We start from the raw sequence: 56,510 nt of genomic DNA on the forward strand, positions 1-56,510 counted from the left end.
CTTTCTCGTTTCAGATTGCGACAGACACACAGGAAGAGACGGACCGCTACTGGAACGCGATCGTCGGCAATGGCGGCGCTGAAAGCGCCTGCGGCTGGTGCAAGGATCGCTGGGGACTGTCGTGGCAGATCACGCCGCGCGTGCTCACCGACGCGCTTGCGGCCGGCGGCGAACAGGCTCGGCGTGCCTTCGAGGCGATGATGACCATGAAGAAGATCGACGTCGCGGAAATCGAGGCGGCGCGCCGGGCGTAAGTCCGAGCCGCCTGAAGTTCGGACGAGCGCCAATTCGCGCACGAACGTCATCGCGCGATGTTCGGGCTAGAATCCGCTACGCATGAGCTACACGATTGACGAACGCAACCCCGAACGGCAGCAGATCCTTGCCCGTATGCTCGAGCCGCACACCCGCGAAGTGCTCGCCCGATTGCCACCGATTCCTGGGCTGAGGTGCCTTGACCTGGGGTGCGGCCAGGGCAACACCACCAGGCTTCTGTCGGCGGCCCTCGGGGCGGCCGAGTGCATCGGCGTCGAATACGACCCCGCGATGGTCGATTTTGCGTCGACGCAGCCGAATCCCGCGGGCGTGAGCTTTCAGCACGGCGACGTCACGCGCCTGGCGTTCGCGGATGCGTCGTTCGACGTCGTGTTCTGCCGGTATCTGCTGATCCACCTGACCGATCCGATGGCCGGTGTGCGCGAGATGATGCGGGTGGTTCGACCGGGCGGCTATGCGGTGGCCTTCGAGGGCGATTTCGTGGCCGAGGCGAGCGATCCGGAGTCGAGCGCCCTGCCGCTGATCAACCGACTGTGGAACGGCCTGTTTCAGAGTCCCAGGTGCGGCCGCCGGCTCGTCCGCTATTTCCGCGATGCAGGCGCCTCGCGCATCCAAGCCGGCGCGGTGGTGGTTTTCGAACATGACTCCGCGCTGGTGAAGCGTACCTATCGCCTCACTGCCGAGGCGGCCGGTCCGCTCGCACGCGACAGGGGGATCCTGTCCGACAGCGAGCTCGTCGAGATGATCGATGGGCTGACCCGCCTCGAAGAGGATCCGGCCAGCGTGCTCATGAAGTTTCCGGATATGTGGGTGATCGCGCAGCAATAGGGCGACGCCTCGCACGGCGGTCAGAGCGGCTTGACGTCGATGCGCCTGAACCAGATCTCGGCGAATTCGATCTCGATGCCGATCCGCCCGCGGACGATCGGGACGAACTGCCCGGCGTTCTGCGCGTCCGTCTGTTCGAGATTCTGGAGCAGATTGACGATGCGGCCGTTGACGAGATGGGTGGCCCTGGCGCCCTGTGTGATCACCTCGACCGTGTTCCAGTCGTCGAGCTTCTCGAAGTCGCCGTCCTTGAGAAGTCGGGTGGTTGTCGGCGGTGTCGGGCCCGTCGCGCCCGTGATGAGCTTCGGGAATCCGCCGCCGCCGAAACCCGGCAGCGTCCCCTGGACACCGCGCGTACCGCTGACGAAGAAGACGTCGCCGGTGTCCGTTTCCTGGATCTGGCACTCGATGCACCGCGGCCACACCCGGTCCTCACCGACGATGTAGTAGAGGAGTCCGTTGTCGCGCTTGTTCTCGAGCCGCGGCGCGAATCGCTTGACGCCCCACTTGTACTCGACCCGGATGCGGACGTTCTCGTACTCGGCCAGCGTCGACAGATATCCGCTCTCGACGTTCTCGTTCGGCACATCCCGGCCCATGATGCGCAGCATCCCGTTCTCGACCGCGACGTAGCCCATTTTCTCGGCGGCGCCGCGCCCGGATCGCTGCAGGAAGCTGTACCAGCCGTCGAGATTGCGGCCATTGAAGAGCGGGGTCCAGCCGTCCGCTCCCGGCGGAGGCGCGCTCTGCGCCGTCAACGATGCCTCGCGCGTGACCAGCAGCGGCGCGACGGGCAACGTCGACCGCAGGAACTGTCGGCGGTTCATGTCGAAGTCTCCTCGCGGGCGCCGGAACACATGCCGCCGCGCGCGGAATTATATGATTGACGCGCCCGATTCGCCGGGTCGGCTCAGTGCCAACCGAGGGCGCGGCGCCCTGCCCGGGGGGCCTGCCGGCGACTGTGCTATACTAACGGCTTCGACACCCCGTCTCTACGCTGAACCAGACACTTCGCGTTGCCCCGCACGTCCGCGGGCTTCTCCGAATCTTCCAGGATCACGCAGATGAGTTTGCCGCCGCGCGGATGTTCCGCGTGCCCGGCTCAGGGGCGTTTTCATGGTTGACCTGGGAGGTCTACATGGCAGCTACGCAAGGCACGATCAAGCGTCTCGTTTCGGACAAGGGCTTCGGATTCATCATGGCGGATTCGGGCCAGGAGTACTTCTTTCACCAGTCGGCGTGCGCGTCGTTCGCGTCGCTGCACGAAGGCCAGGCGGTGACGTTCCAGACGGGGCAGGGCCCGAAGGGTCCGCGCGCCGAGAACGTGCGAGAGGTCTAGTCCCATGCCGGCAGGAGTTTCTGTCTCCGCAGGCGTTCCTGCCGGATTCGATGCCTTGGGCCTTGGCGAACGCCTGGTCAAGGCCGTCACCGCGCTCGGCTACGAAGAGCCGACGCCGATTCAACGGGAAGCAATTCCGCACCTGCTCGCAGGGCGGGATCTCATCGGGCAGGCAGGCACCGGCACCGGCAAGACCGCGGCCTTTGCCCTGCCGCTCATCGAGAGGCTTCTCGGCGTAGCGTCATCGGCCGGTCGCCCGCCGCGAGGATTGATCCTCGTGCCGACCCGCGAGCTGGCGATGCAGGTCGCCGAAGCGATTCACACGTACGCGACCGGCACGCCGCTGAGCGTCGTCCCGCTCTACGGTGGGGCGCCCATGCTGCAGCAGATCCGCTTGCTCGCGCGCGGCGCCGACATCGTGGTAGCCACCCCTGGACGCGCGCTCGACCACCTCCGCCGCGGCACCCTGACCCTCGACGCCCTGGCTGCTGTCGTCCTCGACGAAGCGGATGAGATGCTCGACATGGGCTTCGCCGACGATCTCGAGGCGATTCTCGCGGCGACCCCGAAGGCGCGTCAGACGGCGTTGTTCGCCGCGACGATGGCGCCGCGCATCGCGTCGATCGCCGAGCGTCACTTGCGGTCGCCCGCGCGCGTCACCATCAAGGGCGAGACGCGCACCGCCGGCGCGCCGCCGCGCGTGCGACAGGTCGCCTTCATCGTGCCGCGGGCCCAGAAAGGGCAGGCTCTCGGCCGCATCCTCGAGTTCGAGGATCCGGCGTCGGCCATCGTGTTCTGTCGGACCCGGTTCGAAGTCGACGAGCTCACCCACACGCTCAAGGCGCATGGCTACGGTGCGCAGGCGCTCCACGGCGGGATGGAACAGCGGCAGCGCGACCGCGTGATGCAGATGTTCCGGCAGAAACAAACCGACATCCTCGTCGCGACCGACGTCGCGGCCCGCGGGCTGGACATCGATCACGTCTCGCACGTCATCAACTACGACATCCCGACGGCCGCCGAAGTCTACGTGCACCGCATCGGCCGCACGGGCCGGATCGGCCGGGACGGCGTCGCGATCACCCTCGTCGATCCGCGCGAGCGCCGCACATTGCGGCAGATCGAGGCGCTGACGAAACAGCGGATCGAGATGGCGCCGTTGCCGACCGCCGACGCCCTGCGCGCGAAGCGGCTCGAGATCACGCGGACCGCTCTGAAGCAGCGTCTGGTCGCTGCCGGTGATCTCGCGCACACGCGCGCACTGGTTGCCTCACTCGCCGAGGACTTCGATCTGCTCGATATCGCGGCGGCCGCCGTCGCGATGCTGCACGGCGAGCGCGAAGAGGCTGTCGCGCCGCAGACGACGAAGGCGAACGGACCCGGCCGCGCTGTCGATGATCACGACGAGGCCGAAGGCGACGCGCCTGGTCCGATGGTGCTGGTGCGCGTCGGCGCCGGCCACCGGGACGGCGTGCGGCCCGGCGATCTCGTCGGGGCGATCACGGGTGAAGCCCGGATCACCTCGCGGCAGATTGGCAAGATCCAGATGAACGCCGGTTATTCGCTGGTCGAAGTCCCACAAAACCTGGCCGGCCGCGTCGTCACGGCGCTGCGACGCACGACGATCCGCGGGCAGAGCGTCGAGGTCAGGGCGCAGTAAGCCCCGTCGGCGGCGTGGCGACGATCTGAGAGCGCTCGTCTACACTCTGAGACGATGCGCTTGTCCGCGCGCGGCTTTCTTCTCGCTTGCCTGGCGATCGCGGCGATCGCCGGCTGGCTCCTCTCGCATCGAACGTCGCGGTCGCCCCGTGTCGTCACCACCCCCGCTCCGACTGGCCCGATCGCGCCCGGTGTCGCCGAGAGCGCGAGTCCGGTGACGCCGGCCGAGTACGCGAAGCTCTGTGCCTCGGATGACGTGACCGGCTGCGAACGGGCGTGCGCTGCGGGCGACGCCGCGAGCTGTCGAAGCCTCGGCTGGCACTACGATCACGCCACCGGCAGACTGCCCCAGGACGAGGTCAAGGCCGCGTCGTATTTCAACCGCGCCTGCGACGGCGGTGACGTGCAGGGCTGCGCCAATCTCGGAGTGATGTACGGGGAGGGCCGCGGCGTGCCGAAAGACGACGGGCGCGCGACGTCACTCTACGACCGCGCCTGCAACGCCGGCAACGCACAGTCGTGCACCAACCTGGGTGTGGCCTACGACTTCGGCCGCGGCGTCCCGAAAGACGAAGCACGCGCGGTGGCGCTGTACCGGACTGGCTGCGACGGCGGCCACGCGGGCGGTTGCGCGAATCTTGGCGCCATGTTCGAGTCTGGCGTTGGCGGGTTGACCAGGAATCCGTCGCGCGCCGCCCCGCTCTATCAGCGCGCCTGCGAGGGCGGCAGCGCCGCCGGATGCACGAACCTGGGCCGTCTCTACGAACTCGGAGCTGGCGACCTGCCGAGAGATCCCGCGCGCGCCGCAGAGCTGTATCGCCGGGGCTGCCTCGGCGGCGATGTCGACGCCTGTGCGCGCTCGGATTCCTCGCACGCCGATCGAGGAGCGAAGCACTGATGAGCGAACCGGACATTCGACGGCGCGCTGCCGGATTATCACAAGGCGTGGTCCGCCTCGCCGCGCAGCGCCGACTCACAATGGCGATGGATCTGGCCGGCGTGCCCGCGATCTGCCTACCGAGCGGTGTTTCTTCGGACGGTCTGCCCGACAGCATCCAGTTCACCGGCCGACGGCTCGGCGAGTCGATGCTCTGCCGCATCGCCCATTCCTATGGGCAGGCGACGACGTGGCAAAGCGCCACTCGGATCTGGCAACCGGCTGACGGCTCGGAACGAAGTCCCCTCGCCGGTCGTCTCACTCTTCCAGCAGCTTGGTGTTGACAGTCGACATCAAGAACCCTTAGTGTCGACAGTCGACATCATGGCCCGAGTTCCAGCGCTGTTGCCCGGCACGCTCGACCTGCTCATCCTGCGCGCGCTGCAGAAGGACGCGCTGCATGGATGGGCGATCTCGGAGCGTCTGCAGGAAATTTCCGAAGACGTGCTGCAGATCAACCAGGGCTCGCTCTACCCGGCCCTTCACCGGCTCGAGCATCAGGGCTGGCTCGAAGCCGAGTGGCAGGTGTCCGAACTCGGCCGCAGGGCCAAGTATTACCGGCTCACCACGTCGGGCCGCCGTCAGCTCACCATCGAAGCGCGCGAATGGGAGCGGATCTCGCACGCGATTGAGCGCGTGATGAAGCTTGCGTAAGCCATGAACCTCCGCGACTGGAGACTTCGCCTGCGCGCCCTGGTCAGACCGCGCCCCGTCGAGCGCGACCTCCACGACGAGCTCGCCTTCCACATCGAGTGCGAGACGAAAAAGTTGATTGACGAGGGCATGGAGCCGGCGCGGGCGCGCCACACCGCGCGGGCCCGGTTTGGATCGCTGAGCGTGGCGGCCGACCAATGCCGCGACGAGCGCGGCACCGCTTTTGTCGACGACACCAGCCGCGACCTTCTTTACGCGTTGCGCGCGTTCAGACGCGCGCCGCTGACTGCCATCACGATCGTCGGCACTCTCGCGATCGGCCTCGGCGTCGTCGCGGTTCTCTTCACGATCCTGAACGTGTTCCTCTTTCGGGCCGACGCCGTGCCCGGCATTTCCGAGATGTACGGCATCGAACGGGTGCGGCAGACCGATGGCAATCGACCGCTCCTGACGCGGCCGCGCTTTGACGCCTTGCGCAGAGACACCCGCATCTTCACCGATGCCTACGCGGCGCTGCCCGACGTCGACGCGCGCGTCGAGGGTCAGATGATGGCGGTCACCCTCGTGTCCGGAAACTTCTTTCAGGTTCTCCGCGTCACGAGCGTCTTGGGCCGCGCGCTCGCGCCATCGGACGACGAACGATCGGGCGGCAATCGTGTCGTCGTGCTGAGCCACAAGGGATGGGAGCGCCGCTTCAATAGCGACCCCAAGGTTATTGGACGGACGGTGCTGGTCGGCGGCGCGCCGTTCGAGATCGTCGGCGTGATGCCGGCGGGATTCCGTGGCCTCGAGGTCAACGGGCCCGACTTCTGGACCCCCCTGTCACAGCGGGCGCAGTTCCGCCCTGAGGATGCGGGCAGGCAGGACACGGCCGGCGTGGACGTCGTGGGTCGGCTCGAGCCGGGCCTGTCGGTGGGGAGTGCCCGCGCGCAGTTGTCAGCCTGGGATGCCAATCAGCAAGGTTCCGCCGCCGATCGCCGTGCGATCAACATCGACCTGGTCCCAAGACGCGGCACCCTGCCACAGCCGATGGAAGCGGTCGCCGTCTTTGCGCCGTTGTTCGTCGTGTTCGGGCTGATTCTGCTGATCGGTTGCGCCAATGTCGCCAATCTGTTGCTGGCGCGCGGCGTCGCGCGCCACCGCGAGATCGGCATTCGACTCTCGCTCGGAGCGTCGCGGCGGCGCATTGTCCGCCAGCTGATGACCGAAAGCGTGCTGCTCGCGCTGGCGGCGGCCGGCGGCGGATACCTCGTCTCGCGTATCGCGCTCGAAGGATCCGTCTACTGGGTGACGCGCACCATGCCGGTGGATCTCGGAAACGTCGACCTCAACGTGCCGGCGGCCGATTGGCGCGTGGCGTTGTTCCTCGTGGTGGCGGCAGTCGCCGCCACGGCACTGTTCGCGCTGCTGCCGGCGCTGCAGGCGACGCGGATCGAGCCCGTGCGGACGCTGCGTGGCGAGCTGGTGCAGGGCGTGCGTCCCGGACGGGCGCGCAACGCGTTGATTGGCGTGCAGGTCTTCGCGTCCGCGCTGCTGTTGATCTGCGCCGCGATCTTTCTGCGCAGCGCCATCGCGTCATCGCGATTCGATCCCGGACTGCGCATCACCGACACACTGGTGATCGAGATCATCAATGAACCGAAGCGCACGGCCATGCTGCAGTCGATCGCGTCCGACGCGACGATCTCGGCGTATGCGGCCGTCCGGCCGAACCTGCTGAGCCAGCCGCGCGATGCGTTTGAAGACACGGGGGCCGGCAAGACAGCGGTGGCGTACAAGTTTGTCTCGGGCGGGTACTTCGACGTGCTCGGTATTCCGATCGTACGTGGGCGTTCGTTCACGCCGGCCGAACGCGAGGATCATCCGGTCGTCATCGTCTCCGAATCGGTTGCGCGCGCGCTGTGGCCAAGTGGTCAGGCCGTCGGCGAGACGTTCAGGCTCGAGCCGGCACTCGACGCCGCGGCGGCGCCCGACGGCAACCCGCCGCTGCCGTCGCACCTCGTCACCGTGGTCGGCGTCTCGCGCGATGTCGCAGGCTTCCGCTTTTCCGACGTCAAGGATGCGGGCGTTTTTGTGCCGACCGCCGTCGACGTGCCGAAGACGTCGGTGGTCGCACGCGTCAACGGCGACTCCGGGTTGGCCCGGCAAACGCTCCTCGACCATCTCACCAGGATCGATCCAAACATGGGGATGATCGTGACGATGCTCACGGTGGCGAGGCTCGAGACATTCTTCCTGGAGATCGCCTTCTGGGCCGCGCTGATTCTCGGCGGACTGGCCATGTTGCTGACCGTGTCGGGCTTGTTCGGCGTCCTGTCGTACCTCGTCGAGCAGCGCACCCGGGAGATCGGCGTACGAATGGCGCTGGGCGCCTCGTCGCGCCAGATCACGCGGTTCATGCTGTCGCAGACCGCCCGGCCGGTGATCTGCGGATTGGTGGGCGGCGCCGGGCTCGCCGCGACGCTCGCGACCGTGCTGCTCGCCACCCCATTCGGCGCGTTCATCTCTCAGATCGTGCACGTCACCGATCCGGTCGCGTACGCCGCAAGTCTGCTGGTGGTCGTGGCTGCCTGCCTGTTGGCGGCCTGGATCCCCGTAACGCGCGCCGCCCGCGTCGACCCGATGCAGGCGCTCCGGCAGGACTAGGGAGAGGAATCGACCGAGCCACCAAGACCGGCCGGTTCACTCCGGAATACCGTGGCTCGGCAACGGTGCGCCGTGGCCTGCCGCCTCAGTCTCGACAAATCCTCAGTAAAAACGCGGGTCCGACAGCGGCATCGAGATTGATGCTCGCTCACCAGATGGTTAAACCGTCTGGACAAAGAGAGCCGGACACCAAGACCCGCATCCTCGATGCCGCCGACGACATCTTCGTGCGGCGCGGCATCGACGGCGCACGCATGCAGGAGATCGCCGATCACGCCGGCGTGAACAAGGCGCTCCTTCACTATCACTTCCGATCGAAGGCGGCGCTCGCCCGCGCGGTCTGGCTTCGCATCGCCTCGTCGTTCGTGCCGGGCATTTTCCAGATGCTGGGGTCCGACCTCTCGCTCGACGACAAGATCGATCGTTTCGTCGAGGCCTACCACGCCAGGCTGACGCGCCATCCGTATCTGCTGTCCTACGTCGTCAGCGAAGCGGCGCGACATCCCGATCTCGTCGGCGACTTCTATTCCGCCGAGCGGCGACAGGCGGCGCACCGCATGATCGGAAAGCTGCGCGCCCAGATCGCGGAGCGGGCCGAAGCGACGAACGTGGCTCCGCTTTCGGCCGAGCAGTTTCTCGTGACGCTGGCCGGCAGTTGCCTGTTTCCGTTCGCTGCACGGCCGATGATCGTCGAACTCCTCGGCCTCGGGACGAAGGCCTTCGACGGTTTCATGGAACAGCGGCGAACGGATCTGCCGGCGTTTTTGAAAAGAGCGATCCAATGAACGGAGCGATACGCGGAGAAGGACGCTGATTCATGAGAAGACTCCTGGCTCTGGCCGTTCTCGCCGTATTGCTTGCCGTCGGCTGGTTCGTGTGGACCCACCGCAGGACCGCTGAATCTCCTTCAATGCTGGTACTCCACGGCAACGTGGACATCCGTCAAGTCTCGCTGGCTTTCGACGGCAGCGGCCGAATCGCCGAAATGAACGCTGACGAGGGAGACACGGTGAAGGCCGGCATGGTCCTGGCCCGGCTCGATACTCGAACGCTCGCCTTGCAGGGCGACCAGGCGGCCGCGCAAATCGACGTGCAGGAACAGATGCTGCGCAAAGTGCGCAGCGGCCCACGCGTGCAGGAGGTCGAGCAGGCGCGCAGCCGCCTCGCCGCGGCGCAGGCCGATCAGTCACGAGCGCAACAGGATCTCGCCCGACTCCGGGGCATCAGCGGCAAGACGGACGGTCGCGGCGTCAGCAAACAGGACGTCGATCGAGCTGAGAGCGCCGTGCAGACGACGTCGGCGCACGCCGACGAGGCGCGCGAGGCACTGCGCCTCCTCGAGGCGGGCTCGCGCCTCGAAGATATCGGGACGGCCGAGGCACAGGTCAAGGCATCGCGCGCACAACTGGCGTTGCTCCGGCATCAGATTGAACTAGGTGAGCTCAAGGCGCCGGTCGACGCCGTCGTACGATCGCGGCTGCTCGAACCGGGCGACATGGCGACGCCGCAGCGGCCGGTCTTCGCACTGGCGCTGACGCAGCCCAAATGGGTGCGGGTCTATGTCGCGGAGCCCGACCTCGGCAAGGTCAAACCCGGACAGTCCGCGCGCGTGCTGACCGACAGTCAACCCGATCCGCTGACCGGAAAAGTGTCGTTCATCGCATCGACGGCGGAGTTCACGCCCAAGTCGGTCGAGACCGAGCAACTGCGTACAAGCCTGGTCTACGAAGTCCGCATTCTCGTCGACGCCGCCGCGGATCGCCTTCGCCTCGGTCAGCCGGTGACGGTGCAGTTACCGACTGGTGGCTCGTGACCGAGTCTCCGGCGACGATCGTCGCCGAGGGGATCCGCAAGAACTTTCAGGCCCCCGGCGGAGGCACGACAAAGGCCATCGACGACGTCTCGATGGTCGTTCGTGCCGGTGCACTCACGGCCCTGGTCGGCCCGGACGGAGCGGGGAAAACGACGCTGATCCGCATGGTTGCCGGGTTGCTCACACCCGATGCGGGTCACCTGCGGGTGCTGGGCATCGACGTCACCGCGCGGCCGCAGGCGGTCCAGGATCGCATCAGCTACATGCCGCAGCGGTTTGGCCTGTACGAGGATCTGAGCGTCCAGGAAAACCTGGATCTCTATGCGGACCTGCACGGCGTGCCGGCGGCCGTGCGCAAGGAACGATTGACGCGGCTCCTCTCGATGACGGATCTCGCGTCGTTCACCAGGCGGCCCGCCGGCAAGCTCTCCGGCGGCATGAAGCAGAAACTCGGGCTGGCATGCACCCTCGTCCGATCCCCGGACCTGCTGCTCCTCGACGAGCCGAGCGTGGGCGTCGATCCGCTGTCGCGACGAGAGCTGTGGGCCATCGTGCAGCAGCTGGTCGACGCAGAGAAGTTGAGCGTCCTCATCAGTACGTCCTACATGGACGAGGCCGAACGCTGCACGCATGTCTTCGTCATGCATCACGGGCGGGTCTTGAGCGAAGGGGCACCGGCGGCGTTGCAAACGCGCGCGCACGGACTCACCTTCACGGCCACGCCACCGCCGGATGCGCCGGCGCGGTTGTTCCAGGCGCGGCTGTTCGACGCGACGGACCTCGTGCTCGACGCGGTCCCGCGAGGCGGGACCGTGCGCTTCATCACGCAGCCGAACGCCTCCGACGATCGCGTGAACGCGCTGCTCGCGCCGGCCATCAAAGAGCCTCGGCCGGAGGAGCTCGAAGACGCGTTCATGATGATGCTGCGGCAGAGCGAGGCGCAGGAGGCGCCCGCGACGGCTGCGGCGCCCGCGGTCAGCCACACGCGTGCAGCCGGGTCTGACGAGGTCGTGATCGCGGTCCGCGATCTCGTGCGCCGTTTCGGAGACTTCACGGCTGTCGCGAATACGTCCTTCGATGTGCGCCGGGGTGAGATCTTCGGGCTGCTTGGCCCCAATGGCGCCGGCAAGACCACGACGTTCCGTATGCTCTGCGGCCTGTTGCCCGCGACGAGCGGTCAGCTCGAAGTCGCCGGCGTCAACCTGCGGACCGCGCGCGCGCAGGCCCGCGGACATATCGGATACGTGTCGCAGAAGTTCTCGCTGTACAGCGATCTGAGTGTCCGTGAAAACCTCGAGTTCTTTGGCGGCACCTACGGATTGCGCGGCCAGCGCCTCCGCACGCGCGTCGCCGCCACCCTCGCGGAGTTCAACCTGGAGCCGACGGCCCGCAGTGGCGACCTGCCGGGCGGCTACAAACAGCGCCTGGCGATGGGCGTCGGCCTGTTGCACGAACCCGACATTCTGTTTCTCGACGAGCCGACGAGCGGGATCGACCCGTTGGCGAGGCGGGCCTTCTGGCGGTCGATCACCGCGCTGGCCGGACAGGGCGTGACGATCATCGTCACGACGCATTTCATGGAGGAAGCCGAGTACTGCGATCGCATCGCCATTCAGGATGCGGGCCATCTGCTGGCGATCGGTACGCCGCGCGAGGTCCGAGCGCAGGCTGGGACGCACGCCGCGGACATGAACGGCGCGTTCATCGCCATCGTCGAGCAGGCCCGCGCCGCGCATCGCGCCGAGGGGATCTCGGCATGAGCGCGTCGGGCTCTGTGCGTCGCTTCGTCGCGCTGCTGCGCAAGGAGACGCGGCAACTGCTCCGCGATCGCAGCAACCTGGCCGTGGGCCTGGTCCTTCCCGTGGTGCTGATCCTGCTCTTCGGCTATGGACTCTCGTTCGATGTCACCGACGCCCCGGTGGCGATCGTCCTCGAGGACCGTTCGCCGCAGGCGCGCGATGTGCTCGCAGGACTGCAAGGGTCGCCGTACATCGCGCCGGTCTGGACCACGGACATGCCCGACGCGGTGAGGCGCATGCGTCTTGGCGAGGTGCGCGGCGTGATGCGGATCCCGGTCGACTTCTCCCGGCAGCTGGCGCGCGGACAGGCGAAGGTGCAGCTGCTGGTGAACGGCGTCGACACCAATACGGCCGCGACGATTGAGGCCTACGTGTCCGGCGCCGTCGGCGTATGGGCCGAACGGCAGGCCGACCGCGCGGGCGAGGGTAACCGCGGGGCGGGCAGTGTCGTCGTCGTCTCGCGGATGTGGTTCAACGAAGCGTCGAGTAGCACGTGGTACCTCGTGCCCGGCCTCATCGCGCTGGTGCTGACGCTGATTGGCGCGTTCCTGACCTCGCTGCTGATCGCTCGAGAATGGGAGCGCGGCACGCTCGAATCGCTGTTCGTCACGCCGGTGAGGCCGCTGGAGCTGGTGCTCGCGAAGCTGGCACCGTACCTGGTGATCGGCATCATCGATCTCATCCTCTGCCTGATCGCGGCCCGATTCTTCTTCGAGGTGCCCATCCGCGGATCGCTCGGCGCCATTGCTCTGGTCTCCGTGCTGTATCTGATCGTGTCTCTGTCGTTGGGACTCTTCATCTCGGGTACGACACGCAACCAGTTCCAGGCGAGCCAGGTGGCGCTGCTGGCCAGCTTCATGCCGGCCATGATGCTCTCGGGGTTCATCTTCGATCTGCGAAACATGCCGGCGGCGGTCCAGGTCGTGAGTCAGTTTCTCCCGGCGACGCATTTCATGCCCCTGGTCAAGACGCTGTTCCTCGCCGGCGACAACTGGCCGATGGTCGCCCGGGAAGGCTCGATCCTGGCGCTCTACGGCCTCGTGCTCATCGCGGCCTCGCGCCGAAGCCTGCGCAAACGGCTGGTCTGAGCGTATGAGGACGATGCTGGATTTCATGGCGCGGGTCGGGTTCCTGTGTCGGAAGGAACTGCTGATGCTGGTCAAGGATCCGTCCAGCCGGGCGGTCATTTTCCTCCCCGCCCTCCTGCAATCGCTGCTCTTCGGGTATGGTGCGACCTACGACCTGAGGTACGCGCCGTACGCCGTCCTGGACCAGAGTGGCGGGGCTGCCTCCATGCGAATCCTGTCGAAGCTGACCGGCACGGCGGTGTTCCACCGCGTCGCCACCCTGCGCTCCGCCTCGGAGATCGCCGACGTCATCGACAGCGGTCAGGCGCTGCTGGTGCTCTGCTTTCCCGCGGACTTCGAATCGCGGCCCGCCTCCGGCCAACCTGCCCCGCTGCAGGTGATCCTCGACGGGCGCAACTCCTCGACCGCCGGCGCTGCCGCCGGACAGATCGGCGCCGTCGTGGCGGCGTACAACCAGGAGCGGGGCGGCGTGCCACCGATTACCATCGAGCGCCGCGCCTGGTACAACCCGAATCTGGAATCGCGCTGGTTCATCATGCCGGCGCTGATCGCCGCCCTCAGCATGCTGCAGACGCTGCTCCTGGCGGCCCTGTCGGTGGCGCGCGAACGCGAGCAAGGCACGTTCGACCAGCTCCTCGTCACGCCGCTCACGCCGATGCAGATTCTGATCGGCAAGGCGCTGCCGTCGATTCTGGTGGGAATCCTGCAGTCGACGACCATCCTGCTGATCATCCGCTTCTGGTTTCAGATTCCGCTCTACGGCTCGGTCTGGCTTCTGTATCTCGGACTGCTTTCGTTCACCACCGCGGCCGTCGGCATCGGGCTCTCGATCTCGGCGTTGTCGGTCAGCATGCAGCAGGCGATGCTCTACACGTTCCTGTTCATCCTGCCCATGATGCTGCTGTCTGGCCTGTATTCGCCGGTCGAGAACATGCCGCGCGTGCTTCAGATTGCCACCTACGTCAACCCGTTGCGTTTCGGCATGGACCTCGTCAGGCGCGTCTATCTCGAAGGCGCGGGGCTGCGCGAGATCGGATTCGACTTCGTCCCCATGCTGTGCATTGCGGGGGTGACGCTGCCGCTCGCCGCGTGGTTATTCCGAAACCGTCTGACGTAAGAAAGGAAGCGCCATCGTGTTCCTTCACTCGATCAGTCGCCGTCGCGATGTGGCGTCGTGCGCGGTCGCGCTGACGCTCAGTGCGTGCGCCAGCGGCGCGCCGCAATACGTCAAGCCGCAGCCGCCATCGCCTCCCGATTGGACGACGTGGCGCGGAGCGGGCGAGACGCTGCCCTCGCCGCCCGGGAGCGGCGAGGCCTTGCCGGCGAACTGGTGGGCCGCCTTCGACGATCCGGTCCTCGACGCACTGCAGGATCGCGCCGTCAAGGTGAGTCCGGATCTGCAGACCGCCGCCCTTCACTTCGCGCAGGCCCGCGTCCAGCGTCTTAGCGTGAGCGCGCAGCGTGGACCAAGCGTCGATCTGACCGCCGCCGCGACGGCCCAGCGTCAAAGCGAGTTCGGCGCGGGGATCCGCCTGATCGACGCGATCGGCGCCGACCGCGACAAGATCGTGCCGTTGATCTCGGAGCCGTTCGGTTTCTATCAGGTGGGTTTCGACGCGTCTTGGGAACTGGATCTCTGGGGACGTATCAAGTCGTCCGTCGAGCAGGCGGACGCCGACATTGCGCGGCAGGGCGCGCTGCTCGATCTCGCGCGCGTCAGCCTCGCGAGCGACCTGGCCAACGGCTTCTTCGACGTGCGGAACACGCAGCGGCTGATTCGCGTCACGCGCGAGCAGATCGCGGCGCTGGAGGATCGCCTGTCGATCATCCAGGCCCAGGTCGAGGGTGGAACCGTCGACGGTCTGTTCCTCGAGCGCCAGCGCGCGGACCTGGCAGCGCTCAAGTCGCAACTGCCGCCACTGCTGGCGCGCGAAGCGGCGAGCGCCAATCAGATCGCGCTGCTCGTCGGTGAGCACCCGGGAGCGCTTCAGAACCAGCTCGCGCCTCTCTCGACTGACCAGGCGATGCCGCTCCCGGACCTGACGCTGGGATTGCCGTCCGAGGTCGCGTCACGACGTCCGGACATTGCCGCCGCCGAAGCGCGTCTTCGAGCGGCGACGGCCGGCATCGGTGTCGCCCGTGCGCAGTTGTATCCCAGCATTCGCCTGGGCGCCCACTTCGGTTACGAGTCCTACCAAGGCAGCGAGTTTCTGAGTTGGGGCAGCCGTCTCTGGTCGGTTGGCCCCAGCCTCGACCTTCCGCTGTTTGATCGCGGCCGGCGCAAGTCCATTGTGCGATTGCGCGAGCTGGAGCAGCAGGAGGCCGCGGTGGCTTACCAGCGCACGGTGCTGGCCGCGTGGAAGGAGATCGACGACGCGATCACGGCATACACCGCGGAGCGACAGCAGCAGATCGACCTCGTCGCGCGCGAGCAAAGCGCCCGCGAGTCGCTCGACCTTGCCCAGGCTCGCTACGACGGCGGAGCCGTGGATTTCGTCAGCGTCCTGGACAGTCAACGGAGCTATCTACAAGCGCGATTCGACGTCGTCGCGAGCGACGGACGGCTGCTGAGTCAATTCGTCGCGATCAATCGCGCACTGGGCAACGCACCCAAGCTCCAGCGTCAACCCGATCCGAAGTGAATGGGTCTGGCCGCTCTTGACAGGCGCGACGATGCCGCCATAATGGCGGGGCTCCCACACGGTCACGGAGGGTTGAGTGCTGCCCACGCTGGGCGCCGCGAGACGGGGCGCAACCGCAAACTGCTTCTGACGAGTCAGCCGGTCCGTTAATATCGAATTACTTGATGCTCGACCGATGGACCGATCAAGTGCCACCGCTGCATGGCGACCTGGCGACGCTTCGCGAGGTCGCCGCATCCGATGTCCATCCGCTGTTCACCCTGTTCTCGGATCCCGCGGTGACCGCGTACATGGCTCCTCCACCCCCGACGCCCGCCAAGTTCGCGGGGTTTGTCGAATGGTCACACCAGCAGCGCGCGCAAGGCCATGGTGTCTGCTTCGGAATCGTACCTGATGGCATGACAGCAGCGGTCGGGATCCTCCAGATCCGCCTTGATCCGGCGCTGTCGGAAGCCGAATGGGGATTTGTGCTGAGCGCACATTTCTGGTCCACGGGCGTGTTTGCCGATTCGGCCAACATGCTCGTGGAGTTTGCGTTCACGACCCTGCATGTCGAGCGTCTGGAAGCGCGCATTGCGCTGCGCAATCGGCGGGCGCACGCCGCCGTGCAAAAACTCGGTGCCCGGTTCGAGTCGACGCTGGCGGCATCGTCACCGCAGGGTATTCCGCGCGATCCAGAGTCGGTGTGGACCCTGCGAGAGCCAGACTGGCGGAACCGCGTGCGCGATCGTCGGGTGCCGGCACAGAACGCGGCGGAACGGATCCGGACTGCGGTCGACGCGACGGAGCGCCAGCTGCGGCAAAGCGACGCGGCGGAGACGGCCGAACCGTATCCGTTGTTCCTCTTCGACCGCCGCCGACGAGAATGAAGACGCTCCCTAAACCGTCGCGCTTGGCGCAGCGAGCACATCCTTGAGAAACTGGACGGCCTAGGGAGAATCGCTCGGACGTTCTCGTCGTTCGATCGCCCGCGTGCAACTCGACGGCAGCGCTCAGCTCGGCCGGAGCTATCGGCGGCCCGACTTGCTCTTTGCCGTCCTTGGAGCGCCGACGGCCGCGAGTTCCTCTTCGTCGCCATTGCCGGGATGGGCAGCGTCGGCGGCGTTCTGATTGATGCCCCCCTCGGCCAGCGCAGAGAGCTTTTTGTCGGCCGCCTTTTCTTCGTCGAGATTCTGCTGCAATAGCCTCACGGCTTGGTCGTGCCCCATCGACGTTGCCCAGGCGATCAACGTCCCGTAGGCGGCCATTTCGTAGTGCTCAGCGCGCTGACCGGCCGCAATCAGGCAGGCATCCATCGTTGTGTCGTCGAAGTCTTCTTCCATGACCGACTTGCCCTCTTCGATGATGCCGGCGGTCCCGTCACAGTGCTTGCCGCGGACCTTCTCGTCGAGGCTGGCAAACACCTGCTCCAATCGCTTGATCTGATTCTCGGTTTCCTTCAGATGGCTCTCGAAGGCCTGGCGGAGCTTCGGATCCGAGGCCGCCTTTGCCAGCTTTGGTAGCGCCTTGGTCAGTTGCTTCTCGGAATCGTATGAGTCGCGCAGCTCATCGATGAATGCGTCGTGCAGAGTTCGAGCGTCGGCCATGTCAGTCTCCCTGGGTCGTCGGACCGTGAGCGTTGATTTCGCCAGATAGAAGGTGAAGGATCGATGTCTCTGAAAAGAAGCGAGCAAAACGGGAGCCAACGCACGCGAGGAACGTCCAATACATCGCGTGCGAGATCGCCTTGCGTGTCGCCTCCGCTCCCTGGCGCATCTGTGCGTCGGCCTCGTCGACGCGACGCCGCGTTGTCCTTGTCAACCGTTGACGGGGTCGTTCGCAAGAGCGTGTCGACGACATAGCTCTCGGCGCCGAGCGCCGCCGACGCTGGCGCTGTTCCAGACGAGGCCGACGTATTCGATAGCGCCCAGCGAACACGCCTGCGCTGAAGTCGAACGAGTTCACTGCCTCATGACTCGACACCGCAATGCCGCGGTAACTGTAGAACTGACGAACACATTCCCAAGAGGCAGACCTAGGCGGTTGGACCGCCCAATTGGCGCGAATGCAGGCGGCCGCCCAACCAAGTCTGAGCACTCCGCTACGTACCCGCCAGCAGTTGCATCACGGAGGACTTGTTGGGAGGGTTTTGAGCGAATTCCTGGACGAGCTTGTGGCATCGAAGTTGATACCTGAGGAATCGTGCCTGGGACACCTTCGTCGCCGGCGAGCACGCCGGAACTGCAGAACATTCAAGCCATCGTCAACTTGGAGCGGGGCACACAGGAGAGCCGGTCGGTCATCGACCGTTTCACGGATGCGGTCAGCAGGGCTGCGAGCAGCCCCTCTTTCATCGTCGCGCATATCGTCTGGTTCGCCACGTGGATCGGATTGAACCTGCATCGCGCGGCGTTCGATCCTTTCCCGTTCAATTTGCTGACGTTGGCCGTGTCCCTTGAAGCCATTGTCCTCACGGGTTTCGTCCTGATGGCACAGGGCCGGATGACTCAGCAGGCCGACAAGCGCGCCCATCTTGATCTGCAGATCAATCTGCTGGCCGAGCAGGAGCTGACGGCCATTCTCGAAGTGCTGTGTCTGGTCGCCGACAAGAACGGCGTCGATGTGGCGGCATGCGATCCGCGGCTTCAACAACTGCTCGAACGAACGGACGTGCGCCGGCTCTCCGCCGACCTCGACCGAGGATTGGCGACAGTGAGCAAATCGTCAGGCGACGTCACAGATTCGCACGAACATCGGGCCGCGCGATCGCGGCCCCTGGCAACCAAGCCGGCGAGCACGCGGTAAACGACCCGATTGGACCTCGATGCCCGAGCCACGACTTATCCCGCTGGGTCAGTCGTAAACCTGGCCATGATCGGTCGGTCAGGCGCAGTTCGCTCGCAGCCTCACGCGTGCGCGGCGATCCACAGGCTCATCATTGAAGGGTGGGACCATTCATCACACCCCAGACATGGGGCGACGTCAACCAATCCGGCGGCAGCGCATCAACGGGCGATGGCTGCCGATAGCGGACGTCCGGTCGCCGAAGGCAATGACACCCCGAGCCACGCGGCAAGGGTGGGGGCCACGTCGAGGTTGGAGATCACGCCGAGCGTCGCGCCTTTCCGTACGCCCGCGCCGGAGGCGATGAACACGGCGCGCATGTCCGGATCGGTATTGAGGTAACCGTGTGCGCCGATGTTCGCGCCGGCGGGCACGGTCTCGATCGCCGGGCCGTCGATACCATCGACGAAGGCCACGCCTTCGCGCGCCGCGACGACGACTTCGGCCATCCGCGGCTGCACGTCTGGTGATGGAAACCCGGCGGCCGCGAACTCCGATGGCGTCAGGACGGTGCCGACGCCAGCGGTGCCCTCGAACGCGGCCTTCACCGCCGTGATCGTCGCGGCCTTGTCCACGCTGTCGGTGACGTAAATCATCGCCGTGCCGCCTTCGGCAATTGCCCAGGCGCGGCTGCCGAGACCCTTTTCCTTCAGGACGACGTTCGCGCGAACGCGCTGCTTGAACGTCTTGAAGCCGTGATCCGACACGATCACGAACGTCGTCTGGGCCAGCAGTCCGGCCTGTCGCGCGGCGTCGACCACGCGCGCGACGCGCGCATCGGCGAGCGCGATGGCCGTCTGCGCGCCAAGCGATCGCGCGCCGGCCTGGTGCTGCATGCTGTCGGTCGTCAGCAGATGCAGCAACAGCAGATTCGGCCGGTGGTGTGCGATCAGGAACTCGGCGGCCCGGGTCCAGATTTCATCGCGGAACGTGATCGGCGCCCTGGCAAACAGATCGAGATCGAGGTCGGTAATCGCGCCGGCCGCGACCATCTCGCGCGCCAGCGGCGCCTGCGGTTTACTGTACTCGGAGAAGGCCCAGGTGATCGTCGGTGCGTTCTCGATTGCCACCCAGTCGATCTCAGCGGTCGTCAGGCCCGCAGCGTGGGCCGCGTCATAGACCGTCGGCGCCTGGACCAGTTGCGGCTTGTCGACGTGCGCCTCGATACGGACCGGCGCATCGGTCGACCCGGCGGCCGCGCGGACGGGCAATCCGTTGTAGAGCAATCCGTGGCGTTCCGGCGGGACGCCCGTGACGAGCGTGGTGTGATTAGGCCAGGTCACCGTCGGATTGACGGGAATCATGGCCTCAGCCATCACCCCGTCACGCGCCAGCGCCCGAAGCGTCGGCAACGGAATCGCCGGATCGGCGAGGGCGTAGGCCGCCAGTCCGTCGATGCTGATCACGACGACGTGACGATCGACCGGCGGGGCCTGGACGACGAGGGCCACGAACGCGGCCGCAAGAGCGAGTCTCATGGTCGCCGATTCTACAGGGTCTCCTGCGACGTCCGGGTCGCGCCCAGCGTGACGAGAAGCTCGTCCAGTTGGTCGAATGTCTCGCCCATCGCATCCGCCGCCCCGGTGCCGGCCGCGTCGAGAGCTTCCTTCGAGGGATAGAGCTCGCGCATCACCAGCAGCGTCGTGCCACCTTTTTCCTCGAAGGTCACTGTGGTGACGGGCCCATCGTCACCGCCTTCGTCATTGGTCCAGACGAGGCGCGAGTGCGGTGTCACTTCGACATACCGACCGAAGAACTCGGCAGCGTTCGAGGCATCGTGACCGAACACCAAACGGTAGCCGCCCCCGACGCGAACATCCATCTCGCAGGAACGCAAGAACATCCCCAACGACTTCGGTACCCACCACTGCTTGAACAGCTCGGGCTTGGTCCACGCCTCGAACACGATGCGCGCCGGACCGTTGAACGTTCGGGTGACGACGAGCTCACGCTCGGACTTCCGTTCGACAGTCGTGCGGTTCTTCACCGGTGTGGCCTCATTCTCTCTTCTTACGTCCATCGCCCTTCTTCTTCCGTTTCAATTCCTCGACAATCTTGTCCAACTCGTCGAAGCGCGCGTCCCACAGCCGGCGATGCCTCTCGATCCAGGCCGTCTCTTCCTCCAGTCGGCGCGGGCCGAGCGTGCAGGTCCGCACGCGCCCGACCTTCTCCGTGGCGACGAGCCCGGCTTCCTCCAACACGCCAACGTGCTTCTTCATGCCCGTGAGGGTCATATGGAACTTCTCGGCAAGGTCTGTGATCGACGCGTCGGAACGTCCGAGCTGCTCCAGAACGCCCCGTCGAGTGGCATCTGAGAGCGCGGCGAACGAGTCGTCAAGACGGCCTTGCGAATAGTGAACCATTGTGTTCAGTATACACGCAACGAGGGCGAACTGAGGGGCTCCGGGTTTTTCAGGCCAAACGCTGGGTGAGTCTGCGGCATAATCCGGCCCAGACGGGCCAGGAGGCGTGCCGTGAAGAAACGGTTCTCGCCGTGTTGCAGCAGGCGGCCCAGGGCGTACCGGGGATCTGTGCCGCAAGGTGGGGATCTCCGAGCAGAGCTTCTACCGCTGGAAAAAGGTCTACGGCAGCGTGCAGCCCAGTGAAGCGCGCGAGCTGAAGCAGCTCCGCGACGAGGTGACGAAGCTGAAGCGCCTGGTCGCCGACTTGTCGCTCGACAAGGTCATGCTGCAGGACGTGATCCAAGAAAAGTTCTAAAACCCGTCAAGCAGAAAGACGTGATGCGGTACTTGACGGGGCACTACGCCATCAGCGCACGCCGGGCGTGCGGCGTGATCCGCGCGACGCGGTCGACCGCGTACTACAAGAGTCGTCGCAACCCGCTGACCGCTCTCCGGGCGCGCATGCGAGAGCTCGCGCAGACGCGTGTCCGATTCGGCTACCGGCGTCTCCGCATCCTCCTCCACCGAGAAGGCTGGGAGGTCGGCAAAGAGCCCTTTTACCGGGTGTACACCGAGGAAGGGCTGGCGCTGCGGCGCCAGCGACCGTGAGCGCCACGCGACGGCCGTCCATCGCGAGCAGCGGCGCCCGGCGATGGCGCGGAACGACATCTGGAGCATGGACTTCGTCGCCGAAGAGCTCACCGACGGCCGGCGGTTCCGGACGTTGACGGTGCTGGATCTCTTCACCCGCGGGTCCAATATCGAAGTGCTTATAACCTTCATTCGAAGGGTAGGCGTTTGAAGCCGGGATGTCGGTACTGGGCCACTGACCGGCGTCGCCTTAGCGCGCTAATCAGTGTCTTAGGTAACAGATCTCGCACTGTCAGCCGTGCAGGCGCCGCGGTCCAGTGGTCCGGATGGTCACCGGTGTTCGATGCCGAAACGTAGTCTGACTGCTGCGGCATCGTCAGAAAAGGCGTTACCATCGAGACGCGTCTCGCCAGCACCATTAACATCACTTGGTAAGGCCCGACTAGCTCAACGCGGCCGCCAATCGACATCGGATCGGCTACTTCAAACCAAGCCGCCCGGTCCCTGGCATCACAGGCGATCATTCGCACGACCTGAAAGCCATTGTCAGGCGAAAGCGCCCGAAAAAATAGCTCCGGGCTGAACTGGTAAAAACCGTGGCCACAAAAATTATTTACACCTGAACAGGTAATTAAGTGCCCATCAGCGGCGACGAGTTCCATGCAATTGCGCAGCGCTTGAGGAAAATTGAACACATGTTCAAGTGTGCCTGCGTCAAAGACCAGACTGTAACGAGCGAGGATGCCTTCCGGAAGCGGAGTACCAAGATCGTGAAGAATCGTCGCACCTTCGTAGTTAGATCGATCTAATGAGTCGATGACGTCGGCGCCGAGAAACCGGAAAACCTCTTCAGCATAAGGCCCCGATCCCACCGCATCACGGAGATACGCGGGCGCCCCCTCGGGTGCGACATACAGGCGTTGCCGACCAATCATGAGGGTGCGGGCAAAGTTGACGCGATACTGTTGAGCCAATGAGAGAAACCGCAAGGTATTGGAGTCAATTCCCATATTTCACAACTCAACGACAAAGCATGCGTGGTGCGCCGTCGTCAAAATGCAGTGCACCCGAGATTCATCGGAGTACTTAACGCCCGAGCGACCGGATTCGAGATCCCGCTAGACGACGATTAGCCCAGCCATCTCACTGCGGCCCTACTGCCGCGCTCCACGTTACGCGTGTCGGCCCTTCATAAGTCGTTGCGCCACGTTGGCTTTGCATCGTCTCGAGAACGAATGCTTCAGGAGATTCCATGCACGGGCAAATCACTCGTCAATGTTCGGAGTCTCGATTGTACCGCCGCCTCACTCATTGATCGCCATTGAGCCGGAGATAGGTCTAGAAGCCGCCGAAACCACTTATGGAGGTCTTTTCTTACTTGCCCAGCCGACATTTCGAGCGACCGCGTCTATCGACCAGGGATGTCGACGAAGCAATCGCGCAGCCTCGACCACACGAACCGTTGCATGGAAATGAGTCAGCGAGCAGCCGCACTCATTCGCGAATCGGGAAGAGCGTCGTGCACGAGTACCCTGAAGTTGATCAAAATGACACTCGAAAATGTCACTTCGGCCTCTCTGGGACGAAGATCGCTGAAATTATTAAGGAATTGTGCAAAAAGGGCAGAGTGGCTGGCCGTCAGGGACGGCTTTCGCAACTGGTTGATACAGGCGGGTTAATGCGCGTCGGGCGTGCACCCAGTTCCTCCCAGCGACTGCTTGTAACCATCGACTTTTCAGGCGAGCGCCAGCTGGTGGCTCTGGTGACTACTGTTGGAACGCGACCTTCCAACGTTTGCGGGGATCCTGGAAAACGACGCCTTCCGGATCGCATGCGTCCGGGTCGTAGTCGCCGCCGGCCCACTGCATCATTGACGCGTGCTCCGAGTGTTTCGAGTTCGCGATGATTTTCAGAAAATCAAGGTAGCCACGCACCCCACCACAATCCTCTGGCGGGCATCGTCGAGCGCCGGCCAGACACCGCGGGTAGTTCAGCGAGGTCTCGGCCAACTCCGTCCCCTCGTGCACCAGCAGATGCTCCCAGTCGTCGCCAAAGTCGTAGGCGTACAGCGTGGGAAGAGCGTGCCAGGGGCGAGACCCGAAATAGCTCGACACGGAAACCTCCCAGCCGGGAACGACCGGCCGATCTTCGGGATCATCGTCGGTAGGAATGCCGATCGACACCATGTGTTTCTCATCGGCGTCAAGGAGACGGAACACGATAAGGAACTGGTGGACTGCTGTGGGCCGACCACGCGGAACTGCCGACTTTCGCCGCGCGGGTATCTTAGCCATCGGCACCCTCTCCCTTGTGAGTTGCGCCTCGCCACGGGATGAGAACCCCTTCGTCGGTGAGTTCGAACAGCCGCAGTGACTGGGGTGCGCTCAAGAGTTCCTCGACGGCCCTGCGCCAGACTTCGATCCGTTCCGTGAGTCGTCGGGCCTGACGGACGCGCGAGACCACGACAATAGATGCCACGGACTCACCGAACAGGAAATCCTCGTCTTGTGTGAGGAAGAGGACCTCGGAACTGGAGAGTCGCGTGCGGATTCGCGTGTCTGATGCGCCGCGCCAGCCGAGCGTGATGATGTGCTCAACCTGCACGCCGTCCAACTCGAGGACGCGAACCAATCCCAAAGGGAAGTTCTCGTCCAGCAGGACCTTCACGATGCGTGACGAACGGCTGGCGGGAGGTGCGCGGCGACGTGCGCGACGTACGCCAACGCGGCGCGGACCTGTTCGAGGCTCAGGTCGTACTCCGCGGCTACGGTGTCGGCCGATTCACCAGCTGCCAACGCGCCGACGATCGTGGCGACGTCGATGCGCGTGCCGCTGAGGCACGGCTTCCCGAAGCGAATGTCAGGGTCCATGGAGACGCCCGGGAAGACTTCCATAAGCGACAACTCTAACACCGGCGGCGAGACTCATACCTGGCCGAGCACGACCGGTTCCGCCGAACACCCGCCTGGGATTCGAACCAGCGGGATTTACGACAACTTGTTGATAACGCTGATGTTTGGTCGGCGGGTGACCCGGCCGTCGCGCGTGCGGGCGTGACGCTGCCGAAATTCGGAACGCTCAACTGCTTGCAGCGCCAGACGTTGGGTGGCTTCGATGGAAGTGGCTGGGTGTTAGGGACGGAATTCGCAACTACCTCGTCACCGCGGCGTGACCCGAAGCCCGATCAAGTGATTGAGCGGGCCCGAGTTGCAGGTGCAACCTCAGGATGACTGTCCGAAATCGGCATACAAAATTTGGACAAGGCGACGTCAGTCTGGTAGCTCTTCACGCTTTGTCGCGCCGAGCTGGTCTGTGAAATCAGATCGCACTCGCAATGACCCGTTGAGATCATCGTGAACGGCTCAGCGTGTCCTCGTTGAGCGCGTCGGCGTCGTGGGGGTCGTCGTGCGGGTCGTCGAGCCCGAATCGCGAACCGAAGTCAGTCCCTTTTGCATGAGCGCAGCGGACAGGGGCTGCAGCGACGCTGCGACACCGCGCAGAACGTTTGGCGACATCCCGCTGAGCTCTGAATTCAAATGCTCACGCAACAGCAATCCCGCGCGCCGTAGTTCGGTCCGGCCCGATGTGGTGATCAACACGCGCGCCACGCGGGCGTCGCCCTCTGGGGTTTCGCGCTCGACCCAGCCGCGTCCCTCCAGGTCCTGAAGCAGCACTGTCATCGTCGAGCCTCGCATTTTTTCGATCTGGACCAAGGTCCGTTGCTCGGTCGGTCCCAGACGGTCGAGGTCGACCAACACCATCAGTCCTGACCACCGGATGCCAAGCGCGCGCGCCTTCGCGTGTAGCAGGCGATACACGTAACCAGTGACGAACATCAGTTGGTCGCTTGCCTCATCCAGGTTTGACTTTCGAATGGCACTCATGAGACCGTTAGTTAAACTAACGATATGAGCATAGCACACACGAGTGAAGTCCGCGCGTGGGTCTGGGGCGCGCTTGCGGCCGCCCTCTTCTGGATAGCGCTCGTCGCCTTTGGTGCCGTACGGACCGACTACAGCCAGCTCACGAGGGCGGTCAGCGAACTCGGAGCCGTTGGTGCGCCGCACGCGCTCGCCTGGAATGTTCTCGGGTTCATGGCGCCGGGCCTCTTGCTCGCGGCGTGTGGCGTGGCCATTGCGACCGAAGCCGATGAACGCCGCGGCGTACTGCGTTGGTTGTTGGCGGGCTCCGGCATCGCGTTCGCCGGCACTGGCGTGTTTCCGGCCGTGATGCGATACGGTTCGCCCCAGATGCAGGCGCCATCGACCGTCGGGCACGTCGTGATGTTGCTACTGTCGAGTATCTGTTGGCTCCTTGCCATCGGAGTGCTGCTGCGCAAGCTGACGCGTGACGCGCGCCTGCGCCGCCTGCTGAAGCCCTTTGTGATTATCACCGTCATCGCACTGTCGGCGTTTGCGGCGAACGTGCTCCACCACGCGATCCCGCCGCTCGCGAATCGTCCCGGACTGGCGCAGCGGCTCGGGTTCGCGGGGTACTTTCTGTGGTACGTCTTGCTGTCCCTGTGGATCGCGAGGCTCGCGCCTACGGCAAAACAGACTGTACGCAACTCGCCGGTCCGTGCGGCGTGAGCGGCCACCCACGTACGTCGCCTTGCACTTGTTCCTGCAGCTTGATGAGCATGTACCTCGGAGTGTCTGTTCTGGCGGGAGAATCCGCCCGACGAATACCGAGGCTGTACGTTGGGGGCTTGGCGGCATGGGGCGCCGATCGCCTCGCAGAAGCGCGCCAAGGTTTGGCACACTCACTCATTGGGATTGGGACCTCAAGTGGATCGCGTAACACATTGAGGCCAAAGCCCTTGCAGGAGGCTTGGAGAATGTTGTGGCTGGGAGGCAGGGATTCGAACTCGGAGCAGAGCCTGTTTCTAACATGGTGATGGCGCGCGACTTCTGGTTTAAGCGCTTGGATCACAGGCCGTTACATCGTTTTGTCTCGTTCACTGCCGTCCACTTGAATCCGCTGGATTCTGCCCTGGTTTTGGAGACATTTTGGAGACTCCAGCGAAGGCCTGCGCGTTGCTGGCTTGAAGCAGTGTTCGCGCGATAGGCGCGCACGCGAATCCGGTTGAGCCCGAGAGCGCCGACATCGTGGCTCGAAGGCAACCACATGGTGGTGTACCCGGTCGGTGCGCCGAGATCCCACCATGCGCGAAAGAAGGCATGACGTGAGCCGTCGTGTTCACCTGCCGGAACGCTCTCGGGTGCGCCCAACTATTCGTCGTGGCGGAGGATCACCGGATCGATTCGCGTGGCTCCACGTCCGGATGCAGCCGGCGCCCAACGTCACGAGGGGGATGCGTCCTGCCGCGCCCCCGACCACGAGCGGATCGGTGCTCGTCACGCCAACGAGGCGACGGCGAGCGTGATCCGCACGGGTACGGGTCACGCTCGTCATCTTGCCGACGCGGCTGGCTAGAACGCTTGACAGGACCCGAGACGGGCACCGGCCCGAATGAGCCCCGGCGCAGATTGCTTCGGCACCGTGAGGTCGACGCGATTCGACAAGCACAGGTTCACTCGATCCGGCAGGATCACTTCCACTCCCTCGACCGCGCTGGTGTTCGTCCCGTCACCGACGCTGCTCCCCACGGTGTACGAGGTACGACGCCAGTCGATCAGCTCCGGATGTGCGACGGTGAGGTTGCCCGCCGCGTCGTAGCCGAACGCGTCGTTCACGTTACCGCTGGTGATCGCCCACGGTCCGAAGGTCGTGAAGCCCGGTTGGTTCGTGTCGTCGAGGTCCGTCGCGAGCACCTTGGCCACCACGTCGTTCGATCCACCGTCGATTCGGTACGACTGGCCGGCCGTGATCACCGGCGGATTGTCGTTCAGGTTGTGGACGTTGATCACCACGTTCTCGGGCGGGCTGCGCCGGAAGCCGTCATAGACGGAGACGGCGACCGTGTAGCTCGTCGCCGCTTCGAAGTCGAGCGTGGCACCTGCCGCGCGGCTGATCGTCCCCGTGCTCGCATCGATGGCGAAGTGGCCGCTCGGATCGGTGAGCTGCCACTGCGAGAACGTCGTATCCGCGTCGGCATCGGTCGCCACCGCCGTGCCGATCGCCGAACCCGCAGCGACGTTCTCGTCCACCTCGAACGACTGCCCTGGCGTCACCACGGCGAGCTGGTTCTCGACGTAGCGAACCAGCCACTGCAGCGCCGGACGCTCGGCGCCGTTCGGGTACATCAGCCAGTCGCCCTGGTTCGTGCGCCAGTGCGCGCCCCGCACGTAGCCCCACAACGTTACGCCTTTGACCTGCTCGTTCTCCCAGAACACCGGAAAGAGCGCCTTGTAGCGCGCGAGCTGCGCCGCGTCGTCCTGCACGCCCCACGTCGGGTCGATACCATCGATGTCGAACTCGGTCACATAGATGGGCAAGCCGGTCGCCTGCAGACGCGCCAGGTTCGCGGTGTGCGTCGCGACAGAGCCCGCGAGGTTGTCGTAGTTGTACTCGAAGGCGTGGGCCTGGATGCCGATGCCGTCGATGAGCCCTCGCGCCTGGAGCAGCTCGATGATCTGGAGATATCGCGTGGTCGCGTTCCCGTCGTTCGTGATGCCGTAGTCGTTCAGCAGCAGCTGGGCGTTGGGGAAGTACTGCCGCGCCAGCTCGAAGGCGCGGATGACCCAGTCCCAGCCGGTCCCGTAGAGGCCATTGTCGCCGCCGAGCGCGTCGATGTAGTTGCCGTTGCCGGGGCCGCGCGGTGGGGCGTGCAGCGGCTCGTTCACGACGTCGATCTGATCGAGGTTCGGGAACTCGCGCACGATCGCCGCCAGCCAGATGCGAATCGCTTCTTCCTGCTTCGCGACCGGCAGGCTTCCGATCCAGGCTGGCTGTTGGCTGCCCCAGACCAGGTTGTGCCACTTGAAGACGTCGCCATCGGCGCGCGCGAGGTCGTATGCCGCGTGTGCCAGCGTGAAATTGAACGCGGGGTTTGCCAATGCCGGATATCCCTGGTCGGCCGGGCCGAACGGCGACTGCGGCTGGGCAGTGCCCCACTTACCGCCGTTCTCCGGCGTGATCTGGTTCCAGTACGCGCTGAAGTTCATCGAGGCAGTGCCAGGGCTGTGGGCGCTGCCCAGGAACTTGGATAGGCCAGTGGCCAGCGGCGGGCCGGGGCGGGTGAAGGCCGGCGGATCCGGAGGCGCTGGTGCCGGACAGCTGATCGTGGGCGCACGTCCCGCATCGAGATCCCCCACGGTGTAGCAGGAGCCAACCGGACCGAACACGAACTTGTCGAACAGGAGACCGTCCTCGCGCGATCCCCACGCGAAGCTCTGTGTCAGCGCACCGCTGGGCACGATCCAGGCGCTGGGCCCGGTGCCGCCGCCGGCGCCGGGCAGCGCCGTCATGCGTACCCACTTCCAGACGTTCTGGCCGGCCGTTCCTCCAGTGGGGACGCCGGCGTCCGGCGCGGTCGCTCCGCCGACGCTTGTGTTGTACAGGCCCGACCAGCTCGTCGTCGTGTTGAAGCCAGTCGGCAGGTAGAAGCTGTCGTCGTTGCCAGTATTGGGCCCCACGAGAATACGCACGTACAAGGCATAGCTACCCGCGGCCGGAAACGTGACTGCGTAAATCGCAGTCCGCGCCGGCGTCGGGGTCACGGCTGCATTCTCGGTGGTAGTGATGTAGGTGATGCCGGCGGCATCGGTCCTGACACTGAGGCTGGCGCCCAGCGTGCCATTCTCGGCCTCGACGATTACCGGAACTTGCGCGAAGGTCGCGGCCGGGACGCACGCGAGTAGACTCGCGCACAGGAGTGCGTGCTTGATCCTCATGGTTCACCCCGAGGTTCCGAGATTAGGCTGCTCTCAGCGAAGGAATCTAACGCACCCATCGGACTTTGGAAAGCGGAAACATCACCGCCGGCGCGGCACGGTTCGCCTGCGGACGGTGGTTGTCAGCCTCCTGCTGCCACGGCTCGCCGCACGACGCGTTCGAACCACCTGCGAACGCGCGCAGCGAGCATGACGAGCGAGATGGGATCTGTCCGAGACTGCGAAGTCTCGGCTATCGCGTCGAACGTCTTCAAGGCTCCGTCGACCAACCGGCATGATCTGAGGAGATTTCGAACCTGACTAATCCGCGCGGCGTAGTGAATTAGCGGCGTCGCGTTGGATTACATCGCCTGCGGTCGCCTCGTCCCGTCACTGGCCCGCCGGGTACCAGTCTCGCAGGCGCACTTCTATGCCTGTGCCCTTCAGCGCGTCCGCGAAGATTGTTGGGTGAGAACCGAAGTAGTGATACGGATAAACAATCCGCGGCTTCATCGCTTTCACGCACGTGGCCGCATCGTCGGGTGACATGGTGTACGGCAGGTTCATCGGTACGAACGCGATGTCCACGCTCGACAACGCCTGCATTTCCGGCGTGCAGGCTGTGTCTCCAGCCACGTACACGCGTGTGCCCCTGAAGCTAACCACATACCCGTTGCCGCGACCCCTCGGATGAAAGACCGGGCCCTGCTGGGACTCCGACCTTGTGTTGTACATCGGCACGGCATCAATCGTGAGGTCGTCGATCGTGATGCGCCCGCCGTTCGCGATCGTCTCGGCGCCCTGCACATCGAGCAGCATGGCTTTGGCCGCGGGCGGGACGATGATGCGCGTCTGCGGGGTGCGCAGGGCGGCAATCACCCGCGGGTCGAGATGATCGGTGTGCGTGTGTGTGACCAGAATGACAGTGGGCGAGATACCGCGGAACCTGGCCATCTGCGCCTGACGAATCGGCAGCGCCGAAACCAGCAGTTCGGGGTTGGGTTCCTCGTCGGGCGATGCCGGCGGCTTGGGAGGAGCGCCAAACCTAGCCAGGTAGGCCGTCGCCATCGCCTCCAAATCCTCGCGAGGCGGCTCGGGTTGACCCGGCACGAATCGCGCTGGATCTATCAAGACGATGTGCTTCCCTAGGACGAGCGCCAGCGTTCCGTGCGCAATCGGCTGGACCGAAACAGAGCTGGCGCTGCCAACAGTGTCGGCCTGCCGTGTCGAGGCCACGCTTGTCACAAGGAATACGGCGAGTACGGTTCCGGCAACTCGCGACACCACCACTTCTCCCTCTGCGCCCTTCGGCTCACCTCGTGTTCGCTCGTCCCTCGATTCTGAGGCCGCGACCTTCCGATGGGTGCGATTGTTGGCCGTTGGGCGTTGCAGACGCCTGAAGCAGTCTTCGCGCGCTGACGCTACCGGTCGCTCTGTGAAGGCGGCCGCGCGGCAGCGGCCCAAGGCAGCAACGTCACGCAGGGCAGATACGCGGCGACGTGCCTCGACGCCACACTGAATGCCGTCGGGATGCCGCCAATCTCGGGGGCGGCGACCAGCGGAAGAAACGACGCGAGGAGCGCGCCAAAAGCGATCCAGCGAAACCGTCGGATGGGCTCGTCGTGAAAAGCGCTCAGCAGTCCGAACACGATGACCGCAACCGTGCACAACACGGCGGTGTCCGCGGTAATGACCGCGCCACATGCGACGACCAGATACCCTGCCCTCCGGTGCACCCGTATCCAAACCGCACGATTGGACAGCGTGAGCTGTGTCCGGATGCCGATCGCGAGGTTGGGTCGAGTCCTCGGAAGCAGATTGCCGACGCTGATCATCGTGAACCCCAGCATCAGCGGCACGAGTTCCGCCGCCCACCTCCGTCCCGATAGCAGTCCGAGCACCGCCAGTAGAACCGCTCCATGGACGCCCATGACAAAGACGGTGAACCGCAGCATGATCGCGTCGTAGACCGCGAGGGTATTCCGCGCGTCCGACTCGTCGATGGGATGCTTGACCGATTCACACGCCTTGCCGTCGTCTCCGGGGATGTACCGGCTGAATGTGACCGGCGTTGATTACCAACTTCGGGGTGGTCGAACGCGAGCGCGGGGCCGTGGCGCGCGTTGACGATCCGTTTGACCGGTGGCTGACAGGTCACGTCCAACGCACGTCCCCGCAATCGCTCTCAGGCGGCGACAGCTCGTCGTCGCTGGATCGCTGTCGCGACGTCACGCGGCTTGGCGCCCAGAGCAAAGAGTCCACGAAGCAGCAGATCGATCGAGACGGTGGCGTCTGCCGCTTCCATTTTGGCAACCCGTGACTGACTAGACTTCAGGCGCTTTGCCAATGTCGCTTGAGACATCTTCTGCGCGAGGCGGCGATTGCGGAGACACTGACTGAGGGCCAGCCTCGTTTCAACGAAGGCGGCTTCTTCCGGTGTCAGTTCCAAAAAGTCTGCGGCTGAACCGACCCGCCAACCATGCGCCTGCAGGCGGGTGCGCTTCTTGATCTTCATCAGTCTTGCTCCTTCACGGCGTTCCCGTAATTGCGCAGGCGTTGCTTGCAGACATCAATTACCTGTTGTGGCGTGGTCGATGTCTTCTTCGCAAAGACATCGGCGATGATCACGGCGTCCGAGTCCACTCGATACACGATCCGCCAGGTCACATCCTGGTCCTGAATTCGCAGCTCATGACATCGCGAACCAACCACCGGCATCGGCCGCGAGTGGGGGAGGCCCAGCGTCTCGCCTGTCTGAAGGCGCCTCAACAGCGTTCCCGCCTCGATCCTGGCTCCCTGAGAAAACGGCGGCGTCTTCACCTCGCCATGAAGCCACACAAGCGGTTTGTCGGCTTTAGGTCCTGCCATTACTGTATGTCAGATATGACATAGACGCAACTCCAGCCCAACATCGCTGCCCGTGAATTACGAACAGTCTGTATCGTCGGATATGCCGCATCGCCAAGCAAGTGGCCAAGTGAAGACCTCATGCGGCGTCGCTTTCGCAGCATACGCGTGAACTTCACACGTCCGGCCACCGCGTAGATGCATCTCTGGTGCTGCGCGGAGGCGTCGTCAACGCCCCCCAGGCCGCGCGGATGCGCGGTCGGAGCGCAGCGGAGAGCGTTGACGATGCCGAGCACAGCTCCACACTGACGCACGCGATGGCCGGCCGCCGCACCGGACTCCAGCCGAAGCGCTCGGCTTCCACCCGATCGTGAATTGCTCCCGTTTCGCCTGCTTCCGATAATCGGAAGCCAAGATGGATTTCGATCCACGCGATCGCGACCACGACGCTCGTGATGTCGAGATGCCGTGGGTCGAAGCTGACCGAGACCTCCAACTGAATCGCGACCCGGAAGATGTCCGCGGCCGGGACGATGACACGCGTGACCGCGAGCGCGACGGCGATCCGCGCGACGTGTTCGTCGCCGGCCTCGAGCTCCCGCGCGGACCCGAGCGCGAGGTCGTGCTCGACGGCGACCGCCGCTACGAACTGAACGGCGACGACAGCCGCACGCTGGCGACCATCGGGGCGCTTCGGGTCGTCGCCGAACGCGATCTCCGCGAATCGCGTGACGAGTCCCACACGCGCGAGCCGGACGTGCGTCATTTGCGAAACGAAGGGCTGGTGGAGGTGGTCCGCCTGGATGGCCCGGAGCGGGTCCTGACGCTCACCGAGCGCGGTCGCCATCTCCTCGACTCGCACCGTCGAGACCGCGACGAGGATGCCCGCCAGGCCTTCCACGCGGGCGTCAGCCGGCCGCGCGAGCTGTCCCACGACGTGCAGCTCTATCGCGCCTACGTGCGCGAGGAGGAGCGCCTGCGCGAGCAGGGCGCGGAGATTCGGCGCGTCGTGCTCGACGCCGAGCTCAAGCGCGAGTACCAGCAATGGCTCCAGGAACACAACCGGGGTCGAGCCGACAGCGACGGACGACCCGACCGCGACGCGGGCGAGATCGAACGCTGGGCGCATGAACGCGACCTGCCGTACTTCGACGAGCAGGTGCACTTTCCGGACTTCCGGATCGAATACGAGCTCGAGGGCCGCGACCGGCACGAGGATGTCGAGGTGGTCACCGAGCACTAACGCGGCGCCCACGCCGCGGGTGTCGCGCGGTCGGGATTTCGCTGTTACGGTCGCGGCGGCGGCAGCGGGCGGAGTGGCGGCCGCTCCTTCGATCCAGGCGTGGCCGAGGACTTCCTCTGATGCTGAAGTCAGTCGCACCCGCACTGCGCCACAGCGTCCGACTCGCACGTGTCGAGGCGGTGAGGGAGTTCGGGTTTACCGAGCGCCAGGCGCGCTTCCTGGTGCACGTCCTGGTCTTCTCCGGTGTGTTCCTCGAGCGGCAGTACCGCGCCTTCACAGGGCTCGTCCACGGTCAGAAGACCCACGACTTCCTGACCGACCTCATCCGGCGCGGGTATGCCACCGCGATCACGCCCGGTGCGCTCCACCGAGGCCGGTTCTACCACCTCCATTACAAGCCGCTGTATGAGGCCATCGGCGAGGCGGACAACCGCCATCGACGCCCCGCGTCGCTCGGTCGCGTCGTCGAACGGTTGATGCTACTGGACGCCGTGCTCGCCGAGCGCCGGTATGACTGGCTGGGCACCGAGCGCGACAAGCGCGCGTACTTCACCGCGGCCCTCGAACATCCGTTCCCGGACGATTGGTACCCGCATGTGACGTTCCGCAGCGGCGGCGAGCAGACGACCCGGTTCTTTCCGGACAAACTGCCGATCGGTACGCCGCTCGGCGGTGAGCGTCGGCACCTGTTTCTGTACCTCGCCACTCGCGAGATCCCGATGGACTTCCGGGTGTTCCTGCTGCATCACGCGGAGCTGCTCAAGGCCGTCGACGAGTGGACCATTCGGGTCCTCATCCCGCGGCGTCTGCGCAAGGCCGCGGCGCTGTACCGGTACGCCGTGCGCGATACGTTTCTGATGCCGTTGGAGCCGCGTCAGGTGCGCGAGCTCGAATGGTATTTTCGAGCGCGCCAAGGCGAGTGCGTGTGCCCGTCAGATTGGTCCGATCTTGACTTCCCGACGGCCGCGCGGACCTACGCCGCCGCGCGGTTCGAGGCACTCCGCCGCGCGTGGTTGCAGGGCGGCGAGGACATGCTCCTGGCGCTGCAACGGCCGACGCTGCGAGACCACATGCAGCGCGGGTGGGGACGCGTCGAATTCGTGCAGCTCGCGCATCAATACCTGCAGCTCACACCGTTCGTCGGCACGGCCGGCGCGCCTGCTGAACGCGGTTACTCGCCAGACAACCTAACGACGGAGTAGGTTGTCCTGAACCGTTCTCCCTCGTCTGACAACCCGGGTCTCGTCACACGTCCGAAGCCACTGATGAAATCGCTGCAAAGTCCAGCTCTCCCACAACTTGCCGGCGGCAGCCACGATAAAGGGCGGCGCCTTTTGCCGCCCGTCTGAAGCCACGGCGTCTATCGTCAGTGAGCAAGCCGTGGTGTGAACGACCCCGGCGCCACGATGGAGGGTGACCCCGACGTCACACGGAACAGGGTCGTTCACACCACGGCTTGCGTGTCGCAGATCGAGTGCCCGTCAAGGGGAATCCAGACGAGATCCGCGCTAACAGGTGACGGTGATCCGAACGTCAAACACGGTGGGATCCGTTGGCGGTCCAGGGATGAATCGCGACGGACGTTCCGGGTGGATTACGCGTGGCTGATCGGACGATCCACGCGACCATCACGCTGGTCACCGTGCCGCTGTGCTCGGCGCCGTCAATGCTCTCCGCGCGGACGCTTCGACCGCGCGTTCGCGCGGCTGGCGGCATTGACCGCGCCTCCGCGCAGCGTGTGATCAGCCTCTACGTGATGGTCGCCTCTGTGGAGGATCGTTCCGCTGCGTTTACGATCCAGACAGTTTGAGATCAAGCGTCCGCGTCTCGCCGTCCGACAGCGTCAGCGGCGTGCCACTTGGTCGGTTGATCGCTCTGCTGAGCTTGGCGGCCGCCGCCCGGACCTTATCGTCGCGGGCTTCGGGCCGCTGCTCTTCAACGGCGGCAGTACTATCTGATTCGAGGTAGCCACGAGGCGAAGTGAATCGATGATGACACCATCTATCGTTGTGGCCGGGCTGCTTGCGATCGGTGTGCCGGCCGCGACAGGACAGGAACGCGCACCCAACGGCCAGATCTATCGGGAACTTCTCCCGTTCGTCGGGCTCGATGGCGTTCGTGTGGAGATCCACGGTCTGGGTGGGGGGGTCTTCAACATACCCGGACCCATCACCGGCGACCCGGAAACGACGCTCACCGGGTTAAGCCGGGCGGAGCACGAACAACTCGAACGCGACATCCGAAGCGACATCGAAGAGGCCTTTCGAAACAGCCGGATTCCACTGCTGCCGAGCAGCGGCTCTGCGGATGAGGTCCGGCCACTGCTCGTGATCGACATCGGATGGGGCCGTGTGAAACCGGACACCATCACCGTCCATGTCAGGATCGATCTCCTGGAAGCCGCACGGCTGGTGAAGGACCCATCACGGATCGGGTGGGCGTCGAGCTGGGGCAGCACGTACTACAGCGTGTCATCGGGGCCAGACCTGGCGGCCCTGGTGCGCTCGATTGCCCGTGGCCAAGTCAGCTCGTTCGTCGCGCTCTACGTGCGGGCCCACACCAAGACGGGTTGACATCAGCTGCGGTGCAGCCTCGCTACGGATGGGAGTTCCCTTGGCCTTCGCGAACGCAGGCAGTCAGCGCTGGATCCAGGTCGCGGTCAATCGGCGTCCCGACCTGCTGCTCTCATCGTTGCGCGCGGCCGGCGCGATATCCGAGTCGACGACAATCGACTGGGCCTCGCCGTTGGAGGTCGACGCCTGCTGTGAGTACCGCGATGCTACTGCCCTGAAGAAGGCCGGCATTGAGGCGCTTCCTGTCCGTCCATTGAACGACTTCTGGCCCGCTAGAGGCCCGGTGTGGGATGCGATCGGGCGGACCACTGAGGGTGTGGCGATCTTCGTGGAGGCGAAGGCCCATATTCCCGAGGCGGCTTCGCCGGGAACTCGCGCGTCGCCGACATCGCTGGAGCTGATTTCACGCAGCCTGGAAGAGGCACGGCGCTGGTATGCGCCGAAGGCCAGCGCGAGTTGGACCGGCACGTTCTATCAGTACGCGAATCGCCTAGCGCACCACTATTTCCTGCGCGAAGTGAACAAGGTGCCGAGCGCGCTCGTGTTTGTCTACTTAACCCACGATCCGGATATGCGCGGACCGGCGAGTGAGTCCGAATGGCACGGGGCCATCCGGCTCTTGCATGCCGCGCTCGGTCTTCCGGCCCAGCTGGAACAACGCGGAGTCTTCGACGTCTTTCTGGACGTGCGACGGTTGCAGGATGGAGGGTGATGTGGCCAAGTTCACGCTGGTGACGATCGCTATGCTGCTCTCGTGTCCGGCTGCGGCTCGCGCGGACAGCGACGGATACTACTGCGCCGGACGTGGGTACGTCGCCTACGAAACCCGGCTCGGCGCCACGGGACCTCAGCACGTCCTGCACGTCGTGCGAATCTCGCGGACCAGCGGCATCGGCCAGACACAGGACATTCCGCTGGCGGACTTCCAAACGCATGGCATGCGCTGCGGCGACGCTGTGATCGAGCTGGACGCCTTCACGGTGCGATACCTCGTCGATGTCAGCGCGCCGGAGAGGCCGCGCACGACGACGGAGAACGCGGTGCTCGATCCGCAGCGGACGTCGCAGGTGAATCTGGCCAATTTGGCACGGGCCGGCGTAATCGACCTCGAGGCCGACGGCCCGCAGGGCGAGTTCCAGCTGGTCATCAGCCGCGTATCGCGACGGGTCGCCGGCGGCATCGAGCACTACACCGTCACCGAGCTGATTCGACGGGAGCCGCGGCCCGGCGGCCGCATTCTGGCATCTCAGAGACTGTTCGAAGGTATCTTCCTCGAAACAGTCGACATGCCCGCCGCTCGTTTGTCCTTGGGAGATCATTTGGGCATGGAGCGCGTACCCTCTGCGCGCCTTCGATTGTGCGATACGGGATGCCCGCACGACGAGTATGGTGCGACGCTTCGACCGCGCCCTCCGCGCGGCCCTTGGGGCATTGACCGCGGCCCGGCGCCCAGCACAGGTTCAGCAGATGCGTGATGGGCCATTGCTGAGGGTGCATGACGGATGAGACGCACTCGCGTCACGACGCGGTGTCTATTCAGTCAATCTCCTTGTGCGCGCTTGTTCACGTCCTGGAGGGCCAATGAACCAATCCGCCGCGTCCTGGCGTCCCGGGGCATGGGTATGTGCGTGGGTCGCATGCTTCGCGATGGCGACCGCCCTCACGTACGCCCTTCAGCAACCGAACGGTAACGGCGCCATCGTTGGTGTCGTTGTCGATGAGAATCATGTGCCGGTACCACACGCCCGGGTGCTGGTCTTTCCGGCAAACGACGCGCTCGGTGCATCGGCCGGTCTGCAGGGTTTGATCCGGAGCAGTGGGTCCACGTCAACCGATGCGACGGGACGGTTCCGCATCTCCGGTCTCGCTGAAGGCGTTTGCCTGGTCGCCGCGGAGGCAATGCCGGCATTCCCGAACGGCGGGCAGTTGCCAGCGCGCGTCTGGGCGCCCACCTTCTATCCGTCGACCGTCGATGCTTCCAAAGCAACGGCAGTGACCGCGTCGGCGCAAGCGAGTGAGACCCTGACGATAGAGCTCGTGCCGGTCACGCCCGTGCCCCTGAAGGGCACCGTCATGACCGAGTCTGGCCGGTCTGCAGAAGGCTTCGACGTCGGGCTGTTCCACAGCTTCGGAGGCTTCGGAGGCGGGGGGACAGTCGCTGTCGTCGGCGCGAAAGGTTTGTTCGAGATTCCCCGCGTGCCTCCGGGCATGTATGAACTCACGATCGAGCCGCACGCGTCACAGCCGGGTGACGAAGGACGAGAGTTTATCCACCAGGTGATCGAGGTGAGAGACCGGGAGGTCAATCTGTTGCTGACCGCTGGTCCGGGTGCTTCGCTCACCGGCCACGTCGTCGCCGTGCCGGCTGCCGTCGTCACGACACCCATTGGGTTGCGAGTAACCGCGTCGCCCGGCGGCACGGACGGACCATCGTTTCCGGGACGACTGATTGCGTCACCAGTCAACGGCGACTGGTCGTTCAGGATGACGGGGTTGTCCGGCTCGTACGACTTCTTCGCCTCGTCGGATCGAGCACCAGCGATCATCGCCACGCGTGTCGTCGTGGATGGAACCCCGTACCCCGGCAGCACAGGCATCGCGCTCGCGCGGGGCCAGCACGACGCCGTGGTCTATGTCGCGCCACGCGCGGCGCCAGCGCCCGCCGTCAACACGAGGGCCACAGCGGCCGAGCTCGTCCAACAGTTCAGAGACGAGAAAACATTCTGGAAGCAGTTCGAGATCGGGAAGGCCATTGTCGACAAGCACGACGCGAGCGTGCTGCCGGCCCTAACGGACTGGTTGCAGCACCCAGATCGTCATATCCGAGGGAACGTCGCTTTCATCTTCGCCAGCTTCGGCGATTCGCGCGGCCTGCAGACGATCGCCGACGTGCTTTCCGACCGAGGGGAGCGACCGGAGGGGCAAGGGATCCCGGGCGTGACGGGCGACGGCCGATACCATTTCGAGGCGCAAGTTGCCGCAGACCGGTATTACGCTGCGCATCTACTTGGCGACCTCAAAGACTCTCGGGGAGTCGAGTTCCTCGTCCCCCTGCTCGACGATCCCCAAACACAATTTATTGTTCCGTGGTCACTTGAACAAATCGGCGATAAGCGCGCAATTCAGCCCCTTATCGCGGCGCTGGACCGGGAAGATCCATCGATGCGCGTGTATGTGATCTACGCGCTCGAGGCGCTCCACGCAAAAGAAGCGGTTCCGCGCCTTCTGAAGTTGGTCAACGATAATCGGAGGTCGCGGCTCGGCTCCCTCGTCACCGTGTCAGAGGCCGCTAAGGCCGCTATCGCGGCCCTTCGGTAACTCAGCTTGACGGCAGCCGCGAGTCAGGTAGTCAACGGCGACTATGCAGCCAAATCGAAATCGTGTGCTGGGCGAGGCGGCCGCTCCGATCGAATCCATCTTCGGCGCGCTTGCCGGTGAGGTATCCCTGACCATGTCATTGATGCGAGGAGTTCGATTCGGCGGCGTCATTTCGCTCGTCGTCACTTTGGCCACTGCGCCGGCACGAGCGCGGAGCAGGTGCGCCAGATTGGGAGCTTTCACTGGGACACAACGCGTGGTGATGTTCTATTACAACAGCCACCAAGTGATCGCCTGCTCGTGCAGGTGAGAGTCCTGACCGGCGTCACAAACGGGTGCGGGATCGTGGAAATCTCGACCGCTGCCGACTGCGACAATGGAGGCTTGGGTGCTGCTGGACGATGGCAGTGCATTGGAGCAGACACCGAGGCAACCGCCGAAAGGCGCTCCAGCCGTCGGAGTCGGCAACGCCGGAAGCGAGTAATCGTTCGTGATCTTCGGATTTAGATGGAGACCTGAGAATAGAATTGCTGCGGTCGTCGTGAAGATGGAGACCGACTTTCACGTGTTCGCAGTCCACGACGCTAAGAATTGAGGGCGGCGGACCGACCATATCGCTGAGTTTGACGGCGATCTACAGCCGGCGCTATCCTGCCAACATATCGTGGTGCTCTTCGAGCACTCCCTCCACATCGCCCGATGCGGAGCGCGTTGAGGCTGACGACTTAGTCCTCAGTCGGACGCAACACACACAAGAAGATCCGTTGCACTCGTCGCGCTTAGCGCGAGGGGTTGCACACGGACATGACGGCAAGGCCCTCGGCACTCAGTGACGCGTCGAACACGCGCCAGCCGACGGCAACGCCGATCGGCTCGCGATCCAGATCCGAGCCGCTCGACTGTTTCGGGTGGGACCACGACGATTGCTGAGAATCGTCCCCACACCGCTCGGAGCGCACGCTTCAAGCGGATCGATGTCGGCCCGAGGCCCTCATCCGCGCATCGGGTCCCCAACGCGCTGAAATACGCGCGTTGGGGCGAGCGCGAATCCCAAACAACTCGGAATCGCCCGGAACACGGGCGCTCGCGGAGGGACTATGAGGACCTGGTTGACCGTCGCCGAAGGTGCCGAGTACGCGGGCGTCAGCCGCGACACGATCTACACGGCGTGCGAGCGCCGCGAGCTGAACCACGCACGTCTCGCCGGACGCCGCGCAATCCGGTTGAAGACAGCCTGGATCGACAGCTGGCTCGAACGTCACGCGCAAGGAGTGCGCGAAGCGCAGCCCGTCGACGCGCAGACGAGCGGGTTGTGAGGTCGGTCATGGATGCCTGGTCTCACGCCCGCGAATCCGTCACGACCACCGACCGTATCGCGCCTCGCCTCGAGCGACGCCGTTCGCCCGCGCTGCCGATACTGCTGACCCCAGACGAGGCGGCCGACCTGCTTCGCACGACGCGGCGTGCGATCTACGCCATGGTCGAGCGTGGGCAGCTCCCCGGCGTCGTTCGCGTACGTCGACGCGTGCTGATACGCAGAGACGCCCTGCTACACTGGCTGGAACAGAAGTGCGCGCCATCGCCCAAGGAGTAAAGGGCGATGAGCGTGAAAGTGCGACCGTATCGAAACGGCGGTTGGGAGGTGGACATCCAGTTCCGCCTTCCCGACGGCAGGCGTCACCGGGAACGGTGTAAGGCGCCTGTTGAATCGAAATCCGGGGCGTTGCGCTGGGGCGAGGACCGCGAGCGGCACTTGCTGCAACACGGTCCTGCGCCCCCGAAGAAGGAGGTGCCGACATTCGAGGAGTTCGCGTCGAGGTTCCTGGAGGGCTACGCCAAAGCGGAGAGGCACAAGCCGAGTGGCGTAGCGTCAAAGGAGTCGATCCTCAGGATCCACTTGATTCCAACTTTGGGGAATCAGAAGCTCGACGCGATCACGAACGCGCAGGTGCACCGGTTGAAATTGCACCTGCAGGACAAGGCGGCCAAGACGGTCAACAACGTGTTGACGGTGTTAAGCGTTCTCCTGAAAGCCGCGGTTGAGTGGGAGATGATCGATCAACTTCCGTGTTCGATTCGCCTGCTGCCCGTTTCAAGACGCGAAGCGGCGTTCCACGACTTTGACGCCTACGAGCGGCTGCTCGAAGCGTCGATGTCGATCGACTCGCGAACGTACTTGATCGCGCTGCTTGGCGGTGAGGGCGGATTGCGAGTCGGCGAGATCGTGGCGTTGGAGTGGGCGGACATCGATCTCGAACGCCGGCAGATCAGCGTTCGCCACTCGGATTGGCGAGGGCAGCTGACGACGCCGAAAAGCGGGAGGGGCCGGTTCGTGGGCATGACGGAGCGTGTTGCGGCGGCCCTTCGGAAACACCGTCACCTTCGCAGCTCACGCGTGTTGTGCAAGGACGATGGCGAGCCAATCACACGGCAGGGCGCCTGGTCGCGCGTTCGGTACGCGGCGCACCGGGCGAATGTGCCGACGGGCGTCCACATCCTGCGTCACACGTTCTGCTCGCATCTGGTGATGCGAGGAGCCGCGATGCGGTCGGTACAGGAACTGGTGGGGCATCAGGATCTGACGATGACCCAACGGTATTCGCACCTGAGTCCGGCGGCGTTGATCGACACCGTTCGGCTGTTGGAGACGAGAGCGGCCAAATCTCAGCGTGGAGAAATACTGGAGACGGCTGAAGGTCGAGATCGGAAGTTGAAGTCCTAGTACGAGATAAGTGGCTGGGAGGCAGGGATTCGAACCCCGATAACGGCGTCCAGAGCGCCGTGTCCTACCGTTGAACGACCTCCCAACTGGCAGGGGAAACTCCAATTATATAGAGGCCTGCTCGAATCGCGCAAGCACCGCCTAGAATCACCGGCATGACCTTCGGCCGCGCCATGCTGGATCACTGGCTCCTCGACCCCGCCCACACGTATCTCAACCACGGTACCGTCGGTGCCCCTCCGCGCAGGGTGCTCGAGAAACAACAGGCCCTGCGCGACGAGCTCGAGCGCCATCCGTCGCGCTTCCTGCTCCGTGAACTGCAGGCGGAGATGCCGATGCCGTGGCGATCGCAGTCGCGGCTCCGCGAGGCGATCGGCGGCGTCGCCGGGTTTCTGCACGTCCGGCCGGACGACCTCGTGTTCGTCCCCAACGTCACCTACGGCATCAACGCGGTGATCGGATCGCTGCCGCTCGGGGCCGGCGACGAGATGGTCGTCACGGACCTCGCCTACGGCGCCGTGAAGACGACGGCCAAGACGTTCTGCGATCGCGCCGGCGCAACCCTGAAGATCGTCCCGATCGAATTCCCCGTCCGCGACGGCGGCGACGTCGTCGAGGCGATCGTGGCCGCGATCACGCCCCGCACGAAGCTGGTCGTCGTCGATCACGTGACCGCGCAGTCGGCGCTGGTGCTGCCGGTCGCGGCGATTGCGGCCGAGTGCCGCCGGCGCGGCGTCCCGATCCTCGTCGACGGCGCGCACGCGCCTGGATCGCGGCCGGTCGACATCGCGTCGCTCGGCGCCGACTGGTATGCCGCCAACCTGCACAAGTGGGCGCACGCGCCGCGCGGCTGCGGCATCCTGTGGGCCGCGCCGGAGCGCCAGGCGCATCTGCACGCGCCGGTCGTCTCGTGGGGACGCGATCGCGGGTTCCTGCACGAGTTCGAGCATGTCGCCACCAGCGACCCGACGAGCTGCCTCGCGGCCCCGGAAGGCATCGCCTGTCTGACCGACTGGGGCTTCGACGCCTGCGTCCGCTACATGCACGACCTCGCTTGGCGGGCGGCTGAGCGGCTGACCGAGCAGTGGGGGACGCCGTTCACGACGCCGCGGGAGATGGTCGGCGCGATGGTGACGCTACCGCTGCCGGAGGCGCTTGGCAGCACCGACGCCGACGCCGAGAGGCTCCGGCTGGCGCTGCTCGTCGAGGACCGCATCGAAGTGCAGCTCCACGCCTGGCGCGGCCGTCTGTGGACACGCGTCTCGATGCAGATCTACAACGACCTGGCCGACATCACGCGTCTCGGCGACGCCGTCGCGCGGCGCAGCTGAGCACGCCGTCGGACGTCCGAAACGTGTCTGGAGGCGCGCCTCGGCTGGGGCCCGCGGGCACTATGATGATCGGGTGAGTGACATGGAAGACGAAGACTTTGCGACGCTGTTTGCCGCCTCCGAGATGCAGACGAAGCGGTTCCAGACCGGCCAGACGATCACCGGCACCATCGTCGCGATCGGCGCGGCCGAGGCGCTGGTCAACGTCGGCGCGAAAGGCGAGGCCTCGATCGACCGCGGCGAGCTGACCGGCGAAGACGGCACGCTGGCGTTCAAGGTCGGCGATCGCATCGAAGCGACGGTGATGTCGACGAGCGGCGGCATCACCCTGTCGCGCCGGCTGCAGCGCGGCGCCGCCACGGCGCGCCAGATCGAGGACGCGTATCGCGCCGGCCTCCCGGTTGAAGGCAAGGTGGAGGCGCAGGTGAAGGGCGGCTACACCGTGACGATCGCCCGGCAGCGGGCGTTCTGCCCGTTCTCGCAGATCGACACGATCCGGGCGCCGGACCCGGCCGTCCACGAGGGGCGCGTCTATCCCTTCCGCATCACCGAGTACGGCGACGGCGGACGCCGGTTCGTCGTGTCGCGCCGGGCGCTCCTCCAGGAGGATCAGGCGGTCAAGGCCGCCGCCGTGCGTCAGGGGATTGCGCCCGGCATGACGGTGAAAGGCCGCGTCGCCTCGGTCCGCGAGTTTGGCGCCTTCGTCGACATCGGCGGCAATGTGCAGGGTCTCCTGCACGTCTCCGAGATGTCGTGGACGCGCGTCGCCGATCCGTCAGCGGTGGTCAAGCCCGGTGACGAGATCACCGTCCGCGTTCTGCGCGTCGAAGACGACAAGATCGCGCTCGGCCTGAAGCAGTTGACCGAGGATCCGTGGACCGCCGCCGCGGCGGGATTGCAGATCGGGCAGCTGCTCAACGGCACCGTCGAGAAGGTCGAGAAGTTCGGCGTGTTCGTGGCGGTCGCGCCTGGCGTGTCGGGGCTCGTGCCCGCCAGCGAAACCGGCCTGCCGAGGGACGCCGATCTGCGCAAGGCCTTCCCGCGCGGCGCGCCTCTGGACGTGATCGTCCTCGAGATCGACGCCGCCGCCCGGCGGATTCGCCTCAGCAGCAAGGCGGTCGCGGCGGCGCGGGAGGACGCGGAAGTGCGCGACTACGCCGCGCGCGACGCCGCGCCGTCTTCGTCGATGGGATCGCTCGCGGACCGGCTGCGCAGTGCGCTGAAACGGTCAGACGGGGAATAGCCGGTGGCCCACATCGCGGCGTCCGTTCTTCAGGCGATCGGCAACACGCCCCTCGTCAGGCTCACGCGCGTCGTCTCGCCTGGTTCGGCGGACGTACTCGTGAAACTCGAGCTCGCCAATCCGACCGGATCCTACAAGGATCGCATGGCGCTCGCGATGGTCGAGGGAGCCGAAGCGCGCGGCGCGCTCCGGCCGGGTATGCGCGTCGTCGAGTTCACGGGGGGCAGCACCGGCTCCTCGCTCGGCATGGTCTGCGCGGCGAAGGGCTACCCGTTCGTCGTGCTGTCGTCGGACGCGTTCGCGAAGGAAAAGCTTTTGACGATGAAGGCGTTTGGCGCGGACCTGCGGATGGTGCCGAGCGACGGCGGCAGGGTGACGCCGGCGCTCTTCGAGCGGTTTCGGGCGGAAATCAAGACCCTGGCCGACGAGCCCGGCACGTTCTGGACGGACCAGTTCCACAACACCGACGCCTTGGACGGCTACGCGCAGATCGGACGCGAACTGCTCGAACAGACCGGCGGCCGCCTCGACGTCTTCTGCGGTGCCGTCGGCACCGGCGGCATGCTGGCGGGCGTCGCCCGCGCGCTTCGCGGGGCCGGCAGCGGCGCGCGGATTGTCGCGCTCGAGCCTGCCGAGTCGCCGGCGATGACGGCGGGGCACGGCGGCGCGCACCGGGTCGAGGGGATTGCGACCGGTGCGATCCCGCCGCACCTGACCGGCCATCCGCACGACGAGGCGCGCGCGATCGGGGAAGCGGAAGCGCGCACCATGGCGCGACGCCTCGCTCGCGAGGAAGGACTGCTCGTCGGCACGTCGAGCGGTCTCAACATTGCCGCCGCCGTCGCGCTCGCGCGCGAGCTGGGCGAGGGGAAGGTCGTGGCGACCGTCGCGGTCGATACAGGCCTGAAATACCTCGCCGGCGACCTGTTCGCATGACGATCCGGCGGATTGCCCGCCGATGCCGCCTGCCGGCGACCGAACTGGCGTGATCGCAACCGCCGCCGCGAATCGAAGTCGTCAAGGCCAGCGTCCGCTACTGATCCTTCCTCCCGGCCGGTCGGGCCGGCAGTTGCCGCACGCGCGGCAGGCCTCGCGCACGTCGGGATCGCCGAAGTAGCGCAGGATGGTGGCGCGCAGGCAGGCGCGAGTGTCGGCATAGTCGACCATTCGGCGCAGCTTCGTGTGCTCGAGCAGCCTGCGCCGAGCGGCTTCCTCCGAATCCGGCGGCCGCCCGCGGCGATGGGCAGAGTTGTCGCGCTTCGGGCTGTCGATCAGGAACTCGCGCGTCAGCACGTCGCCGTAGTCCCACAGGAGTGTAGCCGTCGCCTGACGGCCGTCCCGCCCGGCCCGGCCGATCTCCTGATAGTAGGCCTCGACGGAACCGGGGATCGCATAGTGGACGACCGCATCGACATCGGGACGGTCGATTCCCATGCCGAACGCATTGGTCGCGCAGACGACCGGCAGGGAGCCGGAGGCGAAGGCATCCTGCACGCGCGTCCGCTCGGCGTCCTCCAATCCGGCGTGGTAGGCCTCGGCGGTGACGCCGGCTGCCGCCAGCCGCGCGGCGGCCGACTCCGCCGTCTTGCGCGTGGCCGTGTAGACGATCGCGCGCCGTCCGCGAACGAGCGACGGCAGCAGCCGGTGCTTGTCCCCCTCGTCCGCCCGCTCGACGCGCAGGAAGATGTTCGGCCGGTCGAAGCCGGCGACGAGCCGCCGCGGCGTCTCGAGACCGAGCAGCGTGACGATGTCGTCGCGCACTTCCGGCGTCGCGGTCGCGGTGAAGGCCGCCACGGGGGGCCGGCCCGCGGCGCCGTCGCTGCGCCGGCAACGGGCGGCAGCCGTTCGCAGGCCGCGATAGTCCGGCCGGAAATCGTGCCCCCATTGCGACACGCAGTGCGCCTCGTCGACGACGAACCGCGCCACCGGGACGTCTCCGATCAGATCGACGAACAGCGACGAGCCGAACCGTTCCGGCGCGACATAGAGGAGATGCAGCTCGCCGGCGCGCGCCGCCGATACGACGGTGCGCCGTTCGCCGGTCGTCATCGTCGAGTGCAGCGCGCCCGAGGGAATATCGCGCCGGTTGAGCTCGTCGACCTGATCTTTCATCAGCGAGATCAGCGGCGAGACGACGATCGTCGTGCCGGGCAGCATCAGCGCCGGCAGCTGGTAGCACAGCGACTTGCCCGATCCGGTCGGCATGACGGCCATGACGTCGTGCCCGTCGACCACGGCCTCGACGATCCGCTCCTGCCCATCACGAAACGCGTCGTGGCCGAATCGCGCGCGCAGCGTCGTTCGCACATCGTCCATCACCGCGGTCTTGCCCATGCCGACGACGATGTCATCGTCGGGACGGCGAATTCAATATCGCAGTTTCTGCTACGCCGCCTGGTCCGCTGGTGGCGGCGGCGGCATCGGGGATAGTCTGCTGGCGTGTTCTCTCATGGCTCCAAGAGCCGGCTGACCGAACGCGATCTCGGCCGGTTTCCGGGTGGAACCCTGTTCGAGCGGATCGCCCGCGCGGTGTGCCGCGCCGGGTGTCTCCCGCGGAAGGAGCTCTACGAGGCGTGGGAAACCGCCCGCCGGGTGCGGCGGGTGTTCCGGGGCGGACGCGTGGTCGACCTTGGCGGCGGGCATGGGCTCGTGGCCGGCATTCTGCTGATTCTCGATGACACCTCGCCGCACGCGGTCGTAACGGATGTGGCAGTCCCCGCGTCCGCTGCGGCGCTGTGGGAGGCGCTCGAGCGCGACTGGCCGCGTCTCTCGGGCCGGGTCGAGTTTCTCGCGGTCGACATGACCCGCGTCCCTCTGTTCCCGGCCGACCTGGTCGTCTCGGTTCATGCGTGCGGCGCGCTGACCGATGCCGTGCTGGCCCGCGCCTCAGCCGTGAAGGCGCGCGTGGCCGTACTGCCGTGCTGCCACGATCGCGCCGGCTGCGATGCCGGCGGCCTTGAAGGTTGGATGGACGTCGCACTGGCGATCGACGCGACCCGAGCGTTGCGGCTCGAGCAGGCCGGCTACCGCGTGCGGACGCAAACGATTCCGGCGGCGATTACGCCGAAGAACCGGCTGCTGATCGCGGGGCCCGCCGAAAAAAGTAACGATGTAATTCCTACTGACGTGAAACAAAACGACAAATCCGTGCGACACTGACACACCACGCACGGACGCGGCTCGACGGTCGGAACCGGTGTTGCATGGGTGCGTGCCGACTACCTTTTGCTGCTGATGCGTGATTCGTTTGGCGCGCGCCTGCGCCTGCACCGTGAACAGAAGCACGTCTCCCTCGGCGAGGTAGCCGAGCAGACGAAGATCAAGGCGTCCCTCCTCGAGGGCCTCGAGCGCGACGACATCTCGCAGTGGCCGGCGGGCATCTTCCGACGCGCCTACGTGCGGGCCTACGCTGCCGCGATCGGCTTCGATCCAGACACCGCCGTCCGGGAATTCCTTGCGGTCTACACCAATCCGGCCGAGACGGCGGAGCCGCCGCCGCCGGCTCCGAGCGGCCTGCGCGGTCTCTTCGAATCGTTCCGCCGCCGGCCGTCGATCGCAATACCGGCGTCGGTGTCCGAATCGGCCAGCGCCGCAGCGGGGAAGCGAATCGTCGAGGACCCTCCCACTACGGCCGTCAAGGAGGCTCCAGCCGAGCCGGTCGAGCCGACCGTGACGGCGCAGGCCGAAGCACCGATGGTCCCGTCCTCGGAGTCCCCTGCGGCCCGGCCCGGTCCACGGGCTGTGGACGCCCCGGTCCGTGCACCCGACGCTGGCCTGAAGGCGGCCGACCTGCTGGCCGCCGCGAGGGTGTGTACCGAGCTAGGCCGGGTCGAAGACGCGGGGCAGATCGTTCCGCTCCTTGGTGAAGCGGCCAAGGTGCTGCGGGCCCGCGGTCTCATCGTGTGGGTCTGGGACAGTGCCGGCGAGGAGTTGAAACCGGCGCTGGTGCACGGGTACTCCGGGAAGGTACGCGCGCGGCTGCGCGGCGTGAGCGCGAGCGCCGACAACCTGACGGCGGCGGCGTATCGCGCCGCGGCGCCGCTCGGCCGGAGCGGCGCGCTCGCGGTGCCGCTCCTGGCGGCGTCGGGATGCGCGGGCGTACTCGCCATCGAAGTAGACAATGGCCGCGAACAGGAAACCGACGTCCGCGCGCTGGCGACCTTCTTCGCCGCGATGCTGACGCAGTTCGTGGCCAGCCCCGCTGCCGAGGCGCGCGAGGTCGACCCGCCCGAGGCTCCTGGCACGCCGGTGCCCGCCGTCTCCGCCGTTCAGCCCCGCTAGGCCCGTCTCTTCCCCTTGTCATTCCAGCCGGCCGGCCGCAGGTCCGGTGGCGCCGATGCGCATTCAGGGTAGGATTCGCCCCCGATGAACGATCAGCCTGGGCGGCGCCGCGTCGAATCGGTCGACCTGTTGCGCGGAACCGTGATGGTGCTGATGGTCCTCGATCACGTCCGCGATTTCTTCGGCGGGACAGCTATCAGCCCGACCAATCTGGCGACCACGACGGTGCCGCTGTTCCTGACGCGCTGGATCACGCACATCTGCGCACCGACCTTCTTCCTGCTGACCGGCACCAGCGCCTATCTTGTCAGCCGGCGCCGGCCTGGCCGCGAGCTGTCCCGATTTCTCCTGACGCGCGGCCTCTGGCTCGTTTTCCTCGACGCGGTGCTCGTCCGCTGTTTCGCGTTTCAATTCAACGTCGACTATCACGTCACCGTGCTCAACGTCCTCTGGGCGCTGGGGTGGTCGATGGTGGCGCTCTCGGCGCTCGTGGCGTTGCCCGTTCCGGCCGTGCTGTGGATCGGCGTCGTGATGATCGCCACGCACAACCTGCTCGATCCGATCCGCCCCGCGGCGTTCGGATCGCTGGCGCCGCTCTGGACCGTGCTGCACGTCCAGGGCTTTCTCGTGAACCGCTCAGGCTTCGTCGTGCTGCTGGCCTACCCGTTGATTCCGTGGATCGGCGTCACGGCGGTGGGCTACGCGCTCGGGCCGATCTTCGCGTGGCCGTCGGAGCGGCGCCGCCGCCTGCTCTGGACGACCGGCCTGGCGCTGACGGTGGCCTTCGTCGCCCTGCGCTGGTTGGACGTCTACGGCGATCCGGTCCGCTGGTCCGTTCAGCATTCGAGCGCGATGACCGTCGTGTCGTTTCTCAACACGACGAAATATCCGCCGTCACTGCTGTTCCTGCTGATGACGATCGGGCCGGCACTGCTGCTCTGGTCTGCCTTCGAGCGCCTGGCGGCCGGCGCGCTGGCGCCCCTCCGCACCATCGGCGGCGTCCCGCTTTTCTACTTCGTCGTCCATCTCTTCGCGATCCACGCGCTCGCCGTTGCCATCTGCGCGCTGCGCTACGGCGGCGTGCACTGGATGTTCGAGTCGCCGGATCTCGGGCATTTCCCGATCAGCGAGCCGCCTGGCTGGGCGCTGGGCCTGCCGCTCGTCTACACGATCTGGATCGCAATCGTTGCGCTGCTCTACCTGCCATGCCGCTGGTATGCGGGCGTCAAGGCGCGGAGCACCCGTGCCTGGCTCAGCTATTTCTGAGCCGCGAGCCGTGCCGCCGCGGCCTTCATCGCCGTTTGCAGTGCGGAGCCGAGGGCGGCGGTCTTCTGTGTGTTGTCGATCGCCTTGGCTTCGACGAACGTCAGTCCCGAGTAGACGCCGACAATCGCGGCATGATCCTTGGCGGTGTCGATCGTTCCGACATAGGCCGGCGTTGCCCAGCCCGCGGCGTCCTGTCCGGCCACCACGCGCTTCTTGCCTTCCCACAGTCCTTTCGCCGCGTCGGCCGAGGCCACCTTCACCAGGAGCACGGTGACGATCCTCTCGCCGTTCTGGAACATGCACGTGGATCCGGTCCCCGTGCTCGTGACGGTAAGCGGCTTCGAGCTGCCGACGAGCATTGCGATCTCCTGGGTCGTGAGCACGTAGCAGGCGGGAGCCGGCGGCGGGGACTGTACGAACAGCGGCGCGAGGGACGCGGCGATCAAGGACAGCGTCAGCATGCCTCATCTTACCGGAGCCCCTGCAGCCCCGGTTTATCAGCGGCGGACGGTGCGGTCCATGAGGTGCTCGAGGCAGGCGGCGGGATCGCTGGTGCGGCCGGTGTGAACCGCCGACGGCTGGATGATCGTGCTGCGCGGCGCGACGAGCCAGCGGAAACGGTTGCGCGCCGGCAGGAGCCCGATCGGGCCGGCCTCGGGACCGCCGCGGCAGACCGCGGGAATGACGTCGAGGTTGGCGCGCAGCGTCGCCAGATCGAGCGCCGGATCGAGCGCGCGCAGGACCGCTTCGTCGATCTCGATGCGGGCGTCGAGAAAGTCGGTGTCGGCGCACGACAGGATGACGCCGACGTTGATCTGCTCGCCACGATCGATGCGCGGTACGACGCGGACGATCGCGTAGTCGTAGGTGTAGTCAGCGGGCACCGGCGGCCTCCTCGACGAAGGCGCGCGGCGCCGCGAGCCGTTCCAGGAAATACCGCCGGTACGGCGCCACGTCGATCGCCCACTCCTCCGGCACCCGGTCCAGCACCGCGTCGATCGCGGCGGGCGTGAGTGCCGCCGCCAGTGCCGCGTCCTCCTCGCGAATCTGTGAGGCGAGGCGCAGCAGCACGTGGTCGCGGATCGCCGGAAACGGCGCCGTCGCCCGAGCCGGCTCGTTCTGCCAGCCGTCGGCATGATGGAAGTACAGCGACGACCCGTGATCGATGAGCCACGGCGTGCGGTGCCACATCAGCATGTTGGTGTTTCGCGCGGTCCGGTCCACGTTGCTGACGAAGCCGTCGAGCCAGACGATGCGCGACGCGAGCGCCGGCGTCAGCGCGTGCACCAGCGGATCGAAGTTCACCGATCCGGGAAGGAAGTCCAGCGCCAGATTGAGTCCGGCGCTGTCGTGGATGAGCGCGTGGATCTCGGGGTCGGGCTCGGTGCGCGCCAGTTCGGCGTCGAGGCGCGCCAGGACCAGTTCCGGCACCGGTAGGCCGAGCGTGCGCGCGATCTCGCCCGAGACCAGCTCGGCGACGAGGGCGAGGACGCCGTGACCGGCGGCGCTGAACTTCAGGACGTACAGCCCTTCGTCGTCTGCCTCGACCAGCCCGGGCAGCGAACCGCCCTCGCGCAGCGGCGTGACATAGCGGGTGACGCTGACGGTTCGCACTATTTCGGCGCGACGTAATTCTTGCGGGCGCGCGGCTTCAGGCTCTTGTCGGTGACGCGGACGTCGATCGAGTGCACCTTGCCGTCGCGCTTCGGCGGCACGTAGCCGAGCAAATACTGACCGTGCAGCTCGTCGGCGACATGTGCGAACGCGGACGAGAGATCCTCGCCGCCGTGGATCTCGAGGTAGCCGCCGCCGGTTTCCTCGGCGACCTTGGCGAGACCGGGATCCGGCAGGTCGTCGAGCATCATCGCGCGCATGTCGGTCTGCCCGTGCGGCCGCTGCCGGCTGCGCATGCCGACGGCGTAGATCATGGTGTCGGCGTCGCGCGCGCGATCGATGACGCCGCCCTGGCTGGGCACGTGGCGGCCGAATCCGCCGATGCCGATCGCGCCGGTGTCCTTGCCGTCGGTCATCACCAGGATCGCGCGGCGCTCGTCCTGCTCCTTGCCGAAGCCGGCGATCGCCTCCTCGAGCGCGTGCCACAGCGGCGTCGGCGCATCGGGGGCGATGTAACGTGGCACGAACGCCCGCAGATCGCGGATGTCGTTGGTGAAAGGCTCGCTGATCTTCACTTCGTGACCGAAGGCGCCGACGCGGACGAGGTCGTCTGGACGCAGCCGCGTGAAGAGCGCGTCCGACGCCTCACGCAGGATCGGCAGGTTGCCTTCCATGCTGCCCGACACGTCGAGCATCTCGATCAGCTTGATCGGCTGGGGTGTGTTGTCGAAGAGCGTCAGTGGCTGCGGCTTGCCGTCGTCACGGAGTTCGAACTGATCCTTGGTCAGCGTCGTGACGAGGCGGCCGTCCTTGTCGAGGACCGTCGCGAAGACGCGCACCAGCTCGCTGCTTCCCCGAAACGTGGAGGGCTGCTGCGGCGCCGCGGACTGGGTGGCCGCGGACGGCGTGGACCACAGACAGCACAGGCCGAGGAGCCCTGCGAGCGGACCGGCGAGGCGGCGGGTCATGTCCCGATTCTATCCCCGGACTCGATACGCGACAGGTGGCGCACCGGCTCCTCGTGGGCGCGACGCAGGGCGATCCGGCGGCGTGCAGGAACGTAAGTCTAGGGCTGCAGTTCGCGCACCGGGCGGACTTCTATCGTCCCTTCGCGCGCCGGCGGGATCTTCGAGGCGATCTGGATCGCTTCGTCGAGGTCGGCGGCATCGACGAGATAGAAGCCGGCGAGGTGCTCCTTCGTCTCGGCGAACGGCCCGTCGGTGATCGCGATCTGGCCATTGCGGACGCGCACGGAGGTCGCCGTTTCGATGGGCTCGAGCGGCTCGGCGGCGAGCAGCTTGCCGCTCAGGCGCAGTCCGTCGCCGCAATTCTTGCACTCGCGATCCGGCACCGCGCTCCACTTGTCCTTGCCGAGATACACCAGACACAGATACTTCATAGTTCGGCGAGCCTCCGCTCGAGATAACGCCGCTCCGGTTCCTGTTTCGTCAGCGCCAGGGCACGCTCGTAGGAGGTGCGGGCGGCGGCTTTCGCGCCGAGCCGCCGGCACAGCTCGGCGCGCGCGGCGTGCGCGGGGCGGTAGTCGGCGAGCTGGCCGCGCGCGAGAATCGCCTCGATCAGCGCGACGCCGGCCGCCGGGCCGTCGCGCATAGCCACCGCGACAGCGCGATTCAGCTCAATGACCGGGGACGGCTCCAGGCGCCCGAGCACGTCGTAGAGCCCGACAATCTCGTTCCAGTCCGTGTCGGCGGCGCGCGGCGCCGTCGCGTGGACGGCGGCAATCGCGGCCTGAACGGCATACGGCCCGACCGGCCTGGCGCGCAGCGACTCCCGCACGAGCTGAAGCCCCTCCTCGATCGAGGCGCGATCCCAGAGGCTGCGGTCCTGATCGTCGAGCAGGATGACCTCCCCCTCGGCGGTCGAGCGGGCGGCGCGCCGCGATTCATGGAGCAGCATCAGCGCCAGCAGGCCGCGCGCCTCGGCTTCGGGAAGCATCTCGACGAGCAGCCGCCCCAGCCGAATCGCCTCCGACGACAGGTCGTGCCTCGTCAACGAGCGGCCCGACGAGGCGGCGTATCCCTCGTTGAACACGAGGTAGATCACCCGCAGCACGGCGCCGAGCCGCTGCGGCAGCTCCGGCGCGTCCGGTACCCGGTACGGAATCCGGGCGCTTCGGATCTTCGCCTTGGCGCGGACGATCCGCTGCGCCAGGGTGGGCGGCGGCGTCAGAAACGCCTGCGCGATTTCTTCTGTGGTCAGTCCGCAGACCTCGCGCAGCGTCAACGCGATCTGCGCGTCGGGCGCGAGCGCCGGATGGCAGCAGGTAAAAATCAGCCGCAGCCGATCGTCTTCCACGCTCTCCTCGTCGGCCCACGCTGCGACATCCTGGACTGGCAGCCGCTCGGTCGCCTGCTGCTCGTCAAGCTGGTCGAAGCGGGCGCGGCGCCGCATCGCGTCGATGGCCTTGAACCGTCCCGCCGAGACCAGCCAGGCGCGCGGATTCGCCGGGACGCCGTCGCGCGGCCACTGTTCGAGCGCCGCCCGGAACGCGTCGTGAAGCGCCTCTTCCGCCGCCTCGAAGTCGCCGAGCAGCCGGATCAACGTCGCCAGCACGCGCCGCGATTCCGCGACGTATACCGCTTTGACCGTCTCGTTGATGGGATCGATCGCCGCCACGGCAGTCGATTGTACCCGGCGCGACGCGACCTCCTTCATGAGGTTGTCGATTGCCGGCCCGCCGGATCGACAAGAGGGTACGCACGGTTAAAAGGTTCGCCGGCCGGCGCGTAAGAGGTATAGATATGGGTATCGTGACCGACCTCCGTTTCGCCTTTCGATCGCTCCTGCGTGCCAGGGGGCTCTCCCTGACGGTCGTCGTGACCCTGGCGCTCGGGATCGGCGCCAACGCCGCCATCTTCAGCGTCGTCCGCGGCGTGCTCCTGCGCCCGCTGGCCAACCGCGACGAGGACCGTCTCATCTATATTCGCCAGAGCGCCCGCGGCGCCGGCGTCGAGAACGCCAATTTCTCGGTGCCCGAGATCCGCGACTTCAAGACGCGGGCGACGACGATCAGCGCGTTCGGCGACTTCTCGACGATTTCGTTCACCATGGTCGGCCTCGGCGAACCTCGGGTCGTTCGCGCCGGCGTCGTCGGCGGCTCCTACTTCGACGTGATGGGTCTGCGAGCCGTCCGAGGTCGGCTGCTCGACGCCACCGACGACGGTCCGAAGGCGGCCGGCGCGGCCGTGCTCACCTACCGCTTCTGGACGACGACGCTCGGCAGCGATCCGACGGTGATCGGCAAGACCATCAGGCTCGGCGACCGCTCGGCGACGATCGTCGGCGTGCTCGAGCCGTCCGTTCCCTATCCGTCGGAGACGGAGATCATCGCCAACGTCGTCACCAGTCCGCACCATCTGTCGGCGACGATGGTCGAAGGGCGCGTCCACCGCATGACGGAGCTCTTCGGACGACTGGCGCCGAACACGACGCTCGGCCAGGCGGCCGCCGAGCTGCGGGCCATCCACGCCGGCATGATGCGCGATCACCCCGAGTCGTACGACAAGAAGGGGGATACGCAGCTCACCGTCGTCCAGCTGCGCGATCAGATCACGTCGCAGGCGCGGACGGTGCTGCTCGTGCTGCTCGCCGCGTCGGGCCTGGTCTTCATCATCGCCTGCTCGAACGTCGCGAACCTGATTCTGGCGCGTTCGGTGCGGCGCCAGGGGGAACTGGCGGTGCGCGCCGCGCTCGGCGCGGGTCGCTGGGCGCTGCGGCGCACGCTGCTCGCCGAAAGCCTCCTCCTGTGCGGCGCTGGAGCCGTGCTCGGCGTGCTGCTGGCGCGTCCGATGGTCTCGGTCCTGGCGCGCTACGCTGCCCGCTTCTCGGTACGGGCGCTCGACCTGACCGTCGACGCGAGTCTGCTGTGGGTGGGCGCCGGGCTCGCGGTCGCCGCGGCGGTGCTGCTGGCGTTCGTGCCGCGGCTGCCGGAATCGGACTCGGCGAACGGCTTTTCGCTCGCCGCCGGCGGCACGCGCGTCACGTCGGGCGCGAACCGGCGCCTGCGGGCGTTCGCCGTGACCCAGATCGCGGCGTCGTTCGTGCTGCTGGCGGGAGCCGGCATGCTGCTCACGACGCTGATGCGCCTCGAGCGGACGCCGACGGGATTCGGCGACATGCACCAGGTGCTGGCGCTGAACGTGCCGGTCGTGTCGTACGAACGGTCGCCGAAGGACGTCGCGCGCCTCTACAAAGACGCGCTGCGCCGCATCGGCGAGCTGCCTGGCGTCGAGCGGGTCGCCGTCGGAACGATCGTGCCGTGGCGCGACGCCGGCGCGTTCGGTCCCGGGTTCCAGTTCTCGGTGCAGGGCTATGCCAAGGAGAATGGCGAGGAGGATCCACGCGCGCGGTTCCGCACCGTGTCGCCGGGATTCTTCGCGTCGCTCGGCGTGCCGATCATCGCCGGCCGTGATTTCTCCGACGCCGATCGCGCCGACAGCGAGCACGTCGTCATCGTCAGCCAGAGCGTGGCGCAGCGGATGTTCCCGAATCAGGACGCGCTGAACCGCTATTTCGTGTGGACGGATCCGGTGATGAAATTCATCCCGATCAGCACCGAGCCCCGGCGCATCATCGGCATCGCCGGCGACATCGACGACGAGAACGTCGTGCCGGGGCCGGCGATGAGCGTCTACCATCCCTTCGAGCAGGAGATCGGCGGCGGCCGCCTCTTCGTGCACGCGCGCACGGACCCCTACGCGCTGGTGCCGCCGATCACGCGCATCATCCGCGACCTGTCCGCCGATCAGCCGGTGGAGCGCGCCGCGACGCTCGACGACG

General features: G+C 66.1%; 56 protein-coding genes and 1 tRNA gene (2 of these 57 cut by a window edge). 34 read left to right on the top strand and 23 right to left on the bottom strand.

All coding sequences use genetic code 11. From position 1 onward, the window contains the following. Both VGI12_12545 and VGI12_12550 read left to right on the top strand, forming a co-directional pair. A protein-coding gene (locus tag VGI12_12545) for a VOC family protein (protein HEY2433496.1) crosses the window boundary here: on the top strand, nt 1-254 show its 3' portion. 223 nt of this gene lie to the left of the window's left edge; 254 of the gene's 477 nt are visible here — the last part of the coding sequence; its start codon lies off the left edge, out of view; it ends in the stop codon at nt 252-254. A gap of 82 nt (nt 255-336) precedes the next feature. Beyond that, the gene (locus VGI12_12550; protein ID HEY2433497.1) at nt 337-1,104 is read left to right on the top strand and encodes a methyltransferase domain-containing protein; all 768 of its coding nucleotides are present in this window, start codon (nt 337-339) and stop codon (nt 1,102-1,104) included. Nucleotides 1,105-1,124: 20 nt separating this feature from the next. Here the strand turns inward: VGI12_12550 and VGI12_12555 are convergent, their stop codons facing one another. Next, a complete protein-coding gene (locus VGI12_12555; protein ID HEY2433498.1) occupies nt 1,125-1,931 on the bottom strand; it encodes a DUF1080 domain-containing protein in 807 nt (268 codons plus the stop codon). 311 nt (nt 1,932-2,242) lie between these two features. Here VGI12_12555 and VGI12_12560 point away from each other — a divergent pair, with 311 nt between their 5' ends. The 13 genes from VGI12_12560 (at nt 2,243) to VGI12_12620 (ending at nt 16,550) form a co-directional block, all read left to right on the top strand. Next, nucleotides 2,243-2,443, top strand: coding sequence for a cold shock domain-containing protein (locus tag VGI12_12560; GenBank protein ID HEY2433499.1), 201 nt, complete (start codon nt 2,243-2,245; stop codon nt 2,441-2,443). A 4-nt stretch (nt 2,444-2,447) separates the two neighbouring features. After that, entirely contained in the window at nt 2,448-4,103 is a 1,656-nt protein-coding gene (locus VGI12_12565) for a DEAD/DEAH box helicase (protein ID HEY2433500.1), read from the top strand. Nucleotides 4,104-4,157: 54 nt separating this feature from the next. Continuing rightward, nucleotides 4,158-5,000, top strand: coding sequence for a tetratricopeptide repeat protein (locus VGI12_12570; protein ID HEY2433501.1), 843 nt, complete (start codon nt 4,158-4,160; stop codon nt 4,998-5,000). After that, entirely contained in the window at nt 5,000-5,323 is a 324-nt protein-coding gene (locus VGI12_12575) for a hypothetical protein (protein HEY2433502.1), read from the top strand. Before VGI12_12570 ends, VGI12_12575 begins: the two co-directional genes overlap by 1 nt. A gap of 40 nt (nt 5,324-5,363) precedes the next feature. Further along, the gene (locus VGI12_12580) at nt 5,364-5,693 is read left to right on the top strand and encodes a PadR family transcriptional regulator (protein HEY2433503.1); all 330 of its coding nucleotides are present in this window, start codon (nt 5,364-5,366) and stop codon (nt 5,691-5,693) included. Nucleotides 5,694-5,696: 3 nt separating this feature from the next. Next, nucleotides 5,697-8,339 (top strand): ABC transporter permease, encoded by a 2,643-nt coding sequence (locus VGI12_12585; GenBank protein HEY2433504.1) that lies wholly within the window; start codon nt 5,697-5,699, stop codon nt 8,337-8,339. Between the two features lie 155 nt (nt 8,340-8,494). Further along, entirely contained in the window at nt 8,495-9,124 is a 630-nt protein-coding gene (locus tag VGI12_12590) for a TetR/AcrR family transcriptional regulator (protein ID HEY2433505.1), read from the top strand. Between the two features lie 125 nt (nt 9,125-9,249). Continuing rightward, a complete protein-coding gene (locus VGI12_12595) occupies nt 9,250-10,152 on the top strand; it encodes an HlyD family efflux transporter periplasmic adaptor subunit (protein ID HEY2433506.1) in 903 nt (300 codons plus the stop codon). Continuing rightward, nucleotides 10,149-11,912, top strand: coding sequence for an ATP-binding cassette domain-containing protein (locus VGI12_12600; protein ID HEY2433507.1), 1,764 nt, complete (start codon nt 10,149-10,151; stop codon nt 11,910-11,912). The genes VGI12_12595 and VGI12_12600 overlap by 4 nt, the downstream gene beginning before the upstream one ends. Continuing rightward, nucleotides 11,909-13,039, top strand: coding sequence for an ABC transporter permease (locus VGI12_12605; protein ID HEY2433508.1), 1,131 nt, complete (start codon nt 11,909-11,911; stop codon nt 13,037-13,039). The genes VGI12_12600 and VGI12_12605 overlap by 4 nt, the downstream gene beginning before the upstream one ends. Nucleotides 13,040-13,043: 4 nt before the next feature. Beyond that, a complete protein-coding gene (locus tag VGI12_12610; GenBank protein ID HEY2433509.1) occupies nt 13,044-14,156 on the top strand; it encodes an ABC transporter permease in 1,113 nt (370 codons plus the stop codon). 49 nt (nt 14,157-14,205) lie between these two features. Beyond that, complete coding sequence (locus VGI12_12615) at nt 14,206-15,681, top strand: efflux transporter outer membrane subunit (GenBank protein HEY2433510.1); 1,476 nt, start codon at nt 14,206-14,208, stop codon at nt 15,679-15,681. 164 nt (nt 15,682-15,845) lie between these two features. Then, on the top strand, nt 15,846-16,550 hold the full coding sequence (locus tag VGI12_12620) for a GNAT family N-acetyltransferase (protein ID HEY2433511.1): 705 nt from the start codon (nt 15,846-15,848) through the stop codon (nt 16,548-16,550). A 138-nt stretch (nt 16,551-16,688) separates the two neighbouring features. Here the strand turns inward: VGI12_12620 and VGI12_12625 are convergent, their stop codons facing one another. After that, on the bottom strand, nt 16,689-17,267 hold the full coding sequence (locus tag VGI12_12625) for a ferritin-like domain-containing protein (protein ID HEY2433512.1): 579 nt from the start codon (nt 17,265-17,267) through the stop codon (nt 16,689-16,691). Nucleotides 17,268-17,862: 595 nt separating this feature from the next. On the opposite strand from VGI12_12625, the gene VGI12_12630 reads away from it, so the two are divergent. Then, on the top strand, nt 17,863-18,465 hold the full coding sequence (locus VGI12_12630; protein HEY2433513.1) for a DUF1003 domain-containing protein: 603 nt from the start codon (nt 17,863-17,865) through the stop codon (nt 18,463-18,465). A 200-nt stretch (nt 18,466-18,665) separates the two neighbouring features. On the opposite strand, the gene VGI12_12635 is transcribed toward VGI12_12630, so the two are convergent. The 3 genes from VGI12_12635 to VGI12_12645 are packed head-to-tail and all read right to left on the bottom strand — an operon-like array spanning nt 18,666 to nt 20,867. Then, complete coding sequence (locus VGI12_12635) at nt 18,666-19,982, bottom strand: ectonucleotide pyrophosphatase/phosphodiesterase (protein ID HEY2433514.1); 1,317 nt, start codon at nt 19,980-19,982, stop codon at nt 18,666-18,668. Between the two features lie 11 nt (nt 19,983-19,993). Next, the gene (locus VGI12_12640) at nt 19,994-20,491 is read right to left on the bottom strand and encodes an SRPBCC family protein (protein ID HEY2433515.1); all 498 of its coding nucleotides are present in this window, start codon (nt 20,489-20,491) and stop codon (nt 19,994-19,996) included. Between the two features lie 10 nt (nt 20,492-20,501). Continuing rightward, nucleotides 20,502-20,867 (bottom strand): metalloregulator ArsR/SmtB family transcription factor, encoded by a 366-nt coding sequence (locus VGI12_12645; GenBank protein HEY2433516.1) that lies wholly within the window; start codon nt 20,865-20,867, stop codon nt 20,502-20,504. Between the two features lie 166 nt (nt 20,868-21,033). Between VGI12_12645 and VGI12_12650 the strand changes: the two genes are divergently transcribed. Both VGI12_12650 and VGI12_12655 read left to right on the top strand, forming a co-directional pair. Then, nucleotides 21,034-21,222 carry a transposase gene (locus VGI12_12650; protein ID HEY2433517.1) on the top strand — a complete coding sequence of 63 codons (189 nt, stop codon included), beginning with the start codon at nt 21,034-21,036 and terminating at the stop codon, nt 21,220-21,222. A 23-nt stretch (nt 21,223-21,245) separates the two neighbouring features. Beyond that, nucleotides 21,246-21,515 carry an IS3 family transposase gene (locus tag VGI12_12655; protein ID HEY2433518.1) on the top strand — a complete coding sequence of 90 codons (270 nt, stop codon included), beginning with the start codon at nt 21,246-21,248 and terminating at the stop codon, nt 21,513-21,515. Between the two features lie 170 nt (nt 21,516-21,685). Here VGI12_12655 and VGI12_12660 read toward each other — a convergent pair whose 3' ends face one another. The 5 genes from VGI12_12660 to VGI12_12680 form a co-directional block, all read right to left on the bottom strand. Beyond that, the gene (locus tag VGI12_12660; protein ID HEY2433519.1) at nt 21,686-22,507 is read right to left on the bottom strand and encodes a hypothetical protein; all 822 of its coding nucleotides are present in this window, start codon (nt 22,505-22,507) and stop codon (nt 21,686-21,688) included. A 756-nt stretch (nt 22,508-23,263) separates the two neighbouring features. Further along, nucleotides 23,264-23,791: a plasmid pRiA4b ORF-3 family protein gene (locus tag VGI12_12665; protein HEY2433520.1), complete on the bottom strand. Its 528-nt coding sequence runs from the start codon at nt 23,789-23,791 to the stop codon at nt 23,264-23,266. Then, nucleotides 23,784-24,164, bottom strand: a complete 381-nt coding sequence (locus VGI12_12670) for a DUF5615 family PIN-like protein (GenBank protein HEY2433521.1) — start codon at nt 24,162-24,164, stop codon at nt 23,784-23,786. The genes VGI12_12665 and VGI12_12670 overlap by 8 nt, the downstream gene beginning before the upstream one ends. Then, nucleotides 24,161-24,391, bottom strand: a complete 231-nt coding sequence (locus tag VGI12_12675; protein ID HEY2433522.1) for a DUF433 domain-containing protein — start codon at nt 24,389-24,391, stop codon at nt 24,161-24,163. Before VGI12_12675 ends, VGI12_12670 begins: the two co-directional genes overlap by 4 nt. Nucleotides 24,392-24,859: 468 nt before the next feature. Next, nucleotides 24,860-25,564 carry a MarR family winged helix-turn-helix transcriptional regulator gene (locus VGI12_12680; GenBank protein HEY2433523.1) on the bottom strand — a complete coding sequence of 235 codons (705 nt, stop codon included), beginning with the start codon at nt 25,562-25,564 and terminating at the stop codon, nt 24,860-24,862. Here VGI12_12680 and VGI12_12685 point away from each other — a divergent pair. Then, nucleotides 25,475-26,086 carry a DUF998 domain-containing protein gene (locus VGI12_12685; protein HEY2433524.1) on the top strand — a complete coding sequence of 204 codons (612 nt, stop codon included), beginning with the start codon at nt 25,475-25,477 and terminating at the stop codon, nt 26,084-26,086. The genes VGI12_12680 and VGI12_12685 overlap by 90 nt on opposite strands. Before the next feature lie 843 nt (nt 26,087-26,929). Here VGI12_12685 and VGI12_12690 read toward each other — a convergent pair. From VGI12_12690 to VGI12_12710, 5 genes are all read right to left on the bottom strand, one after another. Next, nucleotides 26,930-29,293: an endo-1,4-beta-xylanase gene (locus tag VGI12_12690; protein ID HEY2433525.1), complete on the bottom strand. Its 2,364-nt coding sequence runs from the start codon at nt 29,291-29,293 to the stop codon at nt 26,930-26,932. Between the two features lie 369 nt (nt 29,294-29,662). Beyond that, on the bottom strand, nt 29,663-30,559 hold the full coding sequence (locus tag VGI12_12695; GenBank protein ID HEY2433526.1) for an MBL fold metallo-hydrolase: 897 nt from the start codon (nt 30,557-30,559) through the stop codon (nt 29,663-29,665). A 134-nt stretch (nt 30,560-30,693) separates the two neighbouring features. Continuing rightward, a complete protein-coding gene (locus tag VGI12_12700; protein ID HEY2433527.1) occupies nt 30,694-31,227 on the bottom strand; it encodes an SdpI family protein in 534 nt (177 codons plus the stop codon). 230 nt (nt 31,228-31,457) lie between these two features. Then, nucleotides 31,458-31,787 carry a helix-turn-helix transcriptional regulator gene (locus tag VGI12_12705; GenBank protein ID HEY2433528.1) on the bottom strand — a complete coding sequence of 110 codons (330 nt, stop codon included), beginning with the start codon at nt 31,785-31,787 and terminating at the stop codon, nt 31,458-31,460. Further along, nucleotides 31,787-32,092 (bottom strand): type II toxin-antitoxin system RelE/ParE family toxin, encoded by a 306-nt coding sequence (locus VGI12_12710; protein HEY2433529.1) that lies wholly within the window; start codon nt 32,090-32,092, stop codon nt 31,787-31,789. Before VGI12_12710 ends, VGI12_12705 begins: the two co-directional genes overlap by 1 nt. A 442-nt stretch (nt 32,093-32,534) precedes the next feature. Between VGI12_12710 and VGI12_12715 the strand changes: the two genes are divergently transcribed. The 8 genes from VGI12_12715 to VGI12_12750 all read left to right on the top strand — a co-directional run bounded on the left by VGI12_12715 (nt 32,535) and on the right by VGI12_12750 (nt 41,975). Continuing rightward, nucleotides 32,535-33,362, top strand: a complete 828-nt coding sequence (locus VGI12_12715) for a hypothetical protein (protein ID HEY2433530.1) — start codon at nt 32,535-32,537, stop codon at nt 33,360-33,362. Nucleotides 33,363-33,481: 119 nt separating this feature from the next. Next, the gene (locus VGI12_12720) at nt 33,482-34,564 is read left to right on the top strand and encodes a hypothetical protein (GenBank protein ID HEY2433531.1); all 1,083 of its coding nucleotides are present in this window, start codon (nt 33,482-33,484) and stop codon (nt 34,562-34,564) included. An 807-nt stretch (nt 34,565-35,371) separates the two neighbouring features. Further along, nucleotides 35,372-35,935: a hypothetical protein gene (locus VGI12_12725; GenBank protein HEY2433532.1), complete on the top strand. Its 564-nt coding sequence runs from the start codon at nt 35,372-35,374 to the stop codon at nt 35,933-35,935. Between the two features lie 40 nt (nt 35,936-35,975). After that, a complete protein-coding gene (locus tag VGI12_12730) occupies nt 35,976-36,647 on the top strand; it encodes a hypothetical protein (protein ID HEY2433533.1) in 672 nt (223 codons plus the stop codon). Between the two features lies 1 nt (nt 36,648). Beyond that, nucleotides 36,649-37,410 (top strand): hypothetical protein, encoded by a 762-nt coding sequence (locus VGI12_12735; protein ID HEY2433534.1) that lies wholly within the window; start codon nt 36,649-36,651, stop codon nt 37,408-37,410. A gap of 172 nt (nt 37,411-37,582) precedes the next feature. Further along, the gene (locus VGI12_12740) at nt 37,583-39,253 is read left to right on the top strand and encodes a hypothetical protein (GenBank protein ID HEY2433535.1); all 1,671 of its coding nucleotides are present in this window, start codon (nt 37,583-37,585) and stop codon (nt 39,251-39,253) included. 1,097 nt (nt 39,254-40,350) lie between these two features. After that, nucleotides 40,351-40,569 (top strand): helix-turn-helix domain-containing protein, encoded by a 219-nt coding sequence (locus VGI12_12745; protein ID HEY2433536.1) that lies wholly within the window; start codon nt 40,351-40,353, stop codon nt 40,567-40,569. A 284-nt stretch (nt 40,570-40,853) separates the two neighbouring features. Beyond that, nucleotides 40,854-41,975, top strand: a complete 1,122-nt coding sequence (locus VGI12_12750) for a site-specific integrase (GenBank protein ID HEY2433537.1) — start codon at nt 40,854-40,856, stop codon at nt 41,973-41,975. 11 nt (nt 41,976-41,986) lie between these two features. On the opposite strand, the gene VGI12_12755 is transcribed toward VGI12_12750, so the two are convergent. Then, a tRNA-Gln gene (locus tag VGI12_12755) sits at nt 41,987-42,060 on the bottom strand. 70 nt (nt 42,061-42,130) lie between these two features. Here VGI12_12755 and VGI12_12760 point away from each other — a divergent pair. The 3 genes from VGI12_12760 to VGI12_12770 all read left to right on the top strand — a co-directional run bounded on the left by VGI12_12760 (nt 42,131) and on the right by VGI12_12770 (nt 45,485). Then, nucleotides 42,131-43,306, top strand: coding sequence for an aminotransferase class V-fold PLP-dependent enzyme (locus tag VGI12_12760; protein HEY2433538.1), 1,176 nt, complete (start codon nt 42,131-42,133; stop codon nt 43,304-43,306). Nucleotides 43,307-43,388: 82 nt separating this feature from the next. Next, the gene (locus tag VGI12_12765) at nt 43,389-44,549 is read left to right on the top strand and encodes a S1 RNA-binding domain-containing protein (GenBank protein ID HEY2433539.1); all 1,161 of its coding nucleotides are present in this window, start codon (nt 43,389-43,391) and stop codon (nt 44,547-44,549) included. A gap of 3 nt (nt 44,550-44,552) precedes the next feature. Continuing rightward, entirely contained in the window at nt 44,553-45,485 is a 933-nt protein-coding gene (locus tag VGI12_12770; GenBank protein ID HEY2433540.1) for a cysteine synthase family protein, read from the top strand. 81 nt (nt 45,486-45,566) lie between these two features. Here the strand turns inward: VGI12_12770 and VGI12_12775 are convergent, their stop codons facing one another. Beyond that, nucleotides 45,567-46,883: an ATP-dependent DNA helicase RecQ gene (locus VGI12_12775; protein ID HEY2433541.1), complete on the bottom strand. Its 1,317-nt coding sequence runs from the start codon at nt 46,881-46,883 to the stop codon at nt 45,567-45,569. Nucleotides 46,884-46,988: 105 nt separating this feature from the next. Here VGI12_12775 and VGI12_12780 point away from each other — a divergent pair, with 105 nt between their 5' ends. The 3 genes from VGI12_12780 (at nt 46,989) to VGI12_12790 (ending at nt 50,096) form a co-directional block, all read left to right on the top strand. Next, nucleotides 46,989-47,708, top strand: coding sequence for a methyltransferase (locus VGI12_12780; GenBank protein HEY2433542.1), 720 nt, complete (start codon nt 46,989-46,991; stop codon nt 47,706-47,708). A 75-nt stretch (nt 47,709-47,783) separates the two neighbouring features. Continuing rightward, nucleotides 47,784-48,830 (top strand): helix-turn-helix domain-containing protein, encoded by a 1,047-nt coding sequence (locus VGI12_12785; GenBank protein HEY2433543.1) that lies wholly within the window; start codon nt 47,784-47,786, stop codon nt 48,828-48,830. 84 nt (nt 48,831-48,914) lie between these two features. Then, nucleotides 48,915-50,096, top strand: coding sequence for a heparan-alpha-glucosaminide N-acetyltransferase domain-containing protein (locus tag VGI12_12790; protein HEY2433544.1), 1,182 nt, complete (start codon nt 48,915-48,917; stop codon nt 50,094-50,096). Here the strand turns inward: VGI12_12790 and VGI12_12795 are convergent. From VGI12_12795 to VGI12_12820, 6 genes are all read right to left on the bottom strand, one after another. After that, nucleotides 50,087-50,557, bottom strand: a complete 471-nt coding sequence (locus VGI12_12795) for a hypothetical protein (GenBank protein ID HEY2433545.1) — start codon at nt 50,555-50,557, stop codon at nt 50,087-50,089. The two genes, VGI12_12790 and VGI12_12795, sit on opposite strands and share 10 nt — an antisense overlap. A gap of 36 nt (nt 50,558-50,593) precedes the next feature. After that, complete coding sequence (locus VGI12_12800; protein HEY2433546.1) at nt 50,594-50,980, bottom strand: DUF3037 domain-containing protein; 387 nt, start codon at nt 50,978-50,980, stop codon at nt 50,594-50,596. After that, on the bottom strand, nt 50,970-51,710 hold the full coding sequence (locus tag VGI12_12805; GenBank protein ID HEY2433547.1) for a HipA family kinase: 741 nt from the start codon (nt 51,708-51,710) through the stop codon (nt 50,970-50,972). The genes VGI12_12800 and VGI12_12805 overlap by 11 nt, the downstream gene beginning before the upstream one ends. Further along, entirely contained in the window at nt 51,710-52,678 is a 969-nt protein-coding gene (locus VGI12_12810) for a VWA domain-containing protein (protein HEY2433548.1), read from the bottom strand. Before VGI12_12810 ends, VGI12_12805 begins: the two co-directional genes overlap by 1 nt. A gap of 98 nt (nt 52,679-52,776) precedes the next feature. Further along, entirely contained in the window at nt 52,777-53,109 is a 333-nt protein-coding gene (locus VGI12_12815) for a YciI family protein (GenBank protein HEY2433549.1), read from the bottom strand. Next, nucleotides 53,106-54,386, bottom strand: a complete 1,281-nt coding sequence (locus VGI12_12820; GenBank protein HEY2433550.1) for an RNA polymerase sigma factor — start codon at nt 54,384-54,386, stop codon at nt 53,106-53,108. Before VGI12_12820 ends, VGI12_12815 begins: the two co-directional genes overlap by 4 nt. Before the next feature lie 86 nt (nt 54,387-54,472). On the opposite strand from VGI12_12820, the gene VGI12_12825 reads away from it, so the two are divergent. Further along, nucleotides 54,473-56,510 carry the 5' portion of an ADOP family duplicated permease gene (locus tag VGI12_12825; GenBank protein ID HEY2433551.1) on the top strand. 416 nt of this gene lie beyond the right edge of the window, so the window shows 2,038 of its 2,454 coding nt (coding positions 1-2,038); it begins with the start codon at nt 54,473-54,475; its stop codon lies beyond the right edge, outside the window.

The sequence above is a fragment of the Vicinamibacterales bacterium genome (assembly GCA_036496585.1).
In the GTDB taxonomy this organism is placed as follows: Bacteria; Acidobacteriota; Vicinamibacteria; order Vicinamibacterales; family 2-12-FULL-66-21; genus JAICSD01.

Excerpts from the sequence above, each read along its gene's own strand:
- VGI12_12820 (HEY2433550.1), bottom strand. The coding sequence starts at position 54,386 with ATGAAGGAGGTCGCGTCGCGCCGGGTACAATCGACTGCCGTGGCGGCG.
- VGI12_12690 (HEY2433525.1), bottom strand. The coding sequence starts at position 29,293 with ATGAGGATCAAGCACGCACTCCTGTGCGCGAGTCTACTCGCGTGCGTC.
- VGI12_12700 (HEY2433527.1), bottom strand. The coding sequence starts at position 31,227 with ATGCTGCGGTTCACCGTCTTTGTCATGGGCGTCCATGGAGCGGTTCTA.
- VGI12_12705 (HEY2433528.1), bottom strand. The coding sequence starts at position 31,787 with ATGAAGATCAAGAAGCGCACCCGCCTGCAGGCGCATGGTTGGCGGGTC.
- VGI12_12785 (HEY2433543.1), top strand. The coding sequence starts at position 47,784 with ATGCGTGATTCGTTTGGCGCGCGCCTGCGCCTGCACCGTGAACAGAAG.
- VGI12_12620 (HEY2433511.1), top strand. The coding sequence starts at position 15,846 with ATGCTCGACCGATGGACCGATCAAGTGCCACCGCTGCATGGCGACCTG.
- VGI12_12655 (HEY2433518.1), top strand. The coding sequence starts at position 21,246 with ATGCGGTACTTGACGGGGCACTACGCCATCAGCGCACGCCGGGCGTGC.
- VGI12_12560 (HEY2433499.1), top strand. The coding sequence starts at position 2,243 with ATGGCAGCTACGCAAGGCACGATCAAGCGTCTCGTTTCGGACAAGGGC.
- VGI12_12675 (HEY2433522.1), bottom strand. The coding sequence starts at position 24,391 with ATGGAAGTCTTCCCGGGCGTCTCCATGGACCCTGACATTCGCTTCGGG.
- VGI12_12715 (HEY2433530.1), top strand. The coding sequence starts at position 32,535 with ATGGATTTCGATCCACGCGATCGCGACCACGACGCTCGTGATGTCGAG.
- VGI12_12775 (HEY2433541.1), bottom strand. The coding sequence starts at position 46,883 with ATGGGCAAGACCGCGGTGATGGACGATGTGCGAACGACGCTGCGCGCG.
- VGI12_12610 (HEY2433509.1), top strand. The coding sequence starts at position 13,044 with ATGAGGACGATGCTGGATTTCATGGCGCGGGTCGGGTTCCTGTGTCGG.
- VGI12_12720 (HEY2433531.1), top strand. The coding sequence starts at position 33,482 with ATGCTGAAGTCAGTCGCACCCGCACTGCGCCACAGCGTCCGACTCGCA.
- VGI12_12660 (HEY2433519.1), bottom strand. The coding sequence starts at position 22,507 with ATGGGAATTGACTCCAATACCTTGCGGTTTCTCTCATTGGCTCAACAG.
- VGI12_12645 (HEY2433516.1), bottom strand. The coding sequence starts at position 20,867 with ATGGTTCACTATTCGCAAGGCCGTCTTGACGACTCGTTCGCCGCGCTC.
- VGI12_12635 (HEY2433514.1), bottom strand. The coding sequence starts at position 19,982 with ATGAGACTCGCTCTTGCGGCCGCGTTCGTGGCCCTCGTCGTCCAGGCC.
- VGI12_12750 (HEY2433537.1), top strand. The coding sequence starts at position 40,854 with ATGAGCGTGAAAGTGCGACCGTATCGAAACGGCGGTTGGGAGGTGGAC.
- VGI12_12740 (HEY2433535.1), top strand. The coding sequence starts at position 37,583 with ATGGCGACCGCCCTCACGTACGCCCTTCAGCAACCGAACGGTAACGGC.
- VGI12_12665 (HEY2433520.1), bottom strand. The coding sequence starts at position 23,791 with ATGGCTAAGATACCCGCGCGGCGAAAGTCGGCAGTTCCGCGTGGTCGG.
- VGI12_12550 (HEY2433497.1), top strand. The coding sequence starts at position 337 with ATGAGCTACACGATTGACGAACGCAACCCCGAACGGCAGCAGATCCTT.
- VGI12_12605 (HEY2433508.1), top strand. The coding sequence starts at position 11,909 with ATGAGCGCGTCGGGCTCTGTGCGTCGCTTCGTCGCGCTGCTGCGCAAG.
- VGI12_12765 (HEY2433539.1), top strand. The coding sequence starts at position 43,389 with ATGGAAGACGAAGACTTTGCGACGCTGTTTGCCGCCTCCGAGATGCAG.
- VGI12_12555 (HEY2433498.1), bottom strand. The coding sequence starts at position 1,931 with ATGAACCGCCGACAGTTCCTGCGGTCGACGTTGCCCGTCGCGCCGCTG.
- VGI12_12580 (HEY2433503.1), top strand. The coding sequence starts at position 5,364 with ATGGCCCGAGTTCCAGCGCTGTTGCCCGGCACGCTCGACCTGCTCATC.
- VGI12_12575 (HEY2433502.1), top strand. The coding sequence starts at position 5,000 with ATGAGCGAACCGGACATTCGACGGCGCGCTGCCGGATTATCACAAGGC.
- VGI12_12790 (HEY2433544.1), top strand. The coding sequence starts at position 48,915 with ATGAACGATCAGCCTGGGCGGCGCCGCGTCGAATCGGTCGACCTGTTG.
- VGI12_12745 (HEY2433536.1), top strand. The coding sequence starts at position 40,351 with ATGAGGACCTGGTTGACCGTCGCCGAAGGTGCCGAGTACGCGGGCGTC.
- VGI12_12590 (HEY2433505.1), top strand. The coding sequence starts at position 8,495 with ATGGTTAAACCGTCTGGACAAAGAGAGCCGGACACCAAGACCCGCATC.
- VGI12_12625 (HEY2433512.1), bottom strand. The coding sequence starts at position 17,267 with ATGGCCGACGCTCGAACTCTGCACGACGCATTCATCGATGAGCTGCGC.
- VGI12_12595 (HEY2433506.1), top strand. The coding sequence starts at position 9,250 with ATGCTGGTACTCCACGGCAACGTGGACATCCGTCAAGTCTCGCTGGCT.
- VGI12_12810 (HEY2433548.1), bottom strand. The coding sequence starts at position 52,678 with ATGACCCGCCGCCTCGCCGGTCCGCTCGCAGGGCTCCTCGGCCTGTGC.
- VGI12_12815 (HEY2433549.1), bottom strand. The coding sequence starts at position 53,109 with ATGAAGTATCTGTGTCTGGTGTATCTCGGCAAGGACAAGTGGAGCGCG.
- VGI12_12565 (HEY2433500.1), top strand. The coding sequence starts at position 2,448 with ATGCCGGCAGGAGTTTCTGTCTCCGCAGGCGTTCCTGCCGGATTCGAT.
- VGI12_12585 (HEY2433504.1), top strand. The coding sequence starts at position 5,697 with ATGAACCTCCGCGACTGGAGACTTCGCCTGCGCGCCCTGGTCAGACCG.
- VGI12_12795 (HEY2433545.1), bottom strand. The coding sequence starts at position 50,557 with ATGCTGACGCTGTCCTTGATCGCCGCGTCCCTCGCGCCGCTGTTCGTA.
- VGI12_12760 (HEY2433538.1), top strand. The coding sequence starts at position 42,131 with ATGACCTTCGGCCGCGCCATGCTGGATCACTGGCTCCTCGACCCCGCC.
- VGI12_12570 (HEY2433501.1), top strand. The coding sequence starts at position 4,158 with ATGCGCTTGTCCGCGCGCGGCTTTCTTCTCGCTTGCCTGGCGATCGCG.